This is a genomic window from Enterovibrio gelatinilyticus (assembly GCF_028683095.1).
Classification (GTDB): domain Bacteria; phylum Pseudomonadota; class Gammaproteobacteria; order Enterobacterales; family Vibrionaceae; genus Enterovibrio; species Enterovibrio gelatinilyticus.
The window spans coordinates 57,672-115,342 of record NZ_JAJUBC010000004.1; the positions used below are offsets into that span (position 1 = coordinate 57,672).

A 57,671-nucleotide genomic window follows, 5' to 3' on the forward strand; every position below is an offset into this window, starting at 1 on the left:
ACCAGGAACATCAATACTCAACCAAGCAACGCCGTTGTCACCGTGGCTCAGTGAGAATGCATTTGGGGTCATTGATTCACTCATTATTCGGCCTCCAAGATCATTGCCGCACCCAGTCCACCCGCAGCACATGCGGTATTCAAGGCTAAACCACCACCGCGACGACGCAGTTCATTCAATGTTTGCGTGATCATTCGTGCGCCTGTTGCAGCAAATGGATGCCCATAGGCCAAAGAGCCGCCAAGTACATTGAATTTGTCCATATCAATCTCGCCGATGGCCTGATCACGTCCCAGTTTTTGCTGAGCAAAAGATTTAGAGCCAAACATTTTCACGTTCGCCAATGCCTGAGCTGCAAACGCTTCGTGCATGTCAATCAAGGCCAAATCAGCGAGGGTAATACCTGCACGATCTAACGCCATTGGCGTTGCATACGATGGCCCCATCAGCATGTCATGTTCAACTTGAATTGCCGCAAAAGCGTAAGAGCGAATGTACCCTAATGGCACGAGCCCCAATTCTTTCGCTCGTCCTTCTCGCATTAACATCACAGCGGCAGCGCCGTCGGTAAGTGGTGTACTGTTTGCGGCAGTAACAGAGCCATGCTTGCGATCAAACGCTGGACGTAACTTGGCGTAAGTCTCTACGCTTGAGTCTTCGCGGATGTTGTTATCTTTATCAATCCACGCTCGATAAGGCTCAGGGAAGGCTGTCATCACTTCATCGCGTACCAAACCATCAGCCCATGCTTTTGCCGCCAAACTATGTGAACGGTGAGCAAGCGCATCTTGATCTGCTCGGCTAATCTGGTGGCTCTTCGCCATCTGCTCGGCTGTCTGCCCCATACTCAACCCGGTAGAGTACTCAGCAACGGCAGGCGGCACAGGCGCAAGGTCTTTCAGAGACAGCTTACTTAATAATTTAAGGCGTTTGCTCAGCGTTTTCGCCTTGCTGAGAGCAAGCAAGGTTGCAGCCATTTTTTTCGATACGCCAATTGGAAGAACAGAAGAAGAGTCCGCACCACCCGCGATGCCAATATCGACAGTGCCAGACATGATGCTTTCGGTGACATTAACCACTGACTGGAAGCTAGTCGCACAGGCTCGGCTCACACTGTAGGCATCGGTATGAATGTTCATGCCCGTACCTAGCACGATTTCTCGTGCAATGTTTGGCGCTTCTGGCATTTGCACCACCTGACCAAACACAAGCTGGTCAATCAGCTTGGGATCAATCGCGGTACGATTTAGCATTTCACTAACAACCATTTTGCCAAGATCGACGGCGGGCACATCAGCATATGCGGTAGATTGTCGTGCAAACGGGGTACGAAGACCCGCCACAACAGCGATACGTTCTCCCTGACGGGTCGTCAGGTTCTGGGGAGAGTTCATTGCCGCTCCTTGCTAGCATTAGAGGTCAGACCAGAAGAGTGTAACCAATTTGTTATCAGATTAAAACGGGCGTTTAATAAAATCCGCGTGACAAATATAGACAGGGGCGACAATTTTGCGAGAAAAATGATGCCTTAGCCGCGAAAACTCTCTCTTGTCGGGGTCTCGACAAGTGCAATTTGAGAAAAAGGGATACGATAAACACCTTGCTTAATCAAGAAATTAAGCAAAAAAAAACCACACCTAATCAGGTGTGGCAACGTATGTGGAAAGCAATCACGTATGAAAATCAATTAACGTAAAGCCAATTGCAAATCAGGTCTAAGACCTGAGGAGAAAGTAAAGTCAGCCTTCAAAAAAGGAAGTTTGTCATCTTGCTCAACACAGTCACACGCAGCCAAGGTTCGGTAAACCAACGAAACCTACAACGTGCTCCCAGATGACAGTGCCTACTATACTCATTGGAAACAGACGCTTTTTGAAGCAGATCAATTTTATGTTTGATTCTTCATCAACTCTTGTGTGGACACTAGGTGAAAAAAAGCTCGACCATTATGCGCAACGATCTCCATACGACCGCCGTGGAGATTATTGGCTTAATAGTGAGATATGAGGAACCTTGAGTTTTTCAAAATCTAAGAAGACGAAGTCACGAGGTAACATGTGTATCTACCCGTAAAACAGAGACTTTCAGGGAAAGTGAAATGGTTTTGAAAATTTTTGGGAATAAATCGTCAACATCCAAGGTCTCTATTGATATGGAAAAACAAAGACGATACGAAGCGCTCGTGAGAGCTTGGCACCGAGATCTATATCGCTACGCATATTGGTTGACGAAAGACCAGCATGTAGCAGAAGATCTTGTTCAGGAGACATGTCTTCGTGCTTGGCGATCGCTCGATAGCCTTCAAGATGATAACGCTGCGAAAGCATGGTTGATCACCATACTACGCCGAGAAAACGCCCGTCGGTTTGAGCGTAAACAGCTTGAACTGGTGGATATTGATGACCACCAAGTGCCAGACAATACGCAGCCCAGTGAAGAAGCATCTGTGGAGCAACAATGGCTTCACAAGCAAATAATGCGCTTGTCACCCGAGTACCGTGAGCCTCTTGTTTTACAGGTCATGGCGGGGTTTAGTGGCGAAGAAATCGCTGAGATCATGGATCTCAATAAAAATACAGTAATGACACGTTTGTTCAGAGCGAGAAACCAATTGAAAGAGTTCATGGACAGTCAAAACGATACGCAACGAGGAGCGCAGAATGGACGAGCTTGAATTTCGCCGCCGCCTTCTTGCTGATCCTCAAGATCAAGACCCTGAAGTATCGGCGGCAAAAACGGATTCACCTGCCAACCAAAAATTGGCAGCAGAACTTGAGAATTTAGATGCGTTGATTGATCAAGCGCTACGCGTTGATGTGCCTGACGACTTAGTCGATAAGGTACTGTTTAAGCAAAGCAGTGATGTGATCCGAGAGAATCGTAAGCCCAAGTTCCATCTAGCCATCGCCGCCTCCATCGCGTTTGTGTTTGGGGTTATGCTAGGTCAATTCAATTGGCAAACGCTCCCGATTTCGCCAATACAGCAGAACTTAGGTCAGATTGCGCTGCAACATTATTACAATGAGGCACCGTTTGCCCTAAAAGCCAATGAAGGGGCAAGCATTCGACAGGTGAATGCCAAACTGTCTCCATTGGGAGAAAGCTTTAGTGGTAGTTTGCCTGGCACGGTGTCGTACCTAAATCACTGTAGTTTTGATAGCAAACATGCTGTCCATATGGTTTTGAAAGACGAAAACGGCAATGACTTCACGGTATTTGTGGTTCCTCAGCAAACACCAGAAATGGAAACTTATAGCGATGGCAACATGGAAGCCATTTCACTGCCAACCAACAACAGCAGTGTGATTGTTGTCGGTAAAGAAGGCGCTGATATTCTCCCTATTGCTGAGCAAATAAAGCTTCATTTGAACCAAAAAGCCTAAACACACACTCTATTACATTTAAAAAGGGAGCCTTCAGCTCCCTTTTTGTTTTCCATAAAGAACAACAACCTGCACGCAGATACTACGGTTAAAGAACAGTGTCCTGTAACTGGTCAGATTTCCAAATAACAACCTTCGCAATAGAATCCGCGCAGCTTATATAAAAAGCACAAAACTATAAAACTACTATAAATTTCATTGGATTAATTTCACCATGAATAAGAAGCGTCTGTTTATCCGTTCAGCAGTGGCAATTGCTGTAGCGGCAAGTTCTACGTCAGCTCTCGCAGCTGGTTTCCAGTTAAATGCGCAATCGGCAACAGGCATTGGCCGTGCGTTTGCTGGCGATGCTGTTATCGCGGATAACGCATCTGTCATGGCGCGTAACCCCGCTGCAATGGCTCTGTTTGATGAGAAAGCCTTCTCTATCGGCTTTGAAAGCATCACGACACAAATTGAAGTCAAAGACGCAGAATACTGTGGCACAGTGTGTAACTTGACCCCAGAGCAGTTCAGAAACCCAACATCAGTGGAAAATACTGATGACGTTGGTGGAACATCTATCGCCCCTAACGTTCACTTTATTCTGCCAATCAACGAAAAATTCGCGGTAGGTTTCAACGCGTATTCGAACTTTGGCACAAAGACTGAATTTTCAGGCGACTATGCAGCAACTGAGTACGGCGGCCTAACAGATGTTAAGAGCTTCAATTTTGGCGTTGCGGGTTCTTATCGCCTGAATGACCAATGGAGCTTTGGTGCTGGCTTAGACATCATTTATGGTGAAGGCACCATGAAACGTACTGCTGGCGACCAGGTATTGGGCATTAAAGGTCAAGACTTGCTAAACGTTGATGGCGCGACTGGCACAGCAATTGGCTTCAACGTCGGCACAGTTTTTGAGCTAAATGAAAACAACCGTTTTGGTTTGTCATATCGTTACAGCCCTGAATTTGAAGCCAAAGATGACAAAGGCCAGAAAATAACGCTACCACTTCCTGATATTGCAGAGTTTTCTGGCTTCCACAAGATCGAAGACACCAAATTCGCAGTCCACTATAGCGTACAGTACATCGGCTGGGGCGCATTCGACCAAATCAAGTTTGACAACCTTCAAGATTCTGTCTTGACGGGTTCGTATAACAAGCCTTATGAATGGCAAGATGGTTGGCACTATGCCATTGGCGGTACTTACTACCTAAATAACGATTGGACTCTGCGTGCTGGCTACATGTACGACACTAGCGCACAAGATCAGAAAACCTCTATTTCAGTACCAGACTCAGATCGCCAGTGGCTATCATCAGGCGTTACCTATCATATTGATCAAAAATCAACCATTGACTTTGGTATCACCTATTTGATGGGTAAAGAAGTATCTGTCACTGAAAGCACTCCATCTCCAGTTGGCAACTTCAATCTTTCGTCTGTGACTGCGACAACTCAAGCGAATGCAATCCTAATGGGCTTGCAGTACAGCCGCAGCTTCTAAGCTGATTAGATATACAAGTGAAAGGGGAGCTTTGCTCCCCTTTTTGTTCGCTGATATTTATCTCTCACTCGCACCTCCTACAGATTTTGTCGATTTTTCAGCGCACACCAGTACGCTATACCAACCATTTCACTATACACGTGTTCGCCCAAATTCAGCGTACATGTGTTCCAAACCAACAAATCGTTAGATAATATCTCCACCAAACAAATAAATAACGATATTTACATCCAAAAACTTCTTGTTCAACGCATCAAAATTGCATATGAAATTTTGGTCAGTACCCTATACCGACCTCCAAAAACAAGAAATACATAATGAACAAGAACAAAATTCTACCGTTGGCGATTGCTGCGGCACTTGGCTCTCTCTCTTCAACCTCTGTTATGGCTGCTGGCTTTCAGCTTGCAGAATACTCTGCAACAGGCCTAGGACGCGCTTACGCTGGCGAAGCAGCAATGGCGGACAATGCCTCTGCGCAATTCCGTAACCCAGCAATGCTGACGTATTTGGAAGGCACTCAAGTGTCTACCGGTCTTATCTATGTAGACCCAAATGTAGATGTCAATGGCACCACGACTCAAACAAATCCGCTTACGCAGCAATCAACCAAAACAGCGACGTCATCAAAAGACTTTGCAGACTCAGCGTTCATTCCAAACTTCTATGTGTCACACCAAGTGAATGACCAAGTTTTCCTTGGCCTAGCACTAAGCTCTAATTTTGGTATGCACACTAAACTGGATGACAGCTTCAAGGGCACCCAGTTTGGCAACGAAGCTTCTGTGATGACCATGGAAATTAACCCAAATGTTGCGTACCGCATCAACGACCAATTCTCTATCGGTGGTGGCGTGCGCTTTGTAATGGGTGAAGGCAGCATTGGTGCAAAGAGTTCGGCTGACTTTATGGGCGGTCTAGTTCCTTCGGGCACTACACTTAAATACATGGAAGGTGACGATACCTCTTGGGGTTGGCAAGCTGGTGCAGCATGGCAGATCAATCCAAACAACCGCGTCGGTTTTAACTATCGCTCAGAGGTTGATTTGAACCTTGAAGGTAATGCGAATGGTTTTGCGTTCAATAAAGAGAAATACTCTAATCCAATGAACTGGATGAGTAATGAACAATATGCTGGAAGCATGGCACTAACCCTTCCAGCAACGGCTGAATTGGCGAGTTACCATCAGCTAACTAATAAAGTTGCAGTGCACGCGAGCGTAAACTGGACAGATTGGAGTACCTTCGAAAAGCTGGAAGCAAACATTCCGTCTCTCCCTAACCCTTCACAAACCGTGAAACAGGAAAACTGGAAAGATAACTACCGCTTCGCAGTCGGTGCTACTTACGAGCTTAACGACAAAACACAACTTCGTTCGGGTGTGGCTTATGACACATCTGCTGTCGACGACGCAAACCGTACTATCACGATTCCAGAAACTGACCGTCTGTGGCTAAGCCTAGGTGCCGGCTATGCGTGGTCAAAAGATCTTACGCTGGATGCAGGCTTCACCTACATCTTCGCAAAAGACGCTGATGTTGTTGAACCACGCCCAGGTATTGAGTCTGATGCATCAGGTGCGCTATTCGGCGGCACATTTGAAGGCCAAACAACTGGCAGTGTATGGCTGGCTGGCGTTCAGGCGACATACCGCTTCTAAGGTAATGATAATTGGCGAACTAGATACCGCTCGCCTTTATCGTTGAAAAAAATGGCCACTCATTGAGTGGCCATTTTTGTTGCTATTTGTTTATACCAATTGGATTAAGTAGGTGGTCATAAATTTGCGCTGGGAAAATCGTCAAGAGCAAAGAAGATATTGCAGTAAGTAGTTATTCTACCTACAAAATATCTGACGCCGCTATTGTCGATTTTAACCAGCAAGAATGACCGAATATTTAATCAGATTGGTATTACTACTAGTTGCTATCTGTTTAGTACTAATAGTTATCTATTTCGTCTAACAAATCTTCGTCGAAATACGCATCATCAGGTTCAGGTTCTTCAATGGCTTGACCACCTCGTGCCTTGAAGTCTTTATGCTGTAAATATGCATCGCGGGCAAATGCATAAGGATCTGGAGAATTTTCCAGCAAAGGCTCTTGCGGCACAACAGCGGCTCGGCTTTCCATTCCATCGAGTGCCCACTTAATGATCGACTGCGGCAATGTCAGCAAGGACAATGGCGGATAAATATCGTCGACCAAGTCACCAGCACCTTCCCGTAGCGTTATCGGCCCATAAACTGGCACCATGAAGTAAGGGCCTTGACCAATATCGTAATAGCCCATGGCGTCGCCAAACTGACGGTCGTCTAGTTTTTGAATGTTCGCCGCAGAGGCTATATCAATTAGGCCGCCTAAACCAAACACGGTATTCAGCCAGAAACGATTAAAATGCGTTAATGCCGCATCACCTTCTAGCATCACAAGACTGTTTACCATGCTCGCGGGCTCTTCAAGGTTGCCGATAAAGTTAGAGAGACCGGTTCTTGCAAAGCTTGGCACAAAGTTGACGTAAGCCAGTGACACTGGACGCGCCACGTATGGGTCGAGGTAATCGTAGTTCAATGACCACATAACGCGATTGAAACCCTCAAAGGGGTCATTCGGGTGCGAAACATCAAACTCAGCGTTTGTTTCCGCATCGACAGTAGCGTCATCCGGCGACTGAGCACAGCCACTCAATCCAATGATCACGCCAACCGCTAATATCAGACGTTTCCACATCGTTTTTATCTTTCCTAAAAAATAGGCTGGTTATTCACCAGCCTTATCCATGTTTTCCCAAGTATACCTGAGTCGAATCAAAATGCATGTGTGGGTAAATACCCTGCATTGATCTTGTTCAGGGTTAACACCATCAGTTCTGTTGATTAATGATGATTTGAGATGACTCTCCCAGTGAAAATGGCTGGCTCTGACCATACCAATCACCGTCTTTGGTCATGACATTACCATCGCTATCAATGCGCGCTTTCACTAACACATTCGGCAAAGATGACATTAGACGCTCTGGGATCATGCTATCCGCATCGGTCAGTTCCACACTCAAGGGAAAGCGACTTAACGGCAAGCGTTTTGCCGCCACTGGCATCGGAGCACCGTCTGCCGAGTGTACTGATACAATAAGAACACCTTCATTAGAAACACTGACTTCGTCACCCAATGAAATAGTCACAGAAACACTTTGGCCGTTGCCAGCACCCGCTTGTGCTTGAGCACGTTCAATGCTGCGCTCTAACATAACACCACGCGGGTCATTTTCAGGAAGTAGTTGCTTCATCGTTGACCAAGCAGCAATGGCTTCATCAAAAGCACCACGTTCAAACGCTTCAAACGCGAGTAAAGACAGTGCCTGAAGATTGCCGTGATCTACCCTAACCACCTCACGAAGCATATCGCGTGCTTTGTTAACGTTGGTCTCATCGCCACTAAGCATGAGCGACTGCGCGTAGCCCAGTTTCACATCGCTATCTTCAGGCATCAATCGATAAGCTCGACTCATTGCACCTTCAGCGGTTTGAATATCGCGGTTCGCTAGACCAATACGCCCTAGCAATAACCAGCCCATCGCGTCATCAGGCGTTTGAGATAACTTGGTTCTCAGTGCTAACGTCAGATCAGCCATTTCCTGATCCGTCATCGGCTCTTGGCTGTCAGACATCAGTCGGCTTGATAACTCTGGCAATTTAGCCGCAGTTTCTTGCCAATGAACCACTTTCTGCTGGTTGCCCGTCGTCAAATACAGAGCGTAGCTCAGTATCACGAGAATCAATACGCCAGGCAGGAGCATCCAAGGTGCTACGGTACTTTGAGTTTGTACTTGCTTACTTTCTGGTACGTCATCTAACAGGGACTGTTGAAGCTCAACAGCCAACTCACCTTGGTTGTCCACCAAGCCTTCATCAGCTTCTTCATTCAGTTCATCCATGCGATCACGGAAAAATGCTTTATTTAGCTCGTCACGACTGGCCGCTTCATCTTGGTCTTTCCCACGATAAATCGGCACAACAAAGATCGCGACAGAGACAAGTACCATTAAGGCTGTGATCAGCCAGAACCACAATTCGGTCATCCGTTTGTATCCTTGTTATTTTTATTGGCGGACTGTTTCTCTGCCGCGTTATCACCTAACAGTGCAGCAAGACGCGCTTGCTCTTCTCCATCAAGTTCAACCTGTGCGGCTTTTGCTTTCGGTTTACGACTGCGCACTACCAACACGGTGAAGCCAATCAATACACACAGAACTGGGCCAGCCCACAAAATTAACGTCGATGCCGTCAGCGGCGGATTGTAGGTCACAAAGTTGCCGTAACGCGCAACCATGTATTCCACAATCTCATCTTCATTCTTGCCTTGCTTGAGCATCTCGTAGACCTTCAAGCGCAGATCTTGCGCCAAGCCTGCATTCGAATCGGCAATGTTGTTATTTTGACACTTAGGACAACGAAGCTCTTTCCCCAATTGGTGGAAAGCAGCTTCTTGTGCTGGGTCATCAAACTCATAAACCTCAATGGCTGCGGAGACCGAAAACGCCACGCTGCTTGCCAACACAAGTGCTAACCAAAAGCGCTTAATCATCCCTTAGCCTCCGCCAGCATTTGCTCATACATTGGCCCAAGCTTGTCTTGCCAATTTTGCGAATTTACATCGCCAACGTGGCGGTAACGAATCACACCGTTAGCATCAATAAGGAAGGTTTCTGGCGCACCATATACTCCCAAATCAAGGCCTAGCATACCGTTGCCATCAAACAAGCTGACCAAGTACGGGTTACCCAGTTGGTTTAACCAGCCAATCGCTTTTACACGATCATCTTTGTAGTTAAGACCAATAATCTTTACGCCATTTGCCGCCAATTCATTTAGGTAAGTATGCTCGGCATAACACGTTGGACACCACGTTGCCCAGACGTTGAGCAGCAGCGGTTGGCCTTTAAAGATGTCTTGATCATACAGCTTGCCCGCTTCGGTCAGATCTTCGAGACGGAACTCTGGCACTGGCTTACCCACCAGTACAGATTCCAACTTGGTTGGGTCATCACCGTCGGCGTTTTTACCTAATTGGATAAAAAACACCGCGACCAACACCATGAAAAGTACGAGCGGTATAAAAAGCAAAGGACGTTTCATGCTTACGCCTCCTTCACAGGTTCAGTAGATACGGTCGATTCCGATTTCTGACGGAAACGGTAGCGTTTGTCTGACATCGCCAATATGCCACCTATGGACATGACCAATGCACCAAACCAGATCCAGCGAACAAACGGCTTATAGTAAATTCGAATCGCCCACGCACCATCAGGTAGACGCTCACCCATGGCAATGTACAAATCGCGAGTAATGCCGCGATCGATATCGGCTTCCGTCATCATTGAGCGCTGCACGGTGTAAAAACGCTTCTCTGCATGCAAAGTGTTAATGCGCTTGTCACCACGATAGATGTCAAAATCAGCCACGTAACCGTCATAGTTCGGACCGTCTTTGTCACGCAGACCTTGGAAGTGGAAATCGTAACCTTGGATTTCTACGCGATCGCCCGGTGCCATCTTCACATCACGTTCGATGTCATAATTTTGCACCATAGCGATGCCTAATATTGAGATAGCAAGACCGATATGGCCGAATACCATTGCCCAGTGACTTCTGCCTAACTTGCCAAGCCCTGCCATAAAGTCATGGCGATGCGTTGCACGCTGATAGACTTCGACAGATTGCATGATAATGACCCATAGGCCCATCACCGCACCTAAGGCTGCAAGTGGTTTAAACACGTCAGCAAAGAACCAAACGAGTCCAATACCCAAGGTGACTGAAATCAGGCCACTGACAATCACTTCTTTTTTCACGTTTTTAAGGTTGTCTCGCTTCCATCGGATCAGCGGACCAATACCGAGCAAAAAGACAAAAGGAACAGAAAGCCACGTAAACAAAAGATTGAAGAAAGGTTCACCGATGGACACAGACCCTAAACCAATCTGTTTGTGAACCAAAGGCAATAGCGTACCAAGAAGCACGACCATGAGCGCAGCGACCAAAAAGATATTGTTCGCTAGCAGTACGTTTTCACGTGATACCAATTCAAAGTTACCGCGTGAACGCACCTCTGAAGCACGTAATGCGTAGAGCAGCAATGAACCACCAATGACTGCCACGAGGAAGGCAAGAATAAACAAACCACGCGCGGGATCGGACGCAAACGCATGAACCGAGACCAACACGCCGGAACGAACTAAGAATGTGCCGAGTAGACTGAGCGAGAAGGCAGAAATCGCCAATAGTACGGTCCACGCTTTAAACGTGCCGCGTTTTTCCGTTACCGCGAGCGAGTGCATCAAAGCGGTACCTGCCAACCAAGGCATGAATGAAGCGTTTTCTACTGGATCCCAGAACCACCAGCCACCCCAGCCAAGTTCGTAGTAAGCCCACCAAGAGCCCAGTGCGATACCCAGCGTCAAAAATACCCATGCAGCCGTTGTCCAAGGACGAGACCAACGCGCCCACGCCGTATCAAGGCGACCCGCCATCAAAGAAGCGATCGCAAACGCAAACGCGACGGAGAAACCGACATAGCCCATGTATAACATTGGCGGGTGAACAATTAGACCCGGATCTTGAAGCAGCGGGTTAAGATCGCGTCCATCGACGGGGAAGTATGGCAAAGTGCGTTCAAATGGATTTGATGTCACGATGATAAATAGCAAGAAGCCTACGCCAATCATCCCCATAACAGCGAGTACACGAGCAACCGACTCTTGCGGCATACCACGGCTAAATACCGCCACAGCCAGCGTCCAACCTGCTTGGATCAACACCCAAAGTAGCAAAGACCCTTCATGCGCACCCCAAACCGCCGTCAGCCGGTAGTACCACGGCAATGCACTGTTTGAGTTACTCGCCACATAACTGACGGTAAAATCGTTGGCGTAAAATGCCCAACTCAGTGCGATAAATGACATCAGCAACATCAAGAACATGCCGATAGCCAGTGGTCGCGCTGAGCGCATCATGGCTTGGTTTCCGATCTGCGCACCCCACAGTGGGTAGATACTCAGTAGGACCGAAAATCCCAAAGATATAATCAGGGCAAAATGCCCCAGTTCAGCAATCATTAGTAGCTACCTTGTTTTTGCTGTTCAGTGTATTCAAGCGGTTGGTGATTTTTGTTCATCGCTTCTGCAATTTCAGGTGGCATGTATTCTTCATCATGCTTAGCAAGCACTTCCTGTGCACGAACAGTGGTCGCATTCACCAGCTCACCTTGTGCCACGATGCCCTGCCCTTCGCGGAACAAGTCAGGGAGAATACCGTCAAACTCAACCGTTACCGCTGGGCCAATGTCTGCCACTTTAAACGTAACTTTCAATGATTCAGGGTCACGGCTTACTGAATCTTCAACCACCATGCCGCCAATACGTAAACGCTGACCAACATAAGGTTTCGAACCATCCGGCTTACCTTCCACGATTTCGGTTGGGGTATAGAACAAGTCCATATTTTGATTTAACGCATACACCACTAAACCAACCGTTGCGCCTACACCAAACACTAGAGCGAGAGCTAGCCCTAAGCGTTTCTTGCGTCTTGGGTTCATAACGTGTTCTCCATATTTTGGGCTTTCTTGATTCGTTGCTCTCGGGCAACTCTGTTCTTTATTTCACGAATAAGTTTGCGACGAGTGAAGTGAGCCGAACATACGACCCAAAACATAGCCAAAAATGTAATCGCAAATGCACTCCACACATAGCCGGCATAGCCACCCATATCTAGAAATGCGGAGAAGGAACTAAAATGCATGATTAGGCTCTCTCTACCAATTCACGTGCCCAAGGACGATGCGACTCGCGCTGCAGGATTTTGTTTTTTAGCGCCATCAAGGTCGCCGCACCAAAGAACAAAGCAAAACCTATAATGTTTAACAACAGAGGCCAAAGCATGTCTGACGCGATAGACGGTTTGGCGAATTTGGTAATAGTCGCCCCTTGGTGTAGGGTGTTCCACCATTCTACCGAGAAGTGAATGATCGGCAGGTTAATAACCCCAACCATGGCAAGAATGCCTGCAGCACGGCCTGCTGTGCGATCATCTTCAAACGCATTATACAGTGCGATAACACCCAAATAGAGAAACAGCAGAATCAACTCTGAGGTTAGACGAGCATCCCATACCCACCAAGCACCCCACATTGGCTTACCCCATATTGCGCCAGTGACTAGCGCAATAAACGTAAACACAGCACCTACGGGTGCCATCGCGGCTGCAGCCCAATCAGAGGTTTTAATTTGCCAAACCATGCCTATGAATGCCGCGATCGCCATCGACATGTATGCACCCATTGACCAAATAGCCGCCGGCACATGAATGTAAATGATACGGAAGCTGTCACCTTGCTGATAGTCGGACGGCGCAAACGCCAACCCCCACACCGTTCCGGTAACCAGAGACAACAATGCCAGCACAGCAAACCATGGCAGAAGCGTGTTACATAGCTTGTAGGTTGCTTCTGGCTTGGCATAAGGATGAAGCCATTTCCACATTACTCAATCGCTCTTATTTAATTATAAAATTTGGGTTATTGAACGCTCACGCGCAGCGCTGCAGATACTGCAAACGGTGACAACGTTGCTGAACCAACCAATAGTGCGCCTAAAATGGCCAATTGACCGTTAATTGGGAAACCATTCGACGCCATATCAATCGCAGATGTTGCAAAAATTAATACTGGGATGAAAAGCGGCAATACGAGCAAACTCAAAAGCACGCCACCTTTACGAAGACCAACCGTTAGCGCTACACCAATCGCGCCCAAAAAGCTCAGTGTGGGAGTACCTAACAGTAGGGTCAATACCACAGCTTGATAAGTCGCCCAATCCAAAGAAAGCAATACGGCTAATAGTGGGCTTATGATCAAAAGCGGCAAGCCCGTCAGTAGCCAATGCGCCACTATTTTGGCAAAGGCCAATACTGATAATGGTTCGGGCATGAGCAACATTTGCTCCAGCGAACCATCAATAAAATCATCGCGAAACAGACGCTCTAACGACAGGACCGCTGCCAGCAATGCAGCCACCCAAATAATACCGGGGGCAATGTCCGCCAATAAGTTTGGTCCAGGGCCAACACCTAAAGGGAACAACATAATAACGATAATGAAAAACCACAACGGGTTAAGCATGTCTGATTGGCGACGAAACGCGATCATCAGTTCTCGTCGAATCATTTGATACATGGCTGAGCCCATCATTCACCCAACCTAACGCGACGCAACAACGTATTGCCTTCAAACATATCTTGGTGCGTAGTAAACAACACCATACCGCCCCCATTCACATGTTCCTGAAAGAGAGTCTCCAATACCTTTACGCCTTGTTTATCGATGGCGGTCAGAGGCTCATCCAGAATCCAAAGCTTTGATTGGCTAATCCAAAGCCTCGCTAACGCCACTCGACGGTTTTGCCCAGCCGACAATTGAGCCGCAGGCACATCTTCTCTTCCTGCTAAACCAACACGTGCCAACGCATCCCACAACACAGACTCATCAGCGTCACCGTGCATCTGCTGGTAAAAAGCAAGATTTTCAAACGCAGTGAGCTCTCGCTTCACACCTGCACTATGACCAAGGAAAAGCAAGTTACTGTAGAACTCTTCTCTTACCTTGGTAACGGATTGTCCTTGCCAGCGCACATCGCCAGATTCAGCCAAACCCAAGCCCGCAATGATTCTCAATAGGGTGGTTTTGCCCGCGCCGTTGGGGCCTTCAACTTGCACAAGTTCACCGGGTGACACGGTAAAACATAGATCTTCAAACAATACTCGTTCATCACGAATACTGCTGAGTTGATGCACTTCCAACATGAGAAATTAGCGTTCCCGGTAAAGTATTCAAAATTATGCCCGATAATAACATAGAGGGTTTTAGACCGTTAGCGGTGCGATAACGGTCTGGCACGTCGAGCGTTAATAATTGTGAGTAAATATGAAAATAGATAACACCAGCAACATCAAAGTACTAACGCTTGAATCCATTAAGAGCAATCTCCATGAGAAATTGTTGAATATTGGTCAAGAAAAAGCCGTGCAGCTCCCTCAAACACAGCTTGCTTCTTCACAACTTTCGCAAGTACTCAGACTGATCAATCTCTTTCCCTTGTTGATGCATTCACCTTCACTTTCTTCACCAGCCAAAGCCCCCGACACCCATGCACTCAATACCACCATGACACCTAGCATGCTGAGTATCTTGCTAAAAACGCTTGTGATGCCAAACACACCAGAACTGGCCGCAAAATGGCTATCAAATCGGCAATCAGACAAAGCCCTACTCGATGCCTTGCGTCAAGTAACAACGTCGATGGCAGACAATGATGGCAATGGAAAAATCAAAGCGCTATTGATGCTGTTAACGGAGCAAAGAGTGCTCGAAGGAAATAAAACCAATGAATATCATTGGTACTTCCCTCTTAGCCATGTATCTCCCACACCTGTTCATATCACAGCCAAGAAAAAGACCCTCGGAAGACGAAAAAAGTCCCACTGGAGCATCAGCGTCAATCTCACACTGTCAAAACGTCGACACCTCACAGCGACGGCAGATATCTACGATCAGTCTTTAGCGTTGCGATTTACCACTGACTCAGCGAGCCTAGAGAAACTAATCGAACAATCGCTTCCCGCGCTAGAGCAACAATTGAGTAAGCATCATATTTGCGTCTCTCAGTGCGAGATTAACGTCAGTGAGAACACAGAGCCAACATCGGTAGAACACGGAGTGAACATTCAAGTATGAAGAATCCCAAAGCAGCCATCGCCCTTCGCTATGATGGGGTCAATGCGCCACAAGTTAGCGCAAAAGGATACGACGCATTGGCGGAAAAACTGATTGAAGAAATGGAGAAAAATGGAGGGTTGGTGCATAGCGATGAAGCGCTAATGAACTGGCTTTCTGCTTTGGAGATTGGAGATGAAGTACCAGAGTCTGTGTATCTGGTTATTGCTGAATTGATTGCATTCGCATGGTATTTAGACGGACAAACCCCGCCCGGGTGGGAAGGGTCTGTCGTTAACCAATCGGTGTAAGCACCATTGGTCTTTGCGAGACGCTTTAGCTGAGGGACGACAAAAAAGCCTTGTCGCACCCATTTATCACCGAGATTTCATCAATCACGGTGCCAGCCTTAGGAAGTCATTGAGAGTGACTATCTCACCAGTCGTTGCTTTCGGATGCTCAACAAAAGTTCCGCTTCTGCTTTAGGAAGATCACACTCTTCCATTAGCTCATGAATATCAGCACCCAGTTCAACCATCTTACTTGCCCGGCTATACAGTCGGCCATCTGGATCGTGCATTTCCAGCTCGTTTTGCTTATCTACCAAGTCATCGAATCGTTGGGATAGCTCAGCAAGCTTTTGGCTCATACCAATTGAGCCAGCACGCAATTCATTAAATTGCTTTGATAAACTCTCATGTTGTTGGCGAGAGTTTTTAAACAACAACTCCATGGCTTGGAATTTAGCATCCAGAGTCAATCTCGCTTTCTTCTCTCTGCGTATTAGCACGAACGCAACCACCGCTACGATGATAGACACACCGAGCGGTAGCCAGTGCAACACGACGTCAAGCATTAGAGCATAGCCATGTCTGACCACTCGTCATCAGAGAGTAGCTTGTTCAAATCAACAAGGATTAGCAGGCTGCCATTGCGGTTGCTAACGCCTTGAATGAACTTAGCACTTTCATCCGTACCCACACTTGGTGTGGTGTCGATTTCAGATGTTTTGAGGTAAACCACCTCAGCCACACTGTCGACCATAATACCGATGACTTGTGATTCAGCTTCGATAACAATCACACGAGTGTTATCGCTTACATCGCCTTGCATCAAGCCAAAGCGAGAGCGAGTATCGATAACTGTAACCACGTTGCCACGAAGGTTAATGATGCCCAGTACATAGTCTGGTGCACCTGGTACCGGCGCGATTTCGGAATAGCGTAAAACTTCTCTAACCTGCATAACGTTAATGCCGTAGGTTTCCTCTTCCAGCTGGAAGGTCACCCACTGTAGGACCTCGTCATTCACGTTATCTTTTTGAACTTCAGCTACCTGAGACATTTGTTTTCCTCTTTACGTGCTGTGCTGCGTCAATTACGCCAACGCGTTGGCATCTATACCTTGATTTAGCATGGCAATCAGCGCTTCGACGTGAATCAATGCGCACATTTTTTCTTTTACTAGTCCGGCCAACCAAGGCCGTTTGCCTGCTTGTTCACGCCATCGCACTTGCTCTCCCTTGAGGGACTCTGTGCCTAAAAGGGAATTGCATGCCAATCCCCATTTACTGTCACCCAAGAGCACAATATAACTATAGCCTTCGCGATGGCTGTTATCCGTTATTTTTTCTGGCATTACCCACTTCGCGGTATCGACAACATCAAGCTGTTGATCTCGCTCGGTTTGCAAGCCCAAATACCAGTCTGGTCGACCAATCAAATGATTACAGTCTTCTAGCCGATGAATACCACCCAACTCTGCCAGTGGCACAGCATACGTCACACCAAATGACTCAAAGAACAGCACTTGAAACGCATGCTCTGAAGCAATGTTCTTCCAAGGTGGTGCGATATCTTCGCCTTCTTGAACCTCAGGTTCTGCGTCCGTCTCAATATCCGACTCAACATACGCCACTTCGTCTTCGAGAATGTCTTCCGATACGGGTGTCTCAATCTGTTCAACGACCATGTCGTCAATACCAATATCGACTTGTGGTTCGACATAAGCCGTTTCGGTAGCAATATCTTCTACTACTGTCGTTTCTGAGTAGGTCTGTATGTCGACGACCACATCGTCAACGACATGATTTTGCTCAAGTACTTCGACAGGTGAATCTGTGTCGACGTTTGTCTCGAGGTTTATCGCGACCTCTGTTTCTGTTTCTGTTTCTATCGCGATTTCAGCCTCAACCTCGGCTTGAACTTCAACCTCTGCTTGGACTTCAACCTCAACGTCAACTAGCTCTTCTACTTCGACCTCTAACCCATCTTCAAGCTGAAGCTGACTGAGCAACTTCTCAACCGAAGACAAATCACGCTGTTGTTTCGTGAGCGTGGCGCCAGCAAACAGCGGGATCGCTTCAACCTTTGCGGGCTGCAATTTTAACTCAGTGACGCCTGCGACATCTGTTGTCACATCCGTGTCTGTCCGCTGCTGATCATCATCTTCCAGCAACGCATCAAAATAATCGTCCAGCGCCTGAACACTGGATAACGCACGGCTATCTTTCATCCTGTTCCAGTCGCTCCAAATAAGAAAGCAGCGTTTTGTATGCAAAAACGCCGCGACAATTCTTCGCGTAATACGATGGAGGCATATGCTTTAAGCTCGCATCACGGAATTTCGTGTCAATCGGTACTGCGGATGTCCAAACCTGATCGGGGTAACGCACTTTCAGCTCTTGTAATGTTTCCAAAGACGCACGGGTACGCTTATCGTACATGGTTGGAACAATACACACTTTAAAAGCAGAACTGCGTGATTTCTGCATGATCTGTAAAGTGCGAATCATGCGCTCCAAGCCTTTCATGGCCAAGAACTCAGTCTGAACAGGAATGAGAATACGGTTACTCGCCGCTAGTGCATTCACCATCATTACCCCCAAGATCGGCGGGCAATCGATAAGTGCATAGTCGTATTCGTCTTCTAGGCAAGCCAATGTCTTTTTAAGCATTAGCCCCATGCCCCCTCGATTTCCCATTGCTCTGTCCAATGTCGCAAGTGACATATGAGAAGGCAGTAAGTCGAGGTTCTTATATTCTGTGTTTAGAATAAGTGGTTTAACCGTATCTCGGCTTATAGTCTGGAGTTGAAACAGGTCAAAAAGCGTTTGTGGCAACGTCTCTGAATCGTAATTCAGATACGTCGTTAACGAAGCGTGGGGATCGGTGTCGATCAACAATACGCGCTTGTTTCTTTCACTGAGAAGCCCAGCAAGCGTAATGGTTGAGGTTGTTTTCCCAACACCGCCCTTCTGGTTTGCAATGCTCCAAACTATCACAGCCGCTCCTTATACCAGATTGAGCTCAACGAGGATCCGTTCGGCAATACGATCAAGAGGTAAATCTTCTGTAGAAATTCCTGCTTTTGCCACTGCTTGCGGCATCCCGTAAACCACACAGCTATCTTCGTCTTGCGCCCAAACGGTTGAACCTTGTTGTTTCAGCATTCTCGCGCCATCTCGGCCATCAGCACCCATTCCGGTGAGTACCATCGATAGCACTTTATCGCCATATACATTTGCAGCAGAGCCAAAAGTCACATCAACACATGGCTTATAGTTCATTCGATCGCCGCCATCAATGATTTTGACACGGGTAGCGCCTGGGCGTCCATCGATCATCATCTGCATACCGCCTGGCGCTAAATATGCCGTCCCAGCCTTGAGTGGTTCGCCGTCTTGCGCTTCTTTCACTGAAATTTTGCAAAGGCCATTGAGACGTTGTGCAAAAGCCGAAGTAAATGTGGAAGGCATATGCTGAATCAACAAAATGGGCATTGGGTAATTAGCAGGCAATGCACTCAGCACTTTTTGTAATGCAACCGGCCCACCCGTTGAGGTACCAATCGCCGTCAATTGATAGCGTTTGCCGCTGGCTTTGAAACGCCCCATTGGCGTGACTGGACGTGCTGGTGGGGTCGCCGTTGCTAGACCGCTACTCGCCATTGGTCGAGTCGGTGTTCGTGTTGGGGTCGCACCAGAAGACAATGATGTTGCCATTGCGGGTGCAGGCGTGACTGCAGGACGGCGCATAAACGTGCGTTTACGCGCTATTTCGTTTACACGCTGTTGAAGCAGTTTGACTGCGTCATCACGGTTGCGCGCAATATCTTCGAATTTTTTCGGCAAGAAATCGAGCGCACCAGCATCTAACGCATCCAACGTCGCTTTGGCACCATCATGTGTCAGTGAAGAGAACATCAAAATTGGCGTCGGATTAGTGCGCATAATCTCGCGCACCGCCGTAATGCCATCCATCACAGGCATTTCGATGTCCATCGTGATTACATCAGGTTTTAGCTTTGCCGCTTTGTCGACGGCCTCTTTACCATTGACTGCACAGTCAATAACTTCAAGACGCGGATCCCCGTTAATAATTTCACTCACTCGGCGGCGGAAAAAGCTTGAATCATCCACCACCAAAACTTTCACTGACATGTCATTCCTTATAATTATTATCGGCCAGCGTAACGCTTAAGCAGATTTGGCACGTCCAAAATCAATGCAATATGACCATCACTGGTGATCGTTGCACCCGCCATGCCCGGCGTACCTTGCAGCAGTTCATCCAATGGTTTGATCACCACTTCTTCTTGTCCAATCAATGAGTCCACCACAAATGCGATAGGTTGATGTCCCATTTGAACAATCACAACATGGCCGCTATCTCTGACTGACGCACGCGTTTTGCACAGCCAATCTTGTAGATAAAACAATGGAATAGCTTTCTCACGAACAATGATAGTCAATTGACCGTCCACTGTATTGGTGCGAGACAAATCCAAGCTTATGATTTCATTAACATTAGACAATGGGAATGCAAATGGGTTGTTACCAATACCCACCATTAGCGTTGGAAGTATCGCCAACGTCAACGGCACTTTGATTGAAATAATCGTTCCGCGACCCAATACGGAATCGATAGAAATCGTACCGTTCAGCTGGGTGATCGCAGTTTTTACTACATCCATGCCTACACCACGACCCGAGATATCAGAAATCTCAGTCTTGGTGGAGAAGCCTGGTGCAAAAATCAGATTAAATGCTTCGGTATCCGTCAAACGGGCAGCTGCATCAACGTCCAAAACACCACGATTCACCGCGATACCACGGAGTTTTTCCGCATCCATACCGCCGCCATCATCTTCGATGGTTAGCAGAATATGGTCACCTTCTTGTGACGCCGCCAACGTAACGGTGCCCACACGAGGCTTACCATTTTGCTCACGAACATCTGGCATTTCTATGCCGTGGTCAACCGAGTTACGCACCAAGTGGACCATTGGGTCAGCGAGTGCTTCAACCAAGTTTTTATCAAGGTCCGTTTCTTCGCCGCGCATTTCAAGCACGATATCTTTCTTAAGGCTTCGCGCTAAGTCGCGTACAACGCGAGGGAAACGACCAAACACTTTCTTGATCGGCTGCATACGCGTTTGCATCACTGCGCCTTGCAAATCAGCCGTTACAACATCAAGGTTGGTAACCGCTTTCGCCATATGCTCGTCATCACTGTTCGCGCCCAGACTCACCAAACGGTTACGCACCAACACTAGCTCACCGACCATATTCATGATGGTGTCGAGTGTTGACGTATTCACACGAACGGTTTGCTCTGGTTGAGCAACAGGTGTTTTCTTCTCTTCCACTTTTGCAGGTGGCTTGGCAACGGTTGCTGGTGGCTTAGCTGCTGGCGCTTCTGCTTTTGGAGCTGGTGCAGGGGCAGGCTTTGGCTCCACTTTTGGTGCAGCTGCGGGCGCTGGCGGACTCTTTGACGCATCTGCTTCGATTGGGCTTTTACCCTGTCCGTGCAGTTCGTCTAACAGTTTTTCAAATTCGTCATCAGTGATTTCATCACTGCTTGGGCTTTCAACCGATGAGTTTTGTGGTGGTGGTGTCGCCTGAGCAGCATCACCATCAAGCGCCGGCCCCTTGCCCGAGCCATGAAGCTCGTCTAGCAGACGGTCAAATTCATCATCTGTCATGTCACCACTGTCCGCAGCGGGAGCCGGTGCGGCTGCCTCGCTTGGCTCTGAGCCATTCGCAGTAGGAGATTGACCTTTACCGTGCAGTTGATCGAGCAAACGGTCGAATTCATCATCGGTAATTTCGTCGACAGAGTCACCAGCTATTGCTTCGCCTCCCTGAGCTGGGGCTTCAGCCACAACTTCGGGTTCAGGTTCAGGTTCTGGTTCTGGCTCAGGCGCTACAGCTTCTGGCTCGGCTTCGTCTTCTGAAGCAGGTTTGGCATACTTGTGCAATGCTTCCAACAATGCTGGGTCAGCCGCTGGGGCTGGTTCGCTTTGTTGCACGCATGCAAACTGCTCATTCACCGTATCAAGCGCCTGCAGAATAATATCCATGACTTCAGCGTTGAGTGGACGGCCACCGTTACGGAGGTTATCAAAAATATTTTCAGCACCGTGGCAAGTATCTACCAGCTCTGTGAGTGACAAAAAGCCTGCGCCACCTTTAACCGTGTGAAATCCTCGGAAAATTGCATTCAGCAAATCTCGGTCGTCTGGTGTTTTTTCCAGATCCACGAGTTGTTCGGACAATAGTTCTAGAATTTCCCCTGCTTCGATCAAAAAGTCCTGCAGGATTTCTTCATCCATTTCAAAGCTCATAACGCACCCCTAAAAGCCAAGGCTTGAAAGTAAATCGTCCACGTCGTCCTGGCTTTGCATCACTTGTTTCTCTTGACGCTGCTCTTCAGTCACGACAGGCCCTTCAGCCTTGATGCCAGATTGTTGTTCTGTTTCTAATTCTGTGTCTTTCGGCTCGTCATCCAAACCAAATGCCGTCAGGATTTCTACCAGCTGGCTTTCGACTTCTTGAACCAATTCGATAACGCGTCTAATGACCTGACCTGTCAGATCTTGGAAGTCTTGAGCCATCAAAATTTCGGTCAACTGACCGTGCAATTTGGTGGTGTCCCCTTCGACTTGCGTCAACAAACCATCAAGCTGGTGACAAAGCGCTTTGAAGCTAGCGATGTCAATCCGCCCTCCCATCAGGTTGTTCCACTGAGGTCTAACCTGAGCAAGGCAATCTTGTAGGTTATCGGCGATAGGTAACGTCGCTTCCACTGCATCCATGGTTCGGTTTGCAGCAATTTCCGTTTTTTCCATAACAAAGTTAAGGCGATCTTTAGCATCAGGGATCTCGCTATTCGCAAGATCACTGACACGCGGATCTAATCGGAAATTAGATAGCGAATCGTGCAGCTGCCGGGTCAGTTTCCCAACCTCATTGAAGAGCGGATTACGCGTGTCGCTTGCCAATTTGGCCAGCAACTCGTTCGCGCTTTCCTGATTCCCTTCTTCAAGCAAACTGACCAATTCTTTAGCTTGGTCGAGTGTTATCATTGTTTTATTAATCCTTCACTGCGCGAAGAAACAAATCACATGCGTTCGAAAATCTTGTCCAGCTTTTCTTTCAAGGTTGCCGCAGTGAATGGTTTAACAATGTAACCATTTACGCCAGCTTGAGCTGCTTCGACGATTTGCTCACGCTTCGCTTCTGCAGTGATCATAAGCACAGGAAGATGCTTAAGATCTGCGTCAGAGCGAATGTTCTTCAACAGGTCAATACCCTGCATACCTGGCATGTTCCAGTCAGTAACGACGAAATCAATACCGCCTTTCTTTAGAATTGGCAGCGCTGTTAGGCCGTCATCTGCTTCAACAGTGTTGTTGAAACCCAGATCACGAAGGAGGTTCTTAACGATACGTCGCATTGTTGAGAAGTCATCAACAACGAGGATTTTCATGTTTGTGTTCAAAGTTGCCTCCGGTGAGGTCCCTTATAATTATAAAAACTTACTTTGACCAAGCAGTAAGCTTGGTCCGTAACCGCTGCATTGCCTGATTTTGAATCTGGCAAACTCGGGATTCGCTGACCCCGATAATGGCACCAATCTCCTTGAGGTTAAGTTCCTCGTCGTAATAGAGAGAGAGTACCAAAGCCTCTCTTTCAGGGAGTCCTTTAATAGCTTGGGCTAGGTGCGCCTTAAAGCTATCTTCCGCGACTTCCTCAAAGGGAAGATTCTCTTCACGATGACTTTCAGTGACGAAAGCATCTTCTGAAACGCCCAGATCTTCGATACCAATTAAACGTCCCGCATTGATGTCGTTCTGTATCTGATAATACTGGTCAAGGCTCATACCCAGACGTTTCGCAATTTCTTTGTCGCTAGGGTCTCGCCCTAACTCGCCTTCAAGCTTTGCAATCACATCGCTGATTTGGCGGTTATTTCTGTGTACGGAGCGTGGAACCCAATCGCCTTTTCGGATGTCATCAAGCATGGCACCACGAATACGTATCCCAGCATAGGTTTCAAAACTCGCCCCTTTCGACGCGTCGTAGTTTTGTTGCGCTTCCAGCAAACCAATCATGCCGGCCTGAATTAAATCGTCGACCTGCACGTTGGGGGGCAAACGTGAAACAAGGTGATGAGCAATGCGCTTTACTAGCGTCGAATATTGCTCAAATACCGTTTCCGTCGATGCGCCTGTTCTGCTGTAGGTGAGCGCTCTATTCACCGAGATAGTCCCCTGCAGCTTCATCTCGAACGAGCAGCCGCTCTACAAAAAACTCTAGATGTCCACCTGGGTTACGTGGTACTGGCCAAGTCAACGCTTTGTTCGCCAGAGCGTTCAACGCCAAGGCTGCAGGTGATTGAGGGAATGCATCAACAACCACTTTTTGTTTTTTAACGGACTGACGCACTCGTTCATCTAATGGAACACATGCTACTAATTCTAGATTAGCATTTAAAAATCTTTCTGTTACACGCGTTAATTTTGTAAATAAATCTCGACCTTCGCGATAACTACGCACCATATTGGCGACAACTTTAAAGCGAGTCACACCATGTTCACGGCTCAAAAGCTTAATTAAAGCATAAGCATCCGTGATGGAGGTCGGCTCATCACACACCACAATAACAACATCTTGCGCTGCACGAGAGAAGCTTAACACCATGTCTGAAATACCAGCGGCGGTGTCAACGAGCAACACATCCACTTCTTCATCCAATGTGCCAAAAGCTCGAATCAAACCAGCATGTTGCGCCGTCGACAATTCAGTCATGCCGCGCATACCTGAAGACGCTGGAATAATTTTTAAGCCATGTGGCCCTTCAACAATGATGTCCTTTAGGTCGCATACACCTTGCATTACGTGGCTTAGGTTTTTACCCACACGTAATCCCAACAGCACATCAATGTTCGCCAAACCTAAGTCGGCATCCAACACCATGACCTTTTTGCCTTGCTTGGCCATTGACATGCCCATGCCCAAGGTAATGTTAGTTTTACCTACGCCACCTTTACCACCTGTAACAGTGATGACTTTGGTGCGAGTCGGGTTTGTCAGGCGGCGGAGGCCGCTTGCTTGATCATGCATGGTTGTCTCAATCATAAAAGTCCGCCGCATTCGACTCTGGTACATCATGACTCCAGAAATGGTTTTGCTGCTCTGAATCTTGATCCATCAGTTCACTCGCTCTGTTGACCAGATATCTTCCGCTGGCATGACGAATGTCTTCCGGCACTCGTTGCCCATCAGCGAGATAGGTAACTGGAAGCGCGTTTTCAATCGTAACGCTCAGTAGTTCACCTAGGCTGAGAGATTCATCTAGTTTCGTTAGCACACACCCTGATAGGGGGATGCGACGAAAATGGTCAATGGTCTCTTGTAACACGCGACGCTGTGAGGTGGCGGGCAAAACAAGTAAGCTTCGAATATGTGATCCACTGCTTTGGATCAGAGTATCAAGTTGTTCTGATAACCTAAGATCACGCTGGCCCATGCCTGCGGTATCTAACAGAATCAATCGACGATGACGTAACTGATACAGAATATCGGCCAGTGTGTCTGCATCTTTAGCAACTTTTACCGGACAACCTAAAATTCTACCGTACGTCGCCAATTGCTCATGCGCACCGATACGAAATGTATCTGTAGTCACCAGTGCTATTTCTTCTGGGCCGAAGTCCATTGCTGCCCGTGCCGCAAGTTTCGCGATCGTGGTGGTTTTCCCTACGCCCGTTGGCCCTAACAGGGCAATGACGCCACCTGTTTCTAGTAGATTCTCACTCGATGTAATGACCTGATCTGCCACAAGTTCTAACAATTCAGACCACGCTTCATTCGGTGGGGTATCTTCAGGAATATAACCCGCTAGCTGGTCAGCGAGCACGGGAGATATACCCATTTTTTCTAGTCGTTTAATCAACATGGCGCGAAGCGGTTCTTTACGTTCAACCTCTTGCCACATTAAGCCTGAAAGCTGGTGCTCTAGCAGGCTACGAATCGTTGCCATTTCTTTGCGCATCGCTTCCATTTCATCAGGCTGACGAGGCGCAGATTTACGTGTTTCTTTACGCGTTGCATCAAGGCGATTTTCCTGACGCGCACCATTGCGCGGATCTCGGCGCTCTAATTCGTCACGTTTTTGACGATAGAGACGATCTAACTCCTGACCCTTCGCTTGCTGGTTGCTGCGCGAAGTAGCCGAGCCATAACCTTGCGCTGATCCACCGGCGGAATTATTAGCGCCAGTGCGACCTGAATGATTATTTTGCTGACCATTTACCGCAGGCCGAAGCGATTGCTGCTGTGCGCCATATGCCGCTTCAGTTTCACGACGGCGTACATCATTTTGACGAGCAAGCAGCGCACTCAGTGAATCAACTTCAGGCTCTTCCTCACGCTCACTGTCCGGCAGCTGTGACTGATAGCGATCAAGCAAGCTTGAAAATTTGCTACCTAGCGCACCACCTAACGGTTTTCTGGCCGCTTCTTTGCTGATGTCGCGGCGCAGGTGCACTTTATCTTCGGCAATTCGACGCTGTGGCTGTGCGCGATCCATACTCTGCGCCATTTGTGTCTTGGCCGCTTCTTTGCGTACATCACGGGTTGGCGTTTCAGTATCAACTGCCGCCACGATTTCGACACCACCGGTCACTTTTTTGTTGGACATGATGACCGCATCAGCGCCGAGTGCTTCTTTCACTTCGGCCAATGCAGTTCGCATATCTTTGGCAAAAAATCGTTTAATTTTCAAAATCGTTGTCCTGATTTACTGATGCACGGCATCAGTTACCAACCGCTCTTACAATTCTTATTTGTTTTTCGTCCGGTACTTCTTGATAAGAAAGTACACGCAAAGACGGAATCGTGTTCTTAACAAACTTGGCTAAGGTGGAGCGAAGAACGCCGGAAGTTAGCAATACAGCGGGTTCACCCTGAAGTTCCTGCTGCTGTGTTGCCTCGGAAAGACTTTGCTGTAAACGCTCTGCCAATCCAGGTTCAATTCCCGTGGACTCACCACCTGATGCCTGCATAGTTTTATGCAATATCTGTTCCAACTCAGGAACCAAGGTAATCACCGGAAGTTCGGGTTCTATGCCATTGATTTCTTGTACGATTAGTCGCTTGAGAGAAATCCGTACAGCGGCAGTCAAAATGTCAGGATCTTGACTCTTTGGTGCATACTCTGAAAGCGTCTGAATAATAGTGCGTACATCGCGGATAGGAATGGCTTCGTTAAGCAAGTTCTGCATCACTTTCACCACCGCCCCCAACGAAATAAGATCAGGAATAAGCCCCTCAACAAGACGCGGTGCTTGTTTCGCCAGCATGTCGATAAGGTTCTGAGCTTCTTCATGACCCAACAAGCGCTCGGCGTTGTTGGTCAACATTTGGCTGAGATGCGTTGCAAGCACGGTGGCGGAGTCCACCACGGTGTAACCCAGCGCCTGCGCATGCTCGCGCTGTGATTTTTCAATCCAGACAGCTTCTAGGTTGAACGCAGGGTCTACCGTCGGTTCACCGTCAATCGGGCCAAACACTTGGCCGGGGTTAATTGCCAATTCTTTGTCTGAACGAATATCTGCTTCGCCAACCGCCACGCCCATCAAGGTAATGCGGTAGCTGTTTGGTGGAAGCTCAAGGTTATCGCGAATATGAACAGGTGGAATAAGAAAACCGAAATCCTGCGACAACTTCTTACGCACGCCTTTAACGCGATCCAGCAGCTCGCCACCTTGGTCACGGTCCACCATTGGAATAAGGCGGTAACCTACCTCTAGGCCAATCACGTCAACAGGCTGCACATCATCCCATGACAAATCTTTCGGCTTCGGTTTAACCAGCTCTTGTTTTGGTTTTTCTTCTGCAGCTTTCTTGGCATTTTCTTGCTGTTTGGTTTTCCAGTAAGCAAAGCCACCACACACGAAAGCTAACGAGAGAAACGGCACATGAGGCATACCTGGGACAATACCCATGACCGTTAAAATCCCAGTAGCAATGATCAACGCTTTTGGGTTGTCCACCAGCTGAAAGACAAGCTGCTGCCCCATGTCTTCGTCTGTATTTTGACGAGTCACCATGATGGCGGCACCAATCGACAACAAAAGCGATGGAATTTGAGCCACAAGACCATCACCGATGGTCAGCAATGTATAGATTTCGATGGCGTCGGAGAAGCTCACATTATGCTGAACCATACCAATGGACAGGCCGCCGATGATGTTGATTGCCAGAATCAAGATACCCGCGATGGCATCGCCTTTTACGAATTTAGACGCACCGTCCATTGAACCGTAGAAGTCTGCTTCTTTGGTCACTTCCGAACGACGAGTTCTGGCTTGGTCTTGGTCAATAAGTCCGGCGTTCAAATCCGCATCAATCGCCATTTGTTTACCCGGCAAGGCGTCCAGAGTAAATCGAGCGCTTACCTCAGAAATACGGCCCGCACCTTTGGTAACAACCATAAAGTTGATGATCATCAAAATCAGGAAGACCACAAGACCAACGGCATAGTTACCGCCAATGACGACCGAACCAAAAGCGTCAATAACCTGACCCGCAGCGCCCGGCCCTTCATGACCATGAAGCAACACCACACGTGTTGATGCCACGTTCAATGCCAAACGAAGCAAGGTGGCGATCAAAAGAACGGTAGGAAATGCAGCGAAATCGAGAGGTCTACGGGTGTAGATGGTGACCAAGAGAACAACGAGCGACAAGGCGATGTTGAACGAGAAAAACATGTCTAGCAAGAAGGCGGGGACAGGCAAAATCACCATTGCCAAGGCCGACAGTACCAATATCGGAGCACCGATGGCAGGCATCACACCCAACTTAGATGGGAGTTTTTGTTGTACCTTGTCGTAGAACGGCAAAGAAAGCTTCATGGGTCGTCTGTCGTCTCTGGGCTAAATCACTCTTTCCTATCTAGCAAAAAACGAACCATGTTTTTTTGGCTTTTATTTCAGTGAAATGCCGCCAATTGCGCACATTTCAACCAACTAGCGACGTAATTCTGTCGGTATCGGAAGTTGTTGTTCCGCCAAAGAGGTCGGTTTACGTCCTCGTCCTTTTTGGTACTGCTTAAGTTGGAAGACATAAGCGAGCAATTGCGCTACTGCTGCAAACAACCCATCGGGGATTTGTTGCTCTAGCTCAGTGCTGTAGTAGACCGCACGCGCAAGTGGTGGTGCAGGAACAATACTGATGTCATGCTGCGCAGCAATCTCTCGAATTTTCAGCGCCATAAAGTCTGACCCTTTGGCTACCACTACGGGGGCTCGATCAATCTTGCTGTCATAACGCAGGGCAACGGAGTAGTGCTCGGGGTTAGTGATGACCACGTCAGCAGTTGGTACCTCAGCCATCATCCGTCGCTGCGCCATTTCACGCTGCAACATACGTATCCGGCCTTTCACTTCCGGTTTACCTTCCGTGTCTTTGTATTCGTCTTTGATTTCTTGTTTGGTCATCTTGAGCTGATCATTGTGCTGCCATATTTGAAATGGCACATCGATTGCTACCACTACCAATAAAGAACAGCAGATCAGCAAAACAAAGTTCATCAAGATATCGAGTGCGTGATACAGGTTGGTCGGGAACGTTTCAATATTCAGTTGATAGAAGTCATCAACACTCACCATCATCAGATAGAAAGCGACACCTGCCACCAAAGTGACTTTTAAAATCGACTTAATGAGTTCAACCATGCTTTGCATGCCAAACATACGTTTAATGCCTTGAAGCGGGCTCATTTTGGAGAGTTTGGGTCGCGCGGCCTCCCATGAAAACGAGACGCCCCCCAACGCAGAAGCGCCGAGTAACCCAGCAACAAACAGCATCAATAACACTGTGGCGAGTGGCCACGCGATATGAAACATAGCGCCATAGGCAATTAAGCCTAACGTGGTAACATCAAAAATCTCTTCGCGAGTGAGGGTGAAGAATTTTCGCATGGTTTCCATCAGCGCTTCCCCAACACTTTCGCCAAACCACATCAATGCGATAGCGCCAATGACCAATACCGCAACCGATGCCAGTTCTCTTGAGCGCGGTACTTGACCTTTCTCCCGCGCCTGCTGTCGCCTTCGGGGTGTGGCGTCTTCTGTACGTTCTTGACCGTCATTCTCTGCCACTAGGCACCTCCGCTCACATTGCAGTTGAGGCGAATCAAATCACAGATTGCATTCACACCTGTGTCCCAGTGGTTCAAGTAATGGGGCAAGATCCCATTGAGCAGGTACATACAAATCATCAAGCCAACAAGCAAAGCAAACGAAAAGCCCAAAGAGAAAATATTCAATTGTGGCGCTGCACGGGTCATCACACCAAACGATAAGTTCACGGTCAGCAAGGCGATAATACCGGCCAATGCCATGCCCAATGCGACACTGAACATAATGCCAAACCAACTTGCAAGCGCACGATAGTCTGCCGATTGGAGCATGTCACCAATCGGCAAGCTCTTAAAACTCAGCACGACTAGGTTCAGCATTTGTAGGTGTCCATCCGTCGACAAGAACAGCATGGTCGCGACAAACAGATAAAACTGACCCAGCAGGGGCGTATTCTGCCCATTGGCGGGGTCAACCATGGATGCGAAGCCCAAACTCGACTGCATACCGATAATCTGACCCAGCAACACAAAGGTTTGCATGACGAATTGGGTGATAGTACCCATGGCGATGCCAATCAAAAGTTGCTGAGCGAGTACCACAAAGCCACCAAATGACACTAATTCAATCGTGCTTGGCACACTGGGGATAGACGGCATCACAGCGAAAGTGATGGCGAGAGACAAGTACAAACGCACACGCACGGGGACAAACCGAGCACCAAAGAAGGTCATGGTCATCATCATGGCGGAGATACGAGTCAGCGGCCAAAAGAACTGGGCCATCCACTCGAGAATGATGTGTGCGGGATATTCCATAGGTCGTGCTCAGTCAATAAAGCAGCGTTGGAATTTCTTCCACCAAACGAATGAAATACTCCATGAGCATTCTCGTCATCGAGTGTCCAAAGAACATTAACGCAACCAGGGTTGCGATAAGACGCGGCAAGAAGCTTAGCGTTTGTTCATTGATAGAGGTCGCCGCTTGGAATACCGCAACAATTAAACCCACAATCAGACCGGGAATAATAATGGCGCAGACCATGACAAGGATCAGGTACAACGCATCTTGGAAAAGTTCAACGAACGCTTCAGGTCCCATAACCCACTCCTACCCAAAACTGCCAGCGAGTGTCGACAAGATGAGGTTCCACCCGTCTACCAATACAAATAGCATGAGCTTAAACGGCAAGGATACGATCATGGGTGACAACATCATCATACCCATTGCCATCAATACCGAGGCCACCACTAAGTCGATAATCAAAAAAGGCAGAAACAGCATGAAGCCAATTTGGAATGCGGTTTTGAGCTCCGATGTAATGAACGCGGGAATCAACACTGTCATTGGCACAAGCTCAGGCTCTGTCGCATCTGAGCCTGACATATTCACGAAAGTTTCGAGATCTTTTACTCGAGTTTGCTTAAGCATGAATTCACGCAAAGGCACTTGCACACGGTCGAATGCTTCACGCGAGCTAATCTCTTCATTCAAATAGGGCTGAACAGCAGAGACGTTCATTCGATCAATAACAGGAGACATCACAAAAAGGGTGAGGAACATGGCAATGCCAATGATAACCTGATTCGACGGGGTTTGTTGAAGGCCCATCGCCTGACGCAGTATCGACATCACTACCACAATCCGGGTAAACGACGTCATAAGAATCACTATGGCGGGCAAGAATCCCAATGCTGTCATCAGCGCCAGAATTTGCAACGTGACTGAGTAGTCTTCCCCCCCATCAGGGTTCACCGTCATGGTTAACGCGGGAATACCGCCGCCACCATTCGTGGCTTGCATCATTGATGCTTCGCCCGCGCTATTAATCAAAGTTTCAGTGACGGTTTCCGACGCTGGCGCAGGTTCTGCTTCCGCCAGTGCAAGGGGTGTGACAAGAAAACAACAAAGCGCCAAAAATATGGCACTGACAGATTTAAGACGCATCATTTTTCTTCAGAATGTTATTAAGTTGAGAGGAAAAGGACGGGCTCTGCTCTGGCTCAGCCATCGGCGTATCCAACGTTTTAAGTAGCGTAATCTGCTGTGGCGTTACACCAACCAACACTTGCTCACCATTGACTTCCAGCACCACGACTCGCTCTTTTTGCCCAAGCGGGAGTTGGCTAACGACTTTGAGCCCTGCTTTCGCGCCCATCAGAGAAGGAACTTGCATGCGCTTGAGCACCCACGCCAACGCAAAGATAACGCCGATCACCGCCAACAGCGCTGCGAAGGTCGTTGCGAGGTTCTCGCCAGTAGACGTTGCTGAATATGCGCTAGGCGCAAACACGAGTCCGATTGTCGTCAGTTGCAGGCGTGCCATTTTCTCTGTTAATCCTGATAAGTGTTGAGCTATTTATAGGGTTAAGCAAAATTCAGGCCGAAAAAAAAGCACGCCGAAATGGGCGTGCTTTTTTAAGATATTTTGTCGAGATCCCTTGTTGTTAGAATAAGGGATTCGCCGTTTAGCGGAGCTTTTTAATACGCTCAGTCTGGCTTATAACATCCGTCAATCGAATACCGAACTTGTCGTTGACCACAACCACTTCGCCGTGCGCAATAAGCGTACCGTTAACAAGCACATCCAGCGATTCACCAGCAAGACGATCCAACTCAACCACAGAGCCTTGGTTCAATTGCAGTAAGTTTCGAATATTGATATTGGTGCGGCCCACTTCCATGGAAATGGTCACAGGAATATCGAGAATAGCGTCAAGCTTACGGGCTTCATCGGCGTTGATCGGCGGAGCCTCATCAACCAATTCATCCAGTGGCGCCGTTTGCACGTCATCCCCACCTTCTACTTCAGCTTGTTCAGCCAGTGCTGCAGCCCAATCGTCTTCTACGTCACTCATGATTATCTACCACATCGTGTTTGTTATTATTTGTCATCGCATTATTCATCGTCGATGTGCTCTAACCCATCTAGATCATCACCCAACAGTACGATGTCGCTTTTCGCCACTTCTGGGCGTTTCAATTTCTCGGTGATCTTAAGGGCAAGGTTGTCGTTTGCTTGCCCCATTTTCCCACGGAACGTCGGTAAGTCTTCAACATAAATTGTACAGGCGTCTGGCATTTTCACTGGAATCACATCCCCAGCTTCCAGTTCCATCAAATCTCGCAGCGAAAGTTGTGTTTCCAATAGCTTGGCGGTCAATTCAACTTCCACATCCATGACTTCATCTTGTAGCGCTTTTGACCAACGAAGGTCGGTATCCATTTTGTCGCTTTGAATACCCGCATCAAGCAATTCACGGATAGGTTCCACCATGGAGTAAGGCATGACCACGTGGAAATCACCACCACCGCCATCCAACTCGATATGGAACGAGCTCACAACAATCACTTCTGTTGGGCTCACAATGTTAGCCATGGCAGGGTTCACTTCAGAGTCGAGGTACTCAAACTCCACTTTCATGACCGGTGCCCATGCATCTTTGTAATCTTCAAAGACCAGCTTCAATAGCATTTGAATGACACGACGTTCGGTCGGAGTAAACTCACGCCCTTCGATACGCGCATGGAATCGACCATCGCCCCCGAAGAAGTTCTCCACCAATATGAACACCAAGCGCGCTTCCATGGTCACCAATGACGTCCCTTTTAAAGGACGGAAACGCACCATGTTCAAACTGGTTGGGACAAACAGGGTGTTTTGGTATTCACCAAACTTCACCATCTGAACGCCGTTAATCGACACTTCAGCTGTTTTACGCAGCATGTTAAACAAACTGATCCGCATATGACGTGCGAAACGTTCGTTAATCAGCTCCAAGGTGGGCATTCGCCCACGGACTATGCGGTCTTGTGATGAGAAATCGAAATTGGAGGCCGCAGCGACATCGCCACTATCACCTTCGGGTTCATCATCTTCTACATCGTCCACACCATGGAGAAGCGCATCAATTTCGTCTTGACTGAGAAGATCGGTCACATCGCACCTATTGCATTACAAAGCCAGTAAACAACACCCGCTCAACCACTGTTTTGCCGGTGACTTTTTCCATCGATGCCTGAACGGTATCGACGGCTTGTTTTCGGACTTCCACTTGTCCCTGCGGCGTTCGCAGTTGCTCCACGGTTGCAGCGCCAAACGTCGTTAGCAAACTGTGTTCAACCAGCGGCAAATTCTGCTTCGCCAATGTTTCATTCTTGTCGCCACGCACCATCAATTGGACATTCACTTGTACCAACCTCTGTTGCGAGTCTCCCGTTACATTAAATACAAACGGTTGCGGCAACGTCACATAAATCGCTTGAAGATTCACCGGTTCGGGCTCTTCAATCACTATATCTTCTTGCTGTGCCGAGCCGTCATCTCCCATTAAGAAAAAGAAGGCCCCAGCACCACCACCCAACAGCAAAACCGCTGCAAGGATGATAATAATCAGTTTCTTTTTACCGCCACCGCCGCCGCCCGCTTCAATATCTTCATCTGCCATGACTCACCCTCTATTAATTCGAATTCAACTTTCAAGACGCATGCATTGTGAATGCTACATTAAGCATAATAGTCGACGCGATCTTTTGATGAGTTGACGTAGAGCTCATGGTTGGCACTTGAACGCTCTATCTCTTGATCGCCATCTCCGCGACCAATTGATGATGAATCATTTTTTCCACCCGATCCGCCTTGCCCATCACCCTGCTGGGTTTGGTTTCCTGCAAAGGATTGTCGACCACCCGCATCTTGCTGCTGTACCGAAGATTGCGATAACTGCAAACCTTGTTGCTGCATCATTTCACGAAGGCGTGGCATAGATTGTTCCACCAATTCACGGGCTGCCTGGTTTGCGACCGTAAATTGTACGTTGGCTTGATCTTGATTCATTGAAAGCTTTATCTGCATTCGACCAAGTTCAGGCGGGTCGAGACGAATATCAACGTGCTTGAGGTTTTTAGACAACATTACATTCACGCGTTCTGACAGTGCGTTGGCTGCTTCTGTTTGGTTTTGACTCATCTGAAGAGGCGTCTGAGCCACCGTTGTGTCTAAACGTGCCGCTGTTGTCGAACCCTGATTGCCAAAGCTTGTCGCGAGTTGCTGCGCAAATTGGTCTGTTTTCGTTTCCGATCCCGGACGCACCGTTTCTGTAATGGTGCTTGCTGTTGCTGCGTCTAACGCAGGATTGCCAGTCACCAGTTGAGGTTGAGCCTCACCCTGCACTGCTGGGGCCCATGGGATCGCCGCAAACGCTGACATCGCTGTCGGCGTCTGAGCCTGTGCCGCCATCGGGTTAACCGCTGCTTGTACGGCACTTGCCGCTTGAGTCATATTCACTTGCGATTGCGCAGCGACACCTCGCGGACCGAGCTCAGTTAGCAAAGACGCGGTATCGCCATCCGCTGTCAGCGGAGCAGCTTGGGCCGTTAGGGCTTGAGCTCGCATCATTGCTTCTTGTTGATTCTTTGGCAATAGCTCAAACGGTACGCCAGTTTTTGCCAGCATTTCAGGGGACACCTCCCCCTCTAAGGTAGGTGTTGTCGCGCCATTGTGAACCATTGAGCCCGTGCTTGCCATTGCTGCAGCTAACGCAGCGCGTTCAGCAACCGATAGATTTTCTGGCGTGGCAGCGGCAACTTGCTCTGGTATTAAAGCATCGGCTGGAGCTTTGACCACACCCAAGCCAGATTGCGATACGACAAGCTCGTCGCCAAGCATCTCTGGTGCCACATCAGCCTCAGAGATAATTTGTCCTGTCTGTGCCGCTTTTTCAGCGTCAGACACTAAGGGTTTTATCGCAACAGGCTGCCCATTTTCCGTCATCATCATGGGTTTATTTTGACTAACAGCCTCTTCTTCAACGCCAGCGTTTTGTCTGTTAACTGCCTTCCCACCTTGTTCAGCAAGGAAGGCCTGTTTAGCCATTTCTTTGATGTCAGCATCAGACGGCAAACTTTTGCCTTCTAGCACGACGTTGGCCTCATCACCCAATGCAGCAGTGCCTTTGGCCGCAGGGTTAGCATCACTCTTCAATGCTTGATTAGATTCGTTAAGGCGAGCTAACAGCGCTTCGCCATCTTGCTTGGCAAGTTGTTTTGTAGGAGGCGCGTCTGCGTTATCTTCCGTTTGATCACTTTTTAACGCCAAAGCTGCATCTTCACTGACTTTGCTGTTGGTTTGCTTGCCGTCAGTTGTTTCTGTTGGGACACCTTCAGCGTCAAGAATCTCTCCTTTAAGCGCCAAAATATCGGCATCTTCGCCAGCAGCGCTATTGGCGGCTTCACCTTCGCCCGTCGCCATGCTTTTCAGCAAGACATCACTAATGGCTTCCTCACTGACAGCATCGCCTTCAGCCAGCGCCACGTCGCTTGCCAAGTCTGTCGTTTCGCCGTCACCAGAAACCAACTGCGCAAGTTGGGCGAAAAAACCTTCACCTTCACTTTCAGAGACTTCCGGAGACAAAACGGCTTTGCCTTCGCCGAGAGAGGCTTTACTGCTTGAAACGCCTGAGAGTAAGAAACTGCTTTGGTTCATAGTGATCCCGCTTCAGAAACTTTGCTGTTAAAGGTCAGTACCTATTAGGCTGACCATTCGTTACAAAGTATGAAGCAATTATCAGGCCAACTGAGAAATAGTCTTAATAGCGTGCTTTCTGACGGGCATAAGCGAGGGTGGCAAACTCATCCATTTGCTTTTGATCTAACCGCTCAGCCCGCATTTTTTCTTCATTAATGCGTTTTTCGATGAGCCATTCGAGGGAGCGCGTTTTCTGGCGGCATTGTTGCCAATGTTCGCGGCAACGCTCTACATTATCTTCAAACTCGCTTGCCGCTTGGCGTTGTTTTGCCAGTGTTTCATCAAGCTGAACGATAAATCGATTCAAATGGCCGTAACTACTTGCACTTAAACCCTGCTGACCACGCTCTGACATCTGACGAAAATACTCTAGGCGGTAGTGTTCAATCTGCTCAACCTGCACGTAATAGCCCTGTAATTCCTGCTGTGCAGAAACCAAGGTTAAATGCGCCTGATGCTCAGTGTTTTTGGCCTGTTCAAGCAATAAGGTCATGGCATTAGAAGACATATTTCACCTACTGTAGCGACGAGCGCAGCATGTTGACGCACATATCATATGGAACAACATCTTTCATGCCTTGTTGCAGGTAACCATCAAGGCGCGGCTTCAGGGTAAACGCCTGGTCAATGCCTTGGTCGGTTCCCGGTTTATACGCACCAATGGAGACTAAATCCTGATTTTTGCGGCAAACGGAGAGAATTTGCCGCACGGCACGCGCCATCAGCATGTGTTCATCCGTCACAATATTTGGCATGACGCGACTCACTGAACGCTCCACGTCAATGGCAGGGTAATGCCCTGCATCGGCCATTTCACGCGACAAAACAATATGCCCATCAAGGATCGCACGAGACGCATCCGCAATCGGATCTTGCAAGTCATCACCTTCGGTGAGTACGGTGAAAAAGGCCGTGATTGAACCTTTGCCTTCATCGCCATTTCCCGCACGCTCTACGAGCGCCGGTAGCTTCGCAAAAACAGACGGTGGATAACCTTTGGTGGCTGGCGGCTCTCCCACTGACAAGGCAATCTCACGTTGCGCCTGTGCAAAACGGGTTAATGAGTCCATGAGCAATAATACATCTAAGCCTTGGTCGCGAAAGTACTCCGCGATGGTTAGCGCTGTTTGGCAGCCTTTTAAACGCATGAGTGGCGAAGCATCTGCTGGCGCGGCGATCACGACTGCTCGCTCTCGGCCAGCTTCACCTAAAATCTCATCAATAAATTCTTTAACTTCTCGTCCACGCTCACCAATCAAACCGACCACAACCACTTGCGCTGTTGTGCCTCGCGTCATCATGCCAAGCGTCACTGACTTACCGACACCGGAACCCGCAAATAAACCAATTCGCTGGCCTTTACCCACTGTTAACAGACCGTTGATGGCTTTAATTCCGACATCAAGCGGCGTATCGATGGGCTTTCTTGCCAATGGATTGATCGCGGCAGGTGTAAACGATGCTGTTTGCCCTGTATATATCTCGCCAAGCCCATCAAGGGGATTGCCAACACCATCAATAACTCGGCCCAGCAACTCAATGCCCACAGGAATACCCTGTTCTTCTGAAAGAGGTGTGACACGTGCGCCAGGCATAACACCCGATATTTGTTCACTGGGCATCAAATATAAGGTATCGCCCGAAAATCCAACGACTTCAGCTTCGATCGTGCCTTTAAGGGTTTCGACTTGACACAAACTGCCGACTGGAGCTCGGCATCCAATGGCTTCTAATGTTAATCCGACCACGCGCACCAGTTTGCCTGAGGCAACCGGACGCATAGACAGATTGTCGAGATTAAGTGCATCAAGTTTTTCAGACAGGCTGGCCATCGTGCTCTCCGGCGTCACCTTTTGGGGGAGTATTATCTGCTGGTTCAGCTTGCTCAGTTGATACAGTCGCTGCTTCTACTGGCTCGTCAGCGGCATTTTGATCGATAGATGATTTATCGAGATCCGCATTATCATGTAAATCATCATCAAGCGACTCACCGTCCAATAATGCATCGTCCGCGACAGAGTCTTGCGTCGCTTCAGTATTCACAACTTTCTCTGCACCAAGGATGACTTCGGGCTGATCATCGGGCACGTCAGGGTCTCGAGATACGTTTTGTCCAAGAAAGCGCGCCAATATTTGCTTGGTCCGATCTTCCATGCGGTAATCAACCACAGAGTCACCACACGCAACTTGAATATCGCCGCGATTCAATGCAGGTTCCTCAATCAATCGCCATTCACGATCGCGCAACGATGCTTCGCTGTAAGCATTCATTACGACATCCAAATCTTCAGGTTGCAGGTAGATAGTAATTTGACGACCTGCCATAGGCAGCGCATTCACGGCTTCTCGCAACGTATGAAGAATGATTTGAGGATTGGTCGCCACTTCTGTTTGAATGACGGCCTTGGCAAGATGCACCACCATATCAACAACTTGCTGCTGAACTTGATGGTCAACTTGAACCAGAGGGAAAGCCAATTTTTCGAGCATGGCATCAAGGTGTTGGCAACGATTTTCTATCAGTTGTTGCCCATCACTCAGCCCTTGCTGATAACCTTCTTCTTTGCCTTTTTCAAAGCCTGATAGCTTGCCTTCTTCATAGCCCGCTTCGCGACCTTCATTAAACCCAGCGGTACGCCCTTCTTCAATACCTTCATCTACCGCAGATTGTCGGATTTCCTCCAACGCATCAGCAGTTAGCATGGTTAGTTCAAATTCAGGCTCTTCTGCTTCATCAACAAGCTCTGGCGGCTCCCAACTAGGGTCATAGTTAAGTGCCGTATCTTTCGGTGTGCCTGTTTCGTCCCCGTAGCTAGGCAACGACCAACGCTCTAATGCGCCATCTTGCTCTTGCGTAGCACGGATATAACCACGACGACGATCTAAGCCCATACTGCTACCTTACCGTTAAACCGTTGCTCAACCAGATTATTCATGGTTAGAGGAACTCGTCCGCACCGCCGCCACTCAGCATAATTTCGCCAGCGTCGGACAGTCGACGTGCCACAGAAAGAATTTCTTTCTGTGCTGCTTCTACATCGGACACACGAATAGGCCCCATGGCCTCCAAATCGTCCTGCAGCATTTCGGCAGCACGCTTGGACATATTGGCAAAAATCTTGTCCCGTAAGCCCTCTTCGGCACCTTTGAGTGCTTTTTGCAGCGCTTCTTGAGGAACATCTTTGAGGATCGCCTGAATCCCACGGTCGTCGACGTCTGACAGGTTGTCGAACACGAACATGAGATCCTGAATTTGTGATGCCATTTCTTCGTCGTTCTGACCAATTTGCTCCATCAACGCCGATTCCAGTGCATTGTCCATGTAGTTCATGATATCTGCAGCCGCTTTCAGGCCACCAATCTTGGCCGCTTGTGCGCCCGCTTGACCGGCAAACTGCTTCTCCATGATCTCATTCAGTTCATGCAATGCAGCAGGCTGAACTTCTTCTAGGTTCGCAATACGCATTACAAGATCGAGCGCATCACGCTCAGCAAACTGTGTCAAAATTTCCGCAGACTGCTCGGGCTCTAGGTAAGAAAGCACGATGGTTTGAATTTGGGGGTGCTCATTGAGAATAATGGTCGCCACCTGACGGGGATCCATCCATTTAAGTGAGTCGAGGCCTTTCGAGCCGCTACCCAACAGAATTTGGTCCACAAGGTTGTTGGCTTTGTCTTCACCCAGTGCCGCCATCAAGGCATTACGCACGAAATCTTCACTTCCCATACCAATAGACGTGAAGCGCTGAATATCTTCAAGAAACCCGCGATGGACTGCAGCAAGCATTTCCTGACTCAGATCTTTCATCTGAGTCATGGCTCCGCCCACTTTTTGCACCTGCTTTGGTTCTAAATGTCGAATAATACTTGCGGCATCCTGCTCCGTCAGACTCAGCAGTAAAATGGCTGCTTTATCAATCCCAGACAGTTGGGTAATGTCAAATTCTTTACCCGACCCGTTATCATCATCTTTAGCCATCTTCACTCACCCAGCTTTTCACGACCTGCGCAGCAAGATCTGGTTCATTGGCAACCAACGCTCGAACAGCTTTGAGCAGGTCTTCGTCTTTATGTAAATCAGGCAAATTGAGATTGGATGAGCTCATGCCAAAGCTTCCAGAGCCATCCAAATCCGCACCAATCAACCCGATGTCATCATCAGGGCTAAGGGGTAAACCATCTGGACCCAGCATTTCGCCATTCGGTCCAAGTAAGGAGTCATCCTCTTTCGCCGGGTTAATCAGTTTCGACAAGGCTGGGCGAATCAGTACCAAAACCACCACAATCACGACGAGCGCTGCAGCAAGCCAACGTACCCAGTCATTGAAGTTCGGGTGTTCCCAAATCGGCACTTCACCCAGCGCTTCCACTTCTGGAATCGCAAACGGTACGGCAATCACATCGAGCACATCACCGCGCATTTCTGAGTAACCGACACCACCAATCAATAAACGGCGGATCTTCTGAAGCTCAGGCTCCCCAACAGGAGTACGAGTAATTTCTCCCGTATCTGGATTGGCGCTAGACAGATAATCAACGGCCACTGACACCGTTTGTCTTGCCACTGTGCCTGTTTGTGCTCGGCGATGGCTGATCGTGGTGTCTAGCTCATAGTTTCGTGTGGCTTCTCGACTCAGAGAGCCTTTGTCACCTACTCCACCATTTTTTAAATCTTGTATATCTTCAGGAATAGCAGCGTCTGCAGGAGGTTGGTTACTCAATGCGCCAGGAATACCCGCCACGTAATCGCTGTTATTGTAATTCTCTCGGGTGTATTCGCTTCGTGTTGAAGTGGTTGCTGGGTCAAAGCGCTTGCGGGTTTCTTCAACCGCACTGAAATCCATTGTCACATCAACTTGCGACGTGTAATTACCCAACCCAAGGACGGGGATCAAAATCGAATCAATTTTCTCGCGAAGCGCTTGTTCTTGCTTACGCTCCAACTCATATTCTTTACGGCGTTGAGAGGCCATCGAGCTTTCGTTGCCGGAACTCAGCAGCCTGCCGTGTTGGTCGGTCACTGTGACACGCGAAGGTTTTAGGCTAGGAACGGCGGACGCGACCATATCAACAATGGAGTCGACCTCTTCTTGTCCCAACTGAGTAGTACCGCGCACGGTAAGAAAGACGGTGGCAGAGGCTTCTTGGTTATGACGAACAAAGACACTTTGCTTTGGCATGGCCAGCAACACCCGCGCTTTACTCACCGCACGAATTTTTTCAATCGCTGCAGCAAGCTGACGTTCGCGGCTTAGCTTAAGACGTTCACGCTCAAGTTGTTGAGAGACACCAAAGCCCATGTCTTGCAACAAAATATCGTCACCCTCTTCTCGAGCGGCGTTGAGACCAGCACGGCTAAGGTTAAGTTTGATGCTTGAATATTCTTTCACTGGAACGCGAATAGTGTTGCCTTCCAGTTGATAGTCGGTTTTTTGTGAATCGAGGTGGTCGAGAATCGGGATCAGCTCTTCGGTTTCGTATGAACCTAGCGGGCGCATTTCCGGCTCTTGCACCCAAACAAACAAAAGCGCGAGTAAGGCTAGGCAGATCACCACAGATGCAACCAAGATCAGTTGACGCGCAATGTCTATGCCTCCCAGTGGACCACTGGATGGTGAAACATCACGTTCCATTAAATCAGGATCTTGTAACGCAGAACCACCATCAGATGCCATCGGCAAAGCAGCGGCGTTATCTGATACGGCTAGTTGCGTTTTATCACTCTCATCTGCCACGGTTACTTCCTACCTTAAACAGGCATGTTCATCAGTTCTTTATAAGCTTCAACGAGCTTATTGCGTGTTTGGACGGTTGCATCAAACGCCACGCTTGATTTGTTTCGTGCCAGCATCACATCTGCCAAGCTGACGTTTCGGTCACCTTGGTCAAAACGTGTTGCCAATTCACCTGACGATTTTTGCAATCCATTAACCGTGTTAATTGCAGTGGACAAGAGTTCACCAAAATCTTGAGAGACTTGCTGACCAGTGGCAGGGCGACCCACATTCTGCGCGTCTAATGCCATTGCTTGCATTTCGTGCTGCATCGGGTTGATTTTCATGGTCCATCCTCACTGTCAAAACTTTGGCAATCTACACCGCATAAAGGCTTGCGGCTCATCTGACTATTATTTATGCAATTAATGCGCCAGAAAATTATACGCATTAACTGACTAAAAAGCATCGCTTTACTGTGGAATGTCGATACCTGCATCACGCATCTTGGCGAGCTTATAGCGCAAGGTTCGAGGGCTTATTCCTAATCGTTCAGCGACGTCTTTCCGACGCCCTTCGCACACTCGTATCGTGTCGAGAATGATCGCAAATTCTTGCTCTCTCAGTTCGCCACCAAGGCTTTCATTCGCATCGCTGCTTGTGCTGGCCATAGGTAGTTTGGTTGGGATAGCTTGCGGCTGAATTTGAGGCTCAGCGATATCGTTACGCGCAACAAGGTTTTGTAGGGTGCCAGCGTCTTGCCAGTCGATACCTTCAAGCAAGATATCATTCGAGAGTATTTTGTCTTGTTGACAAAGAATTAGCGCGCGTTGCATGACGTTATCAAGCTCACGCACGTTGCCCGGCCAGCGGTACATTCCGAGTTTTTGAATGGCACAAGGCTCAAGTGTTGGCGCAGGCTGGCCTAGTTTACTGCAATGGCGCTGAAGCAAGTGCTCTGCCAGAGGAAGAATATCCCCCGTGCGTTCACAAAGTGGTAGCCATGAAATTGGGAATACATTCAGGCGGTAATACAAATCTTCTCGGAAATTGCCTTCTTCAACATACTGACGAAGATCGCGGTTACTGGTTGCCAGCACACGAACATCTAGCTTGATGCTCTTACGGCTGCCTAAGCGCTCAACCTCTCGCTCTTGCAGTACGCGCAACAATTTGGCTTGCAGGGACATGTCCATTTCGCTGATCTCATCCAGCAAAATGGTCCCACCCTGTGCTTGCTCAAACTTCCCAGGGCACGCTTGAACGGCGCCGGTAAACGCACCTTTTTCGTAGCCAAATAACGTTGCCTCGAGCATATTCTCCGGAATCGCAGCACAGTTAATCGCCACAAATGGGCCGTTAACGCGCAATGATTGGCGATGAATATGACGCGCCATGACTTCTTTACCCGACCCACTAGGGCCCAAGATCATGACGTTAGCATCAGTTTTCGCCACCTTTTCAGCCAAAGCAATCAAAGCCTGACTTTTGGGGTCGGCTACGACTGCATCGGTGTTATCGGCTTTCACAGGCGCATATCGGCTCACCATGTTCAACAACACTTCCGGCGCGAACGGTTTTGCCATGTAATCAATAGCGCCTTCTTTCATGGCGGCAACCGCATCTTGAATGTTCGCGTAGGCAGTCATCAACAGAACTGGCAGCTTAGGATGGTTAAGTTTGATGTTTCTTAATAGTCCTAAGCCATCCATGCCTGCCATTTGGACATCTGACACAACAATATCAACGCTTTCTTGCTTTAACAGCAGCAGCGCTTGCTCCGCACTATCAGCTTCTACCCATTGGTAACCCGCCAACGCCAGTGTATCGACCAAGGCTTCACGCAATCCTTCATCATCTTCAACGATAAGTACTTTGCTCTGATTCATTGTGCTTCTCCTGATACCTTTTGCTGCTCGATATCGCTAAGTTCTGCCAATGGCAGACAGAGTGTAAAGCAGGCACCCTGCCCCGGTTGTGATTGCAATGTCAGCCTGCCTTTATGTGCATGGCAGACCATTTGAACAACGGCCAGCCCAAGACCAGTGCCTTGCTGTCGCGTTGTGAAAAAAGGTTCAAGTATTTTGCTTTGTAATTCTTCAGAAATCCCTGGGCCGTTATCGGCGACCGACAAAAATATCTGCCCACCAATCTCGCGCACATCAACCACAACTTTGCAGCCTTTACCCGCGACTTGAATAGCATTCACGACCAAGTTCGATAAGGCACTGGCGAGCGCATTCACATTGCCAAGTAATTGGTGAGATTCATCATCGCAATTGATTTCAAAATCGACATTTTGGTTACTCACCAGAGCTTCGACCATAGGCTCAAACTCATTAAGTAGATGCTCCAAAGTGAAGTGACTCACCACTTTATTGTCTCCACCCTTGGCGAATAACAGCATGTCATTCACTTGCTTTTCCAAATCATGCAGCCTATCGACAAGCTTCAATTGGAATCGCTTGCGAGTTGGCTCATTAAGGTTTGCTGCCCCCAAGTTGGCGGCATAGAGCAACGCACTGGAAAGCGGGGTTCTCACTTGATGTGCCAGCGAAGCCACCATTTTCCCAAGTGATGACAAACGCTGAAGGTCACTGAATCGAGATTGAAGTAAGCGAGTCTCTGTCATGTCGGTGATCAAGATCAATTGGCCTGACGCCGACGCTGAAATCGCGAGTTTGACGCGGCGTCCATCACGGAGTGACACCTCGTGACCATCATCTTCTCGGGGTGAGAACGCTCGATTGATCACATCAACCCATCGCTCTTCTTCTAGTGGCGCGCCGAGTAAACGATGAGCTTCGGGATTGGCTTCAGCAACGCGGCCGAAAGGATCAAGCAAGATGACACCCGCAGGCATCACATCTAGCACTTGTTTGTATCGAAGAACCTGTTGGTCGACGGTTCCGAGTGGCGAATTTTTGGCTTCCATGATCCTATACTTTCAGCTCTGTATTTCTGACGCTGAACAGCACTAAGCAGAAAATGTGCCAATTAATAGGCATATATAATCAATGAGTTAGTGATTTTAGCAATAAAAAAGCGAAGTCATTTTTTTGACTTCGCTTATTATTTAGACACCCAGAATGACGATGGCGTTACGCAATGTCTTCTTTGGTGAGGTTATACTTGCGCATTTTTTCGACCAATGTGGTGCGGCGCATACCAAGCATATCCGCAGCACGGGCAACAATACCCATTTGTGCTTCCAGCGCTTGTCGAATCATATCCACTTCGAGATCAGCAAGTAACGCTTTTAGGTCAACGCCTTCTGGAGGCAACCCTGTTGATGGCGCTGGTGAAAAGCCTGGCATTTCTTCTTCAAAATCATCCATTGCAAAGACCGCATGCAGGGCTTCTCGCTCCATCGCTTCGCAATCTTCAACATGAACAAACTGCTCTGGTTGAAACTCTGGAATATCGCTGTAACGATATTTCTTCGGCAAGCGGTTTACATCAACCATTTGGCCCGGATACAGAATAACCATACGCTCAATAAGATTCGCCAATTCACGAACATTGCCTGGCCAATCATGTTCAACCAGTGAAGCAATGGCTCGTGGCGTTAGATGAACCTGATTACCACCTTCCGATTCGAGACGTGTCATCAACTCTTGGATCAGCAATGGAATATCTTCCATTCGTTCTCTAAGTGCTGGCATTTCAATCGGGAAAACATTGAGTCGATAGAAAAGATCTTCGCGGAACGATCCTTCTTCGATCATGGTATCGAGATTACGGTGTGTTGCGGCGACAACGCGAACGTTGGACTGAATGGTTTTATTCCCACCCACGCGCTCAAAACAGCGTTCTTGTAGCACACGAAGCAATTTCACCTGCATTGGTTGAGGCATGTCACCGATTTCATCGAGAAACAGCGTGCCACCTTCAGCAAGTTCAAAGCGCCCTTTACGCGCAGAGATAGCCCCTGTAAAGGCGCCTTTCTCATGCCCAAACAACTCACTTTCTAGTAACTCGGGCGGAATCGCACCACAGTTAACTGGCACAAATGGCCCTTTGCCACGCAAAGAATGATAGTGAATGTTTCGTGCAACGACTTCTTTACCCGTGCCAGACTCACCAAGAATCAACACACTGGCATCCGTTCCGGCTACTTGCTCAATCAAATGGCGCACATCACTGATGGCCGAACTTCGACCTACCATGCTGCGAAACAAAGTGTTCTTGCGACTAAGCTGCGGAATATTAAACGCTTGTTTTCCGGAGAATTCCTGACAATGTCTTAAAGCATCAGACAATTGCGGATAGTTCAACGGCAGCTCCAGCTCGCCAACAAAGTTAGGCAAGCCGGACAATTCGGTTTTATGTTTAGCGAGCGCGATAACCGGTATGTGGTTATTTATTGCCAGGTTATCAAGCACCTGGGATAAGCGCTGAGGTGAGTTAACATTACCCAGAAAACACGCTCCCTCAGCCTGCTTCCAGTGCGAATCATTTAGCTCAGTGGTTGAACATAGCAGGTATTGCTCACCAATAAACTCCAAGATAACGCCTACATCGTGACGAAACTTTTCATCATCTTCGATTACAAGAATCTTCGTTAAACCTTGCATGTGTGAGATATATCTGCCCCAAAAACCATCTTTGTCATCGACAGGCACGAGCGCCTGCGACGGAATAATCCAGCTATTGTAGTTATTGCTTGGTATAAGGCAACAAGAGACACCATAAAGCTGTGACTCTTGTGCCAAGACAGATTCTATTGTAGTGAAAATGAAGCGTTTTTATGCGTCTGCTTGGGTGATATTGTGATATTCAGCGGGTATTTGATCCCAAGCTGACTTAATTTCGCGCAAAATATCGATCACATCATCGATCGGGGCATCGAGATTATCTCTGTTTGCTTCAGAGATCTGACGGATCATGAAGTCGTAAAGAGCATCTAGATTTGTGGCAATCTCACCGCCATCATCCATAGAAAGACACGTTCTTAAGCTGATGATGATATCCAGTGCTTTACCTAAGCGCTCTCCCTTCATGGGAATATCGCCCTGCAGCATCGCGGCTTTACCTTGGATCAGGCGCTCAATTGCTCCCGCCATTAGCATCTGAATCACCTTATGGGGTGAAGCAGCACTCAGTTGGCTGTCTACAGATACCTTTTTATAGGCCTGAAGTGACCCTCTCATAACAATCCTCACCTACTCGAATTTTTTATAAAGTTGTACTGACTTACGCCCTTTCAGAAAAGAGCTGGCATTGGCTGCAGCACTGTCACGATGTCTTTTTATCAGACTATATATATGCTCAGTTCGCGCTATCGCTAACGACCAAGCTTCTTTTTCCGGTGCTTCCGGCAACATCGTGATTTCTGCCAGACATTGCTTACGATCATTCAATAACTGGGCCATTTCTTCCTGGTCAACGTGACCTTGAGAAAGCACAGTGAGTAGTTGATCGTCTATTGCTTCTAATCGCACCACAGGAGCACTCATGATCAATATCCTTACGAAGGCATGATATTCATCATGGCAGATAACTGCGATTGCATCTCTCCCATGGCGTTATCCATCGCTGAAAACTGTTTCAACGTACGGTTTTGAAGATCTTCCATTCGGCGATCCAGCGTTTCTTGCTCATCGCGCAAGCGGACTCTCTGGTCACCAAGGCTGCTTTCGCGATTTCGAATCGTACCCGCTACCCCCGTAAAAGACTGAACAGCCTCTTCGACTTTGCGAGCAAATCCATTATTGCCACCAAAAAAACCGTCTAACGCAGAAAAGTTTTGCGCCAGTTGTTTATCTAGCATCGCATTATTAATTTCCAGCCGCCCGTCCATTGTCGTAGAAAGCCCTAATTCACTTAGCGTTTTCAATGAATCAGGCGCACCTTCAATCGGCGTTGAGAACAAAGAACGCATTTGATTCACTGCTGAGCGAATCACACTGTCACCCACTAAGGGGCCACCTTGTTGAGTTTCAGGATCGTATTTAGATAGCGCTTTTGTGACTTGATAGAAGGCGTTGTAAGCATCGACAAATTGTTCCAGTGATGCCTTAACGGTAGCACGATCTTCATCAACGTTTACAGTGACAGGCCCATCTTCTGCGGTAGTCACCTTCGACACTTCAATATCAACACCACGAATGGCATCAGAAAACGTATTGGTCTCACTCGAAACTAACGCCAAACCGTCAATCAAAATGCGAGCATCTTTCGCAGCCTGCATTTCATTCATTGCATTATTCTGGCTGGCTGGATTAAACGCCAATGCCTGCAATGGACTCGTGATCGGCGCGTTCACTGTCACCGCGAGTTGATTGTCTGCTCCGGTTTTATCCCCCCCTAGGATCATACGTGCGCCGCTGTCATCATTGATCACTGAGGCTTTGATACCAGGATTGGAAGGGTGTTTATTAATCGTACGGACAATGTCCAACAATGTGCTTTCTTCTGGCTTTATCTCTATGGTCGCAGAGCGTCCACCAAGGTTAAGCGTAAGCTTACCCGCGCCGAAATCTGCTTTGGCATCTAATCCGTCAGATACCAATTTGTGCGATTGGGCGAGTTGTTGAACATCGATTGAATATACGCCGGTAACGGCTTGATGGTCAGCGGAAGCGGAGACGGTTTCTGGATTATCTGAAACCGTGCTCCGCGACGCAAAGGTATTGTTACGGCGAAAGTCATACATCAGATCTTTCATCGTATCGAGGGAAGTTTTGAGCCTACCGTAAGCACTGATGTTAGTTTCAACATCGTTCATGTTCTTAACAATACGCTCTTGCTTGGGCGCGCGCTCTGCCTCAACAATTTTGCTGACCATGGAACCAATGTCCATTCCACTGCCAAGGCCTGTTGCGCTTAAACCCATGACTTACCCACCTCGTTTATACCTTTTCTGCAACAAGCCCCCTCGAATGAAGGGAAAGTTGCTGTGCTAGCTCTAACATTTCTTTTTCAGGGATCTGTCTTATGATATCGCCACTACTCATTTCATAAACAGTGATAATACTTTTTCCAGAATCCTCATCTAATCGAAATGATAAGCCTTTGTTAAAGGTAGACACAAACTCATCTAGTCGCTCTACCAGCATTTCAAGCTGTTCCTGCTGTACCTTCTGTGTGCTTTCAAATCTGTCGATTTGTTCTACACGACGTTTGGCGAGTTTCTCAGCACTCTCAGCCATTTGTTGCTGGTTCGTGATTTCGGGTTTAGTCCCCCCCACAGATTCTTTACTGCTAGCAACTTTTGTGCCGGACTGTGGAGTCACTTGAGACAGGGATGACGTCGAAACGGATGATATGTCCATCTTTCTTCACCTCCTGTTAGCCATTGACGGTGAGAAGCTACTCACCGTCATCTGCTACATCTCTACTATCCTAACAGGCTCAATGCAGCTGAAGGAGCCTGCTTCGCTTGTGCAAGTATAGACGTACCAGACTGCTGCAGGATTTGAGATTTCGTAAACTGCGTCGTCTCTTTGGCGAAGTCAACGTCACGGATACGGCTGTTAGACGCGCTCACGTTCTCGTTAACATTATCCAAGTTAGCAATGGTGTGGCTCAAACGGTTTTGCTTCGCACCCAGTTCCGCACGGTGTGAGTCGATATACTGCATCGCGTTATCAACTAGACCAACTGCTTTTTGTGCGCCGCCCACGGTGCTCACATCAACATCTTTAACGGTTTCAGACACTTTAGTCGCTGAGTTCATACCCAGAGACGCGCCTAATGCACCGGTAAAGGTAATGTCAGAACCTGATGCAGCAACGACTTGCAGCTCACCATTTTCAGACACAGATGCAGAGATTTTGCTGTCTGCTTGACCGTTGATGTAAGTTGCGATTTCTTCAACATCGTCGCCATCTTTCGCAGAGATGTTGATCGTTGACGTTGTGCCATCCGCGTTAGTAATGGCCATGTTCAGCGTTGTTCCTGCAGTTGCAGTCCACGCCGCCATGTCAGTACTCGCTGCGACAGTTGCTTTGAAGGTGCTACCACCCATCATCGCTTCATCAGCACGGGTGTTTTTGAACTCCATCATGACAGCTTCACCAGCGTCAGCACCCACTTGGAATGCTTTGGTGCCGAAAGTGCCGTTCAACAGTTTCGCACCACCAAAAGAGGTTGTTTCTGCGATACGGTTAATTTCGTCTTGGAGTGCAACAACTTCTTCTTGAATCGCTTTACGCTCTTCAGAACCGTTAGCACCGTTAGCTGATTGCAGGGATAGGTCACGCATACGCTGCAGGATGTTGGTGGTTTCTTCCATCGCACCTTCAGCGGTTTGTGACATTGAGATACCGTCGTTGGCGTTGCGAACTGCAACATCAAGACCGCGGCTCTGTGAAATCAAGCGGTTAGAAATTTGAAGACCTGCTGCATCATCTTTCGCACTGTTAATGCGGAAACCTGAAGACAGACGTTCCATTGAAGCATTCAACGAGTCAGTTGAACTGTTCAAGTAGCGCTGAGCGGTCATTGCGGGCACGTTAGTGTTTACTGTAATAGCCATAACTATTCTCCTTCGGTACTAAGTCCGGCTTCCGCCCAGCTATGTAGGGAAAACCAGTTCTAAATCTCTCACACCCTATGTAACGGCACATTAAGAAAAACCTTTACACCTTTTTTCCTAATATTTTTACACCCTGATCATGCTTGGGTTTACCCGTTAAATCATAGTGCTATGAGTGTTTTCGCCCTCGAAGAGAAAAACTTTAGGAATGAATTTGAAAATTTATCTATGACTAAATGAGTATATTGTCAGAACCCTTATGGAGACTGCGCTGCAAGAGCAATTCACACAAGGTTGATAAAGAAGACGTAAAGACAATAACGTGACGGAGAGTGGATAGATGAAGAAAGAAAAGCAGGATACTGGCGCTGAAAAGACATGAAAAAAGCGGCAATTGATTGCCGCTTTTGCAGTTCTATGTGTTCACGTAATTTTAAAGTGACTACTGAAGCAAATTCAGTGCAGCCTGTGGCAACTGCTTCGCTTGCGCAAGAATAGAAGTACTTGCTTGTTGCAGGATCTGACCTTTGGTGAGCTCGGTCGTTTCTTTCGCAAAGTCAGTGTCACGAATGCGGCTGTTCGAAGCAGACACGTTCTCTTGAATATTCGACAAGTTACTAATGGTGTGGCTTAGGCGGTTTTGTTTTGCACCCAAATCCGCACGCTGACTGTCAATATATTGCATGGCGGAGTCAATAATGCCCACGGCCATTTGTGCGCCACCAACATCGCTTACATCAATGTCTTGAGACGTAATAGCAGCACCAGCGCCTGTGACTAAGCCCAATGAAGTCGCAAGTCCACCACCAAACGTGATGCTACCTTCTAATTTCTGTTCAGCGACAAAAATTTGAAGTTGACCATTACCATCAACTGACGCGGAGACATTCTCATCCGACTGACCATTGATAAAGGTTGCGACCTCTTCAATGTCGTCCCCAGCAACGGTTTCGATATTTAGATTCACTGTATCGCCCGCTTTCGTTACGAAAGACATGGTCAACGTTGAAGCTGCAGAAGAGACTTCCCAATCAGCAGATTTAGCCGTCGCACCAGTGAACTCTGCGCCACCCATGCGGTAATCATCAGCACGAATGCTGGTTAGCCCCATGATAATGGCTTCACCGGAGTCAGAGCCAATTTGGAATGATGCCTCACCAAACGAACCATTAAGAAGACGACGACCACCAAATGCTGTGGTTTCTGCAATACGGTTCAATTCATCTTGAAGTGCACCCACTTCTTCTTGAATCGCGACGCGCTCGGCACTACCATTCGCACCATTCGCGGACTGCAAAGACAGATCACGCATACGCTGCAAAATATTGGTCGATTCTTGCATTGCACCTTCCGCGGTCTGCGCGATGGAAATACCATCGTTCGCGTTCCGCATGGCGACATCTAAGCCACGGGTTTGGGCAATGAGTCGGTTTGAGATCTGCAGACCCGCAGCGTCATCTTTTGCGCTGTTGATTCGACTACCAGACGACAAGCGTTCCATCGACGTATTGAGATCATTTGTCGACTTATTCAGGTAACGCTGCGCAGTCATCGCAGACACGTTGGTGTTAACTGTTACACCCATTTTGCTCTCCTTTGACTTTCGCGTATTTTGCGAAACAGCTTACCCGCGACAAATAATTCTGATTACTAGCGGGAACAGCCTTCAGTTCGTTATTAGGGACGTATCTTCCAAAGCGATACTTACTTGCTCAACCTAATACAAATTGCGTGCCAAGAATTTATTATTAATAATTTCAGTAACTTAAAATAAAACCCGTTCATTTCGCTCATAAAAGCGGCAAGGTTTCGATACTTTGCCTCATACAAAACGGCAATTCACCGCCTCAGTATTTTGCTCACTAAACGAGCGCCCTTACAGATACTGCACACAAAACAATGAGTGTCATTCATGAACAGAAACCCATATAACCAACTAACCGCTCAAAAATGAAACAATCACTCTTATAGGTATAGGCAATCGGCACGGTATTTGCTGCTTTTTCTTATATTGCAGACGTAACGCCCAATGCACCCACTTTTAATGGATCCGCTATGACCAATGTTTCTGAACCTCAAGGCAATGCCTTAACGCTTGAACAAGCATTTGAGCAGGGCGTTAGCTTGTATCAGCACCAGAAAAAAGAAGAAGCTCGTGAGGTCTTTGAGCAAATACTGCAGCTGGCTCCTGACGCCGTACCCGTGCTCCAAGTGCTTGCTGTGCTTGACGTTGAGAAAGGGAATTGGCAAGAAGCTCTATCTAAACTTGATAAAGCACTAACAATTGAACCGGGTGATGGCTCCCTGCTTTTTGATAAAGCTCAGATACTGCTGCAACAAGGCATAAACAAAGAAGCGCTTGAGATAGTCGACAGTTTGTTGTCCGTCGCCCCTGAACATCAAGACTTGCTGACCATGCGGCAACAGCTTACCGCAGCAATCGGCAATGTGGGTGAAAGTCGCCGTACGGCAAAGTATCAAGCCAATGTGCAGTCTCAGACAGCCAACGCTATCGATGCCGAAGTACAGGAAACCTTAACCCTTGCCGATAAGTTTTTCGCTGAGGGTAATAAAGAGCAAGCTAAACAGCTCTATCAAGCAGTGATCAGTGTTGCAGGCGACGAGCCCAAAGCACTACTGGGGTTAGCTAAACTTCAACTTGGTGATGAAAACTTCGGGCTCGCTCGACAAACACTGCGTCGCGCTTTTGATGCAGAGCACTCTGACAACGAATTCTTTATCTTGCTGAGTCACTGCGAAATTAAGTTAGGTGAATACAAAGCAGCGAGAGATATTTGCCGACAAGGTTTAAAACACTGGCCTGATAATTCTTTGTTGTGCCGACTACTGGTGCAAAGCTACGAGAAAGATGCCAATTGGCTAGAAGCCTATCGCATCGCACTTGAATTCAGCAGACAACATCCGAATGATGCCGACTTACGATATCGACTCGCCACCGCGAGCTTCAATTTATTAAGATCACGCCATAACTTCACCACCGCTGCCATTCTTGATTGCCAAAAACACATAGAAACCGCATCGGCTCTGGCGAAGGAAGAAAACCAACAACGTCTATCGCTCTATCTCGCAGAAGTGCTCTGGTATAAAGGCGAAGCTCTCGCATCAAAAGCGTTGCTTGAAAACCACATGCAAGCATTCCCTGACGACATTGAAGCAGGGTTTAATGCCTGCTTTGTTTATCGCACTTTGGAAGAGTGGGAAAATTACTATCGAACTAACGAGTTGGGTTTGGCCTGTGGCCGTCGATTACGCTACCAAGGTGCACTGCCTCAATGGAACTTAGCCCGCCCTAAAGACGACATTGTTTTAGTGATGCCAGAGCAAGGTGTTGGGGATGAGATCCTTTTCTCCCACAACCTCAAACTGGTGTTAGAAAACAGTAAGAAAGTCTATGTGGCCTGTGACCCTCGTCTTGCACCTATTCTGAGTCGCGCTTTCCCAGAAGCCATCATTGTGCCGATTAAGCGTATCGATCACCAAGATATCGACATACCCAAAGAAGTGATGGATGACATTACTAGCTGGGTAGCTGGCGGCAGTTTGGCAGCCATGTGCTATCAAACATATGGGCGTCATGTTTACCAAGCCGCATATATCGACTTAAGCCAAGCGGTGTCTGAACATTGGCAATCTCACCTTGATGCAATTCGCGAAGCCCATCCCAATAAACAATTGATTGGTCTTTGCTGGCGAAGCGGCCTTGCCGCAGCGACTCGAAATATTCACTATTTGATTGCAGAAGAAGTCGCACATCTGGTCAAGCAGTTTCCGAATGCCACCTTTATCAACCTTCAGTACGGTGATTGCACGAAGGAACTGAAAAAGATAGCCAAACGCGCTGGCGTTGACGTATTACAGTTAGAAGGATTGAACCTTAGGGATGACTTCGAAGGCACTGCCGCTGTCATCAAACACCTGGATGCTGTCATCACAGCTGGTACAGCCGTTCATCGACTCACTACCGCCGTTGGCACACCTTGCCATGTTTTCTTTGCAGGGCGAAAGGATTCGGATTACTCGAAACCACAACCACTGTATTGCGACAATGAATTTGGCTATTTCTACCCGCCAATGCTGGAGAACAAGTACCCGTTGCTGGAGTCTATTGTCCGTCAGATTCAAAAAAGCTAGCGTGCTAGCTCAACACTACTGCTGTTCTAGGACTGCTGAGTAGACATTTATTGAAACGCAAAAGGTCAGCATTCGCTGACCTTTTTTGTTGAAGGGAAATCGCTTAGGCTTCTGCCGCCATGTTGACAGCACATGGCGGACGACGCGTTTCCCTTGCAGAGACAAGCAACAACCCAAAGGCCATCGTTCCTGCCACCAGCATCACAAGGAACACACTGTGATAGTTATGAAGCTCGGCCACAACACCCACGGTCACGCTCGACGCTAGGCTCGCAATCATGATCGCATTGTTAAACAACGTCGTCGCAACACCCATCTGGTTTGGCATTTTGTTTTGAATAACAACCATGCCAAGGCTTGCACTGATACCAATGGCGAAACCGTTCAGCAACTGCAAGGCATAGATTTGCCACAATGCTTCCGCATTAAACAACAAGCCGTAAAACGCACTCGCAGAAATCGCACTCAGCACCATTAATCGTTGCGGTGCCACTTTGGCCGCCCAAAGGCCCGCCAATACCATCACAGGAATTTCAATAAATGCAGCCAGTCCTAGAATTTGTCCAGCCACAGAACCGGCTAGCTCCAGCTCTTTGGTGACATACAGCGGTATCGACATCACGTACATGTTATTTGCAAAAAACAGCATGAACACCGCAATCAAATAAAGAGGCGCACCAGGGACTTTCCGCCAAGACTGACGAACTTCCGTAACACTATTGGTCACAGTATCTTTCACCTTGTTTGACGGGAACATACGCCACACGATCAGTACAGAAATCACCATGGTCGTTGCTGCAAACATAAACGCGCCATTAAATCCCACAGCATCATAAAGGATGAAAGCCAATGGCGGACCAATCACCCAAGACAACGACAACATGGCACGCATCAAGGACACAAACAGTGTGCTCTTATCACCCAGATTTTTGTCCGCAAACTCTCGCCCTACGGCAAACGTTTGTGGCATCGCAGCAGCAGTAAAACTCGCAATGAATATCATCACCGCCAATGCCAGATAAAAATCGCGGATAACCATAAAAAGCGCCATCACAACCACAAAAGTACTCTGTGACAACATAATGATTTTACGGCGCTCCCAGCCCAAATCAGACAGTTTGGCAATGCGCTGTGACACGATCACACCGCTGAAAATAGAAACAGCTAAAAACACGCCCATTTGTAGCGGCGACGCATTCAATCCATCGACAACAAAGATCCCTAAAAGTGGATAAAAGAAGCCACCACTTAACCCGCTAAACAGGCTAACAAGCAAATAGCTGAGCGGCGCTTTCTTGGTTAAAAAACTGACATAGTTTTTCATCATTATCTCTCAGTAATCGTGAGTTTTCGGTTTCAACTTACGGTGCAGTTTAGGGACAAATATGCATCTCATGTGATATCTATCGCGCAACCGCTGATACTATTCATTCAAATTCTTTTAACTCACTGACAATCTGAGTAAAAGTATGTGTATTCCAAGCCTTTATCCATTGAGACAACGCCATGCGGCCAACCATCGAGCGCGTCCATAAAGCTGTCAGCCCTAGCTGGCATTTTGCTGACTACCAGTGCACAGAATCTAAGATTGGCATGCAATGTGACTGGCACTATCACGATGAAATTGAACTGGTGCTGTATTTCGATCCCCTCAACGTATCACCGGGAAAAATCATCATTGATGACTACATTGGTGAGGCATCAAACAACAATGCTTATCTCACCGGCCCCGGCTTACCGCACATGCTGACCTGCGTCGCTTCCACGGCCACGCCGGAAACGCCAAGCAGCTCTCATGTGCTCTGGCTTGATCAGTCTTGGTTACAATCCTTGATGGTCACCGTGCCAGCAATGTCTGCCGTCAGTGATTTATTGGTACGCGCCAACAAAGGGCTGAAATTGTCCAAAGCAACATTCGATGCTTTGTACCCTTTAATGAATGGTGCGTCGCAGCTGAAACCCTCCGCGCAGTTTGTGCGGGTGGTGGAAATCCTTATGCTGCTTAGTGAAGACAAATCAGCGCAAACACTGACCTCTCGCCCCTTCTGCTTTTACGTGGCGAAAGATACGCCAATTTTCGACAAGCTAGAAAAAGCGCAGCAGTTTATCGCCGACCATTACAACACGCAAATTTCTGTTGAAGATATGTGCAAACATCTCCACATGAGTGAGAGTTCGGTCTATCGCATGTTCGAAAAGCACTTCGCCGAAAGTTTCTCCGATCATTTAAAAAATCACCGTTTGGGCAAGGCGTGTGAGTGGTTGATACGCTCAAACATTGCGGTTTCTGTTGTTTCCGAACAAGTGGGCTTTACTAACTTGTCTAATTTCAATCGTCAGTTTCGCGCAGCGAAAGGGATGACGCCGACGACATTTCGTCGGCTATTCAGATAGGGAGATAAGGAGTGACGTTCACCTTAAATGTAGTTAAACAAGGTCAAGTCTTTGGCTTTTGAAAAGGCTTGCTGCGACGCTTGCAATGCCAGCAAGTTCTCATTCATTTCGATCACCGCTGTGGAGTAATCCAAGTCTTCCATGGTGCCCAGTGAGCGATTCAGCACCAATTTGAAATCTCGATGCATGCTCTCTTGACGATCTAGAGTCGTCAAACGTGTACCCACTTCAGAACGTACTTTGTTCAAATGCTGAAAGGCCGCTGAAAATTGTTCAGTCACTTGGTGCAGCTCAGCAGTCGCTGATGCATCAAAAATGCTCTCATGAG

At 48.0% G+C, this 57,671-nt stretch carries 58 protein-coding genes (2 of these 58 cut by a window edge); 8 read left to right on the forward strand and 50 right to left on the reverse strand.

The features are described 5' to 3' along the window. Positions 1–84: the beginning of a fatty acid oxidation complex subunit alpha FadJ gene (gene fadJ / locus LRP50_RS04640; protein ID WP_274163330.1), read on the reverse strand. 2,031 nt of this gene lie to the left of the window's left edge; 84 of the gene's 2,115 nt are visible here — the first part of the coding sequence; it begins with the start codon at positions 82–84; the stop codon falls past the left edge of the window. Beyond that, positions 84–1,394, reverse strand: coding sequence for an acetyl-CoA C-acyltransferase FadI (gene fadI, locus LRP50_RS04645; RefSeq protein WP_274163331.1), 1,311 nt, complete (start codon positions 1,392–1,394; stop codon positions 84–86). The genes fadJ and fadI overlap by 1 nt, the downstream gene beginning before the upstream one ends. A 704-nt stretch (positions 1,395–2,098) precedes the next feature. Between fadI and LRP50_RS04650 the strand changes: the two genes are divergently transcribed. The 4 genes from LRP50_RS04650 to LRP50_RS04665 all read left to right on the forward strand — a co-directional run bounded on the left by LRP50_RS04650 (position 2,099) and on the right by LRP50_RS04665 (position 6,536). Then, positions 2,099–2,674: a sigma-70 family RNA polymerase sigma factor gene (locus LRP50_RS04650; protein ID WP_028024816.1), complete on the forward strand. Its 576-nt coding sequence runs from the start codon at positions 2,099–2,101 to the stop codon at positions 2,672–2,674. Beyond that, on the forward strand, positions 2,661–3,383 hold the full coding sequence (locus LRP50_RS04655; protein WP_274163332.1) for a DUF3379 family protein: 723 nt from the start codon (positions 2,661–2,663) through the stop codon (positions 3,381–3,383). The genes LRP50_RS04650 and LRP50_RS04655 overlap by 14 nt, the downstream gene beginning before the upstream one ends. A 214-nt stretch (positions 3,384–3,597) precedes the next feature. Then, the gene (locus tag LRP50_RS04660) at positions 3,598–4,875 is read left to right on the forward strand and encodes an outer membrane protein transport protein (protein WP_274163333.1); all 1,278 of its coding nucleotides are present in this window, start codon (positions 3,598–3,600) and stop codon (positions 4,873–4,875) included. 317 nt (positions 4,876–5,192) lie between these two features. After that, on the forward strand, positions 5,193–6,536 hold the full coding sequence (locus LRP50_RS04665) for an outer membrane protein transport protein (RefSeq protein ID WP_274163334.1): 1,344 nt from the start codon (positions 5,193–5,195) through the stop codon (positions 6,534–6,536). A gap of 280 nt (positions 6,537–6,816) precedes the next feature. Here the strand turns inward: LRP50_RS04665 and LRP50_RS04670 are convergent, their stop codons facing one another. From LRP50_RS04670 to ccmA, 10 genes are all read right to left on the reverse strand, one after another. Then, positions 6,817–7,605 (reverse strand): MlaA family lipoprotein, encoded by a 789-nt coding sequence (locus tag LRP50_RS04670; RefSeq protein WP_274163335.1) that lies wholly within the window; start codon positions 7,603–7,605, stop codon positions 6,817–6,819. A 133-nt stretch (positions 7,606–7,738) separates the two neighbouring features. After that, entirely contained in the window at positions 7,739–8,953 is a 1,215-nt protein-coding gene (gene ccmI, locus LRP50_RS04675) for a c-type cytochrome biogenesis protein CcmI (protein ID WP_274163336.1), read from the reverse strand. Continuing rightward, positions 8,950–9,456 carry a cytochrome c-type biogenesis protein gene (locus LRP50_RS04680; protein WP_274163506.1) on the reverse strand — a complete coding sequence of 169 codons (507 nt, stop codon included), beginning with the start codon at positions 9,454–9,456 and terminating at the stop codon, positions 8,950–8,952. Before LRP50_RS04680 ends, ccmI begins: the two co-directional genes overlap by 4 nt. Further along, positions 9,456–10,010 carry a DsbE family thiol:disulfide interchange protein gene (locus LRP50_RS04685; RefSeq protein ID WP_274163337.1) on the reverse strand — a complete coding sequence of 185 codons (555 nt, stop codon included), beginning with the start codon at positions 10,008–10,010 and terminating at the stop codon, positions 9,456–9,458. The genes LRP50_RS04680 and LRP50_RS04685 overlap by 1 nt, the downstream gene beginning before the upstream one ends. Before the next feature lie 2 nt (positions 10,011–10,012). Beyond that, the gene (locus LRP50_RS04690) at positions 10,013–11,989 is read right to left on the reverse strand and encodes a heme lyase CcmF/NrfE family subunit (protein ID WP_274163338.1); all 1,977 of its coding nucleotides are present in this window, start codon (positions 11,987–11,989) and stop codon (positions 10,013–10,015) included. Then, complete coding sequence (ccmE, locus tag LRP50_RS04695; RefSeq protein WP_274163339.1) at positions 11,989–12,471, reverse strand: cytochrome c maturation protein CcmE; 483 nt, start codon at positions 12,469–12,471, stop codon at positions 11,989–11,991. Before ccmE ends, LRP50_RS04690 begins: the two co-directional genes overlap by 1 nt. Continuing rightward, positions 12,468–12,674, reverse strand: coding sequence for a heme exporter protein CcmD (gene ccmD / locus LRP50_RS04700; protein ID WP_274163340.1), 207 nt, complete (start codon positions 12,672–12,674; stop codon positions 12,468–12,470). Before ccmD ends, ccmE begins: the two co-directional genes overlap by 4 nt. A 2-nt stretch (positions 12,675–12,676) precedes the next feature. Next, complete coding sequence (locus LRP50_RS04705) at positions 12,677–13,414, reverse strand: heme ABC transporter permease (RefSeq protein WP_274163341.1); 738 nt, start codon at positions 13,412–13,414, stop codon at positions 12,677–12,679. A gap of 35 nt (positions 13,415–13,449) precedes the next feature. Then, a complete protein-coding gene (gene ccmB / locus LRP50_RS04710; protein WP_274163507.1) occupies positions 13,450–14,118 on the reverse strand; it encodes a heme exporter protein CcmB in 669 nt (222 codons plus the stop codon). Continuing rightward, a complete protein-coding gene (ccmA, locus tag LRP50_RS04715) occupies positions 14,118–14,732 on the reverse strand; it encodes a cytochrome c biogenesis heme-transporting ATPase CcmA (RefSeq protein ID WP_274163342.1) in 615 nt (204 codons plus the stop codon). Before ccmA ends, ccmB begins: the two co-directional genes overlap by 1 nt. A gap of 121 nt (positions 14,733–14,853) precedes the next feature. Here ccmA and LRP50_RS04720 point away from each other — a divergent pair, with 121 nt between their 5' ends. Beyond that, positions 14,854–15,663 (forward strand): flagellar hook-length control protein FliK, encoded by an 810-nt coding sequence (locus LRP50_RS04720; RefSeq protein WP_274163343.1) that lies wholly within the window; start codon positions 14,854–14,856, stop codon positions 15,661–15,663. After that, the gene (locus LRP50_RS04725) at positions 15,660–15,953 is read left to right on the forward strand and encodes an EscU/YscU/HrcU family type III secretion system export apparatus switch protein (protein WP_274163344.1); all 294 of its coding nucleotides are present in this window, start codon (positions 15,660–15,662) and stop codon (positions 15,951–15,953) included. The genes LRP50_RS04720 and LRP50_RS04725 overlap by 4 nt, the downstream gene beginning before the upstream one ends. 119 nt (positions 15,954–16,072) lie before the next feature. Here the strand turns inward: LRP50_RS04725 and LRP50_RS04730 are convergent, their stop codons facing one another. From LRP50_RS04730 to LRP50_RS04905, 36 genes are all read right to left on the reverse strand, one after another. Next, positions 16,073–16,498, reverse strand: a complete 426-nt coding sequence (locus LRP50_RS04730; RefSeq protein ID WP_274163345.1) for a DUF2802 domain-containing protein — start codon at positions 16,496–16,498, stop codon at positions 16,073–16,075. Beyond that, on the reverse strand, positions 16,498–16,986 hold the full coding sequence (locus tag LRP50_RS04735) for a chemotaxis protein CheW (RefSeq protein WP_028024799.1): 489 nt from the start codon (positions 16,984–16,986) through the stop codon (positions 16,498–16,500). Before LRP50_RS04735 ends, LRP50_RS04730 begins: the two co-directional genes overlap by 1 nt. Before the next feature lie 33 nt (positions 16,987–17,019). After that, the gene (locus tag LRP50_RS04740) at positions 17,020–18,156 is read right to left on the reverse strand and encodes a chemotaxis protein CheW (RefSeq protein WP_274163346.1); all 1,137 of its coding nucleotides are present in this window, start codon (positions 18,154–18,156) and stop codon (positions 17,020–17,022) included. Beyond that, complete coding sequence (locus LRP50_RS04745) at positions 18,146–18,925, reverse strand: ParA family protein (protein ID WP_274163347.1); 780 nt, start codon at positions 18,923–18,925, stop codon at positions 18,146–18,148. The genes LRP50_RS04740 and LRP50_RS04745 overlap by 11 nt, the downstream gene beginning before the upstream one ends. A gap of 9 nt (positions 18,926–18,934) precedes the next feature. After that, positions 18,935–20,083: a protein-glutamate methylesterase/protein-glutamine glutaminase gene (locus LRP50_RS04750; protein ID WP_274163348.1), complete on the reverse strand. Its 1,149-nt coding sequence runs from the start codon at positions 20,081–20,083 to the stop codon at positions 18,935–18,937. Between the two features lie 17 nt (positions 20,084–20,100). Beyond that, complete coding sequence (locus LRP50_RS04755) at positions 20,101–22,269, reverse strand: chemotaxis protein CheA (RefSeq protein WP_274163349.1); 2,169 nt, start codon at positions 22,267–22,269, stop codon at positions 20,101–20,103. Between the two features lie 9 nt (positions 22,270–22,278). Next, positions 22,279–23,010 carry a protein phosphatase CheZ gene (locus tag LRP50_RS04760; protein WP_274163350.1) on the reverse strand — a complete coding sequence of 244 codons (732 nt, stop codon included), beginning with the start codon at positions 23,008–23,010 and terminating at the stop codon, positions 22,279–22,281. A 35-nt stretch (positions 23,011–23,045) separates the two neighbouring features. Continuing rightward, a complete protein-coding gene (gene cheY / locus LRP50_RS04765; RefSeq protein ID WP_035025371.1) occupies positions 23,046–23,414 on the reverse strand; it encodes a chemotaxis response regulator CheY in 369 nt (122 codons plus the stop codon). 49 nt (positions 23,415–23,463) lie between these two features. Further along, positions 23,464–24,186: an RNA polymerase sigma factor FliA gene (locus LRP50_RS04770; RefSeq protein WP_028024792.1), complete on the reverse strand. Its 723-nt coding sequence runs from the start codon at positions 24,184–24,186 to the stop codon at positions 23,464–23,466. Further along, complete coding sequence (locus tag LRP50_RS04775) at positions 24,179–25,066, reverse strand: MinD/ParA family protein (RefSeq protein ID WP_028024791.1); 888 nt, start codon at positions 25,064–25,066, stop codon at positions 24,179–24,181. Before LRP50_RS04775 ends, LRP50_RS04770 begins: the two co-directional genes overlap by 8 nt. Next, positions 25,059–26,714, reverse strand: a complete 1,656-nt coding sequence (flhF, locus tag LRP50_RS04780; RefSeq protein WP_274163351.1) for a flagellar biosynthesis GTPase FlhF — start codon at positions 26,712–26,714, stop codon at positions 25,059–25,061. Before flhF ends, LRP50_RS04775 begins: the two co-directional genes overlap by 8 nt. A 31-nt stretch (positions 26,715–26,745) precedes the next feature. Then, entirely contained in the window at positions 26,746–28,848 is a 2,103-nt protein-coding gene (gene flhA, locus LRP50_RS04785) for a flagellar biosynthesis protein FlhA (RefSeq protein ID WP_274163352.1), read from the reverse strand. 114 nt (positions 28,849–28,962) lie between these two features. Beyond that, positions 28,963–30,096 (reverse strand): flagellar biosynthesis protein FlhB, encoded by a 1,134-nt coding sequence (flhB, locus tag LRP50_RS04790; RefSeq protein WP_274163353.1) that lies wholly within the window; start codon positions 30,094–30,096, stop codon positions 28,963–28,965. Then, a complete protein-coding gene (gene fliR, locus LRP50_RS04795) occupies positions 30,096–30,893 on the reverse strand; it encodes a flagellar biosynthetic protein FliR (RefSeq protein WP_274163354.1) in 798 nt (265 codons plus the stop codon). The genes flhB and fliR overlap by 1 nt, the downstream gene beginning before the upstream one ends. A gap of 13 nt (positions 30,894–30,906) precedes the next feature. Beyond that, the gene (gene fliQ, locus LRP50_RS04800; RefSeq protein WP_028024786.1) at positions 30,907–31,176 is read right to left on the reverse strand and encodes a flagellar biosynthesis protein FliQ; all 270 of its coding nucleotides are present in this window, start codon (positions 31,174–31,176) and stop codon (positions 30,907–30,909) included. 9 nt (positions 31,177–31,185) lie between these two features. Then, the gene (gene fliP, locus LRP50_RS04805) at positions 31,186–32,022 is read right to left on the reverse strand and encodes a flagellar type III secretion system pore protein FliP (RefSeq protein ID WP_274163508.1); all 837 of its coding nucleotides are present in this window, start codon (positions 32,020–32,022) and stop codon (positions 31,186–31,188) included. Continuing rightward, positions 32,012–32,401, reverse strand: coding sequence for a flagellar biosynthetic protein FliO (gene fliO, locus LRP50_RS04810; protein WP_274163355.1), 390 nt, complete (start codon positions 32,399–32,401; stop codon positions 32,012–32,014). Before fliO ends, fliP begins: the two co-directional genes overlap by 11 nt. A gap of 142 nt (positions 32,402–32,543) precedes the next feature. Further along, positions 32,544–32,933, reverse strand: coding sequence for a flagellar motor switch protein FliN (fliN, locus tag LRP50_RS04815; protein WP_016960137.1), 390 nt, complete (start codon positions 32,931–32,933; stop codon positions 32,544–32,546). A gap of 41 nt (positions 32,934–32,974) precedes the next feature. After that, positions 32,975–34,015: a flagellar motor switch protein FliM gene (fliM, locus tag LRP50_RS04820; RefSeq protein ID WP_274163356.1), complete on the reverse strand. Its 1,041-nt coding sequence runs from the start codon at positions 34,013–34,015 to the stop codon at positions 32,975–32,977. Between the two features lie 7 nt (positions 34,016–34,022). Then, positions 34,023–34,523 carry a flagellar basal body-associated protein FliL gene (fliL, locus tag LRP50_RS04825; RefSeq protein ID WP_274163357.1) on the reverse strand — a complete coding sequence of 167 codons (501 nt, stop codon included), beginning with the start codon at positions 34,521–34,523 and terminating at the stop codon, positions 34,023–34,025. Between the two features lie 59 nt (positions 34,524–34,582). Next, positions 34,583–36,559, reverse strand: coding sequence for a flagellar hook-length control protein FliK (locus tag LRP50_RS04830; RefSeq protein WP_274163358.1), 1,977 nt, complete (start codon positions 36,557–36,559; stop codon positions 34,583–34,585). A gap of 103 nt (positions 36,560–36,662) precedes the next feature. Then, the gene (gene fliJ / locus LRP50_RS04835; protein WP_274163359.1) at positions 36,663–37,109 is read right to left on the reverse strand and encodes a flagellar export protein FliJ; all 447 of its coding nucleotides are present in this window, start codon (positions 37,107–37,109) and stop codon (positions 36,663–36,665) included. Positions 37,110–37,116: 7 nt separating this feature from the next. Next, entirely contained in the window at positions 37,117–38,433 is a 1,317-nt protein-coding gene (gene fliI, locus LRP50_RS04840; RefSeq protein WP_274163360.1) for a flagellar protein export ATPase FliI, read from the reverse strand. Further along, positions 38,417–39,493, reverse strand: a complete 1,077-nt coding sequence (gene fliH, locus LRP50_RS04845) for a flagellar assembly protein FliH (RefSeq protein WP_274163361.1) — start codon at positions 39,491–39,493, stop codon at positions 38,417–38,419. Before fliH ends, fliI begins: the two co-directional genes overlap by 17 nt. Before the next feature lie 46 nt (positions 39,494–39,539). Then, on the reverse strand, positions 39,540–40,580 hold the full coding sequence (gene fliG / locus LRP50_RS04850) for a flagellar motor switch protein FliG (RefSeq protein ID WP_274163362.1): 1,041 nt from the start codon (positions 40,578–40,580) through the stop codon (positions 39,540–39,542). After that, positions 40,573–42,336: a flagellar basal-body MS-ring/collar protein FliF gene (gene fliF, locus LRP50_RS04855; protein WP_274163363.1), complete on the reverse strand. Its 1,764-nt coding sequence runs from the start codon at positions 42,334–42,336 to the stop codon at positions 40,573–40,575. Before fliF ends, fliG begins: the two co-directional genes overlap by 8 nt. A gap of 14 nt (positions 42,337–42,350) precedes the next feature. Then, positions 42,351–42,662 (reverse strand): flagellar hook-basal body complex protein FliE, encoded by a 312-nt coding sequence (gene fliE, locus LRP50_RS04860; protein ID WP_274163364.1) that lies wholly within the window; start codon positions 42,660–42,662, stop codon positions 42,351–42,353. 126 nt (positions 42,663–42,788) lie between these two features. Further along, positions 42,789–44,204 carry a sigma-54-dependent transcriptional regulator gene (locus tag LRP50_RS04865; protein WP_274163365.1) on the reverse strand — a complete coding sequence of 472 codons (1,416 nt, stop codon included), beginning with the start codon at positions 44,202–44,204 and terminating at the stop codon, positions 42,789–42,791. Then, a complete protein-coding gene (locus LRP50_RS04870; protein WP_274163366.1) occupies positions 44,201–45,250 on the reverse strand; it encodes a sensor histidine kinase in 1,050 nt (349 codons plus the stop codon). Before LRP50_RS04870 ends, LRP50_RS04865 begins: the two co-directional genes overlap by 4 nt. Positions 45,251–45,416: 166 nt before the next feature. Continuing rightward, on the reverse strand, positions 45,417–46,892 hold the full coding sequence (locus tag LRP50_RS04875; protein ID WP_274163509.1) for a sigma-54 dependent transcriptional regulator: 1,476 nt from the start codon (positions 46,890–46,892) through the stop codon (positions 45,417–45,419). 171 nt (positions 46,893–47,063) lie between these two features. Then, positions 47,064–47,468 (reverse strand): flagellar export chaperone FliS, encoded by a 405-nt coding sequence (gene fliS / locus LRP50_RS04880; protein WP_028024771.1) that lies wholly within the window; start codon positions 47,466–47,468, stop codon positions 47,064–47,066. Positions 47,469–47,480: 12 nt separating this feature from the next. Continuing rightward, positions 47,481–47,774, reverse strand: coding sequence for a hypothetical protein (locus tag LRP50_RS04885; protein ID WP_274163367.1), 294 nt, complete (start codon positions 47,772–47,774; stop codon positions 47,481–47,483). Between the two features lie 11 nt (positions 47,775–47,785). Continuing rightward, positions 47,786–49,153: a flagellar filament capping protein FliD gene (fliD, locus tag LRP50_RS04890; protein ID WP_274163368.1), complete on the reverse strand. Its 1,368-nt coding sequence runs from the start codon at positions 49,151–49,153 to the stop codon at positions 47,786–47,788. A gap of 16 nt (positions 49,154–49,169) precedes the next feature. After that, complete coding sequence (locus LRP50_RS04895) at positions 49,170–49,592, reverse strand: flagellar protein FlaG (RefSeq protein ID WP_028024768.1); 423 nt, start codon at positions 49,590–49,592, stop codon at positions 49,170–49,172. Between the two features lie 65 nt (positions 49,593–49,657). After that, entirely contained in the window at positions 49,658–50,797 is a 1,140-nt protein-coding gene (locus LRP50_RS04900; protein WP_274163369.1) for a flagellin, read from the reverse strand. Between the two features lie 442 nt (positions 50,798–51,239). Beyond that, entirely contained in the window at positions 51,240–52,382 is a 1,143-nt protein-coding gene (locus LRP50_RS04905) for a flagellin (RefSeq protein ID WP_274163370.1), read from the reverse strand. A 470-nt stretch (positions 52,383–52,852) separates the two neighbouring features. Here LRP50_RS04905 and LRP50_RS04910 point away from each other — a divergent pair, with 470 nt between their 5' ends. Then, the gene (locus tag LRP50_RS04910; RefSeq protein ID WP_274163371.1) at positions 52,853–54,949 is read left to right on the forward strand and encodes a tetratricopeptide repeat protein; all 2,097 of its coding nucleotides are present in this window, start codon (positions 52,853–52,855) and stop codon (positions 54,947–54,949) included. A 103-nt stretch (positions 54,950–55,052) separates the two neighbouring features. Here the strand turns inward: LRP50_RS04910 and LRP50_RS04915 are convergent, their stop codons facing one another. Continuing rightward, on the reverse strand, positions 55,053–56,276 hold the full coding sequence (locus LRP50_RS04915) for a sugar efflux transporter (RefSeq protein ID WP_274163372.1): 1,224 nt from the start codon (positions 56,274–56,276) through the stop codon (positions 55,053–55,055). A gap of 179 nt (positions 56,277–56,455) precedes the next feature. Here LRP50_RS04915 and LRP50_RS04920 point away from each other — a divergent pair, with 179 nt between their 5' ends. After that, positions 56,456–57,343, forward strand: coding sequence for an AraC family transcriptional regulator (locus LRP50_RS04920; RefSeq protein ID WP_274163373.1), 888 nt, complete (start codon positions 56,456–56,458; stop codon positions 57,341–57,343). A 23-nt stretch (positions 57,344–57,366) separates the two neighbouring features. Here the strand turns inward: LRP50_RS04920 and flgL are convergent, their stop codons facing one another. Then, on the reverse strand, positions 57,367–57,671 hold the 3' portion of the coding sequence (flgL, locus tag LRP50_RS04925) for a flagellar hook-associated protein FlgL (RefSeq protein ID WP_274163374.1). 889 nt of this gene lie beyond the right edge of the window; only the last 305 of its 1,194 coding nucleotides appear in the window; its start codon lies beyond the right edge, outside the window; it ends in the stop codon at positions 57,367–57,369.

What these genes read in the sequence shown, in the direction of transcription:
- fadI (WP_274163331.1), bottom strand. Translation starts at nt 1,394, where the DNA reads ATGAACTCTCCCCAGAACCTGACGACCCGTCAGGGAGAACGTATCGCT.
- LRP50_RS04650 (WP_028024816.1), top strand. Translation starts at nt 2,099, where the DNA reads ATGGTTTTGAAAATTTTTGGGAATAAATCGTCAACATCCAAGGTCTCT.
- LRP50_RS04655 (WP_274163332.1), top strand. Translation starts at nt 2,661, where the DNA reads ATGGACGAGCTTGAATTTCGCCGCCGCCTTCTTGCTGATCCTCAAGAT.
- LRP50_RS04660 (WP_274163333.1), top strand. Translation starts at nt 3,598, where the DNA reads ATGAATAAGAAGCGTCTGTTTATCCGTTCAGCAGTGGCAATTGCTGTA.
- LRP50_RS04665 (WP_274163334.1), top strand. Translation starts at nt 5,193, where the DNA reads ATGAACAAGAACAAAATTCTACCGTTGGCGATTGCTGCGGCACTTGGC.
- LRP50_RS04670 (WP_274163335.1), bottom strand. Translation starts at nt 7,605, where the DNA reads ATGTGGAAACGTCTGATATTAGCGGTTGGCGTGATCATTGGATTGAGT.
- ccmI (WP_274163336.1), bottom strand. Translation starts at nt 8,953, where the DNA reads ATGACCGAATTGTGGTTCTGGCTGATCACAGCCTTAATGGTACTTGTC.
- LRP50_RS04685 (WP_274163337.1), bottom strand. Translation starts at nt 10,010, where the DNA reads ATGAAACGTCCTTTGCTTTTTATACCGCTCGTACTTTTCATGGTGTTG.
- LRP50_RS04690 (WP_274163338.1), bottom strand. Translation starts at nt 11,989, where the DNA reads ATGATTGCTGAACTGGGGCATTTTGCCCTGATTATATCTTTGGGATTT.
- ccmE (WP_274163339.1), bottom strand. Translation starts at nt 12,471, where the DNA reads ATGAACCCAAGACGCAAGAAACGCTTAGGGCTAGCTCTCGCTCTAGTG.
- ccmD (WP_274163340.1), bottom strand. Translation starts at nt 12,674, where the DNA reads ATGCATTTTAGTTCCTTCTCCGCATTTCTAGATATGGGTGGCTATGCC.
- LRP50_RS04705 (WP_274163341.1), bottom strand. Translation starts at nt 13,414, where the DNA reads ATGTGGAAATGGCTTCATCCTTATGCCAAGCCAGAAGCAACCTACAAG.
- ccmB (WP_274163507.1), bottom strand. Translation starts at nt 14,118, where the DNA reads ATGGGCTCAGCCATGTATCAAATGATTCGACGAGAACTGATGATCGCG.
- ccmA (WP_274163342.1), bottom strand. Translation starts at nt 14,732, where the DNA reads ATGTTGGAAGTGCATCAACTCAGCAGTATTCGTGATGAACGAGTATTG.
- LRP50_RS04720 (WP_274163343.1), top strand. Translation starts at nt 14,854, where the DNA reads ATGAAAATAGATAACACCAGCAACATCAAAGTACTAACGCTTGAATCC.
- LRP50_RS04725 (WP_274163344.1), top strand. Translation starts at nt 15,660, where the DNA reads ATGAAGAATCCCAAAGCAGCCATCGCCCTTCGCTATGATGGGGTCAAT.
- LRP50_RS04730 (WP_274163345.1), bottom strand. Translation starts at nt 16,498, where the DNA reads ATGCTTGACGTCGTGTTGCACTGGCTACCGCTCGGTGTGTCTATCATC.
- LRP50_RS04735 (WP_028024799.1), bottom strand. Translation starts at nt 16,986, where the DNA reads ATGTCTCAGGTAGCTGAAGTTCAAAAAGATAACGTGAATGACGAGGTC.
- LRP50_RS04740 (WP_274163346.1), bottom strand. Translation starts at nt 18,156, where the DNA reads ATGAAAGATAGCCGTGCGTTATCCAGTGTTCAGGCGCTGGACGATTAT.
- LRP50_RS04750 (WP_274163348.1), bottom strand. Translation starts at nt 20,083, where the DNA reads ATGTCAGTGAAAGTTTTGGTGGTGGATGATTCAAGCTTTTTCCGCCGC.
- LRP50_RS04755 (WP_274163349.1), bottom strand. Translation starts at nt 22,269, where the DNA reads ATGAGCTTTGAAATGGATGAAGAAATCCTGCAGGACTTTTTGATCGAA.
- LRP50_RS04760 (WP_274163350.1), bottom strand. Translation starts at nt 23,010, where the DNA reads ATGATAACACTCGACCAAGCTAAAGAATTGGTCAGTTTGCTTGAAGAA.
- cheY (WP_035025371.1), bottom strand. Translation starts at nt 23,414, where the DNA reads ATGAAAATCCTCGTTGTTGATGACTTCTCAACAATGCGACGTATCGTT.
- LRP50_RS04775 (WP_028024791.1), bottom strand. Translation starts at nt 25,066, where the DNA reads ATGATTGAGACAACCATGCATGATCAAGCAAGCGGCCTCCGCCGCCTG.
- flhA (WP_274163352.1), bottom strand. Translation starts at nt 28,848, where the DNA reads ATGAAGCTTTCTTTGCCGTTCTACGACAAGGTACAACAAAAACTCCCA.
- fliR (WP_274163354.1), bottom strand. Translation starts at nt 30,893, where the DNA reads ATGGAATATCCCGCACACATCATTCTCGAGTGGATGGCCCAGTTCTTT.
- fliQ (WP_028024786.1), bottom strand. Translation starts at nt 31,176, where the DNA reads ATGGGACCTGAAGCGTTCGTTGAACTTTTCCAAGATGCGTTGTACCTG.
- fliP (WP_274163508.1), bottom strand. Translation starts at nt 32,022, where the DNA reads ATGCGTCTTAAATCTGTCAGTGCCATATTTTTGGCGCTTTGTTGTTTT.
- fliO (WP_274163355.1), bottom strand. Translation starts at nt 32,401, where the DNA reads ATGGCACGCCTGCAACTGACGACAATCGGACTCGTGTTTGCGCCTAGC.
- fliN (WP_016960137.1), bottom strand. Translation starts at nt 32,933, where the DNA reads ATGAGTGACGTAGAAGACGATTGGGCTGCAGCACTGGCTGAACAAGCT.
- fliL (WP_274163357.1), bottom strand. Translation starts at nt 34,523, where the DNA reads ATGGCAGATGAAGATATTGAAGCGGGCGGCGGCGGTGGCGGTAAAAAG.
- LRP50_RS04830 (WP_274163358.1), bottom strand. Translation starts at nt 36,559, where the DNA reads ATGAACCAAAGCAGTTTCTTACTCTCAGGCGTTTCAAGCAGTAAAGCC.
- fliJ (WP_274163359.1), bottom strand. Translation starts at nt 37,109, where the DNA reads ATGTCTTCTAATGCCATGACCTTATTGCTTGAACAGGCCAAAAACACT.
- fliI (WP_274163360.1), bottom strand. Translation starts at nt 38,433, where the DNA reads ATGGCCAGCCTGTCTGAAAAACTTGATGCACTTAATCTCGACAATCTG.
- fliH (WP_274163361.1), bottom strand. Translation starts at nt 39,493, where the DNA reads ATGGGCTTAGATCGTCGTCGTGGTTATATCCGTGCTACGCAAGAGCAA.
- fliG (WP_274163362.1), bottom strand. Translation starts at nt 40,580, where the DNA reads ATGGCTAAAGATGATGATAACGGGTCGGGTAAAGAATTTGACATTACC.
- fliE (WP_274163364.1), bottom strand. Translation starts at nt 42,662, where the DNA reads ATGAAAATCAACCCGATGCAGCACGAAATGCAAGCAATGGCATTAGAC.
- LRP50_RS04865 (WP_274163365.1), bottom strand. Translation starts at nt 44,204, where the DNA reads ATGAATCAGAGCAAAGTACTTATCGTTGAAGATGATGAAGGATTGCGT.
- LRP50_RS04870 (WP_274163366.1), bottom strand. Translation starts at nt 45,250, where the DNA reads ATGGAAGCCAAAAATTCGCCACTCGGAACCGTCGACCAACAGGTTCTT.
- LRP50_RS04875 (WP_274163509.1), bottom strand. Translation starts at nt 46,892, where the DNA reads ATGCAAGGTTTAACGAAGATTCTTGTAATCGAAGATGATGAAAAGTTT.
- fliS (WP_028024771.1), bottom strand. Translation starts at nt 47,468, where the DNA reads ATGAGAGGGTCACTTCAGGCCTATAAAAAGGTATCTGTAGACAGCCAA.
- LRP50_RS04885 (WP_274163367.1), bottom strand. Translation starts at nt 47,774, where the DNA reads ATGAGTGCTCCTGTGGTGCGATTAGAAGCAATAGACGATCAACTACTC.
- fliD (WP_274163368.1), bottom strand. Translation starts at nt 49,153, where the DNA reads ATGGGTTTAAGCGCAACAGGCCTTGGCAGTGGAATGGACATTGGTTCC.
- LRP50_RS04895 (WP_028024768.1), bottom strand. Translation starts at nt 49,592, where the DNA reads ATGGACATATCATCCGTTTCGACGTCATCCCTGTCTCAAGTGACTCCA.
- LRP50_RS04900 (WP_274163369.1), bottom strand. Translation starts at nt 50,797, where the DNA reads ATGGCTATTACAGTAAACACTAACGTGCCCGCAATGACCGCTCAGCGC.
- LRP50_RS04905 (WP_274163370.1), bottom strand. Translation starts at nt 52,382, where the DNA reads ATGGGTGTAACAGTTAACACCAACGTGTCTGCGATGACTGCGCAGCGT.
- LRP50_RS04910 (WP_274163371.1), top strand. Translation starts at nt 52,853, where the DNA reads ATGACCAATGTTTCTGAACCTCAAGGCAATGCCTTAACGCTTGAACAA.
- LRP50_RS04915 (WP_274163372.1), bottom strand. Translation starts at nt 56,276, where the DNA reads ATGATGAAAAACTATGTCAGTTTTTTAACCAAGAAAGCGCCGCTCAGC.
- LRP50_RS04920 (WP_274163373.1), top strand. Translation starts at nt 56,456, where the DNA reads ATGCGGCCAACCATCGAGCGCGTCCATAAAGCTGTCAGCCCTAGCTGG.